Annotated in this window: 55 protein-coding genes (1 of these 55 cut by a window edge); 32 read left to right on the top strand and 23 right to left on the bottom strand. The window is 58.2% G+C overall.

Annotated features, from left to right (window positions below):
• On the top strand, positions 1-1432 hold the 3' portion of the coding sequence (locus IEX75_RS23340) for a putative bifunctional diguanylate cyclase/phosphodiesterase (protein WP_188798349.1). 1268 nt of this gene lie to the left of the window's left edge; only the last 1432 of its 2700 coding nucleotides appear in the window; its start codon lies off the left edge, out of view; the stop codon is at positions 1430-1432.
• An 84-nt stretch (positions 1433-1516) separates the two neighbouring features.
• Here IEX75_RS23340 and msrA read toward each other — a convergent pair whose 3' ends face one another.
• The 4 genes from msrA to IEX75_RS23320 all read right to left on the bottom strand — a co-directional run bounded on the left by msrA (position 1517) and on the right by IEX75_RS23320 (position 3449).
• Positions 1517-2200 (bottom strand): peptide-methionine (S)-S-oxide reductase MsrA, encoded by a 684-nt coding sequence (gene msrA, locus IEX75_RS23335; protein ID WP_188798347.1) that lies wholly within the window; start codon positions 2198-2200, stop codon positions 1517-1519.
• Positions 2201-2365: 165 nt separating this feature from the next.
• Positions 2366-2587, bottom strand: coding sequence for an RNA-binding S4 domain-containing protein (locus IEX75_RS23330; RefSeq protein WP_188798345.1), 222 nt, complete (start codon positions 2585-2587; stop codon positions 2366-2368).
• Entirely contained in the window at positions 2584-3021 is a 438-nt protein-coding gene (locus IEX75_RS23325) for a barstar family protein (protein ID WP_188798342.1), read from the bottom strand. The genes IEX75_RS23330 and IEX75_RS23325 overlap by 4 nt, the downstream gene beginning before the upstream one ends.
• Positions 3018-3449: a guanyl-specific ribonuclease gene (locus tag IEX75_RS23320; RefSeq protein WP_229721068.1), complete on the bottom strand. Its 432-nt coding sequence runs from the start codon at positions 3447-3449 to the stop codon at positions 3018-3020. Before IEX75_RS23320 ends, IEX75_RS23325 begins: the two co-directional genes overlap by 4 nt.
• Positions 3450-3594: 145 nt before the next feature.
• Between IEX75_RS23320 and IEX75_RS23315 the strand changes: the two genes are divergently transcribed.
• The 4 genes from IEX75_RS23315 (at position 3595) to IEX75_RS23300 (ending at position 8776) form a co-directional block, all read left to right on the top strand.
• Positions 3595-4578 (top strand): TolB family protein, encoded by a 984-nt coding sequence (locus IEX75_RS23315; RefSeq protein ID WP_188798340.1) that lies wholly within the window; start codon positions 3595-3597, stop codon positions 4576-4578.
• 166 nt (positions 4579-4744) lie between these two features.
• Positions 4745-6412 carry a serine hydrolase gene (locus IEX75_RS23310; protein WP_188798339.1) on the top strand — a complete coding sequence of 556 codons (1668 nt, stop codon included), beginning with the start codon at positions 4745-4747 and terminating at the stop codon, positions 6410-6412.
• A 104-nt stretch (positions 6413-6516) separates the two neighbouring features.
• A complete protein-coding gene (locus IEX75_RS23305) occupies positions 6517-8148 on the top strand; it encodes an alpha/beta hydrolase (protein WP_188798338.1) in 1632 nt (543 codons plus the stop codon).
• Positions 8149-8320: 172 nt separating this feature from the next.
• Entirely contained in the window at positions 8321-8776 is a 456-nt protein-coding gene (locus IEX75_RS23300; protein WP_188798336.1) for a hypothetical protein, read from the top strand.
• Positions 8777-8992: 216 nt separating this feature from the next.
• Here the strand turns inward: IEX75_RS23300 and IEX75_RS23295 are convergent, their stop codons facing one another.
• The 4 genes from IEX75_RS23295 to IEX75_RS23280 all read right to left on the bottom strand — a co-directional run bounded on the left by IEX75_RS23295 (position 8993) and on the right by IEX75_RS23280 (position 14111).
• Positions 8993-9427, bottom strand: coding sequence for a VOC family protein (locus IEX75_RS23295; RefSeq protein WP_188798333.1), 435 nt, complete (start codon positions 9425-9427; stop codon positions 8993-8995).
• 79 nt (positions 9428-9506) lie between these two features.
• Entirely contained in the window at positions 9507-10319 is an 813-nt protein-coding gene (locus IEX75_RS23290; protein ID WP_188798331.1) for a DUF6597 domain-containing transcriptional factor, read from the bottom strand.
• An 87-nt stretch (positions 10320-10406) separates the two neighbouring features.
• Positions 10407-11375 carry a hypothetical protein gene (locus tag IEX75_RS23285; protein WP_188798329.1) on the bottom strand — a complete coding sequence of 323 codons (969 nt, stop codon included), beginning with the start codon at positions 11373-11375 and terminating at the stop codon, positions 10407-10409.
• Between the two features lie 222 nt (positions 11376-11597).
• Entirely contained in the window at positions 11598-14111 is a 2514-nt protein-coding gene (locus tag IEX75_RS23280) for a DUF3772 domain-containing protein (protein WP_229721057.1), read from the bottom strand.
• Positions 14112-14234: 123 nt separating this feature from the next.
• On the opposite strand from IEX75_RS23280, the gene IEX75_RS23275 reads away from it, so the two are divergent.
• Positions 14235-16079 carry an ABC transporter ATP-binding protein gene (locus tag IEX75_RS23275; RefSeq protein ID WP_188798549.1) on the top strand — a complete coding sequence of 615 codons (1845 nt, stop codon included), beginning with the start codon at positions 14235-14237 and terminating at the stop codon, positions 16077-16079.
• A 150-nt stretch (positions 16080-16229) separates the two neighbouring features.
• On the opposite strand, the gene IEX75_RS23270 is transcribed toward IEX75_RS23275, so the two are convergent.
• Positions 16230-18002 carry a chloride channel protein gene (locus IEX75_RS23270; protein ID WP_188798546.1) on the bottom strand — a complete coding sequence of 591 codons (1773 nt, stop codon included), beginning with the start codon at positions 18000-18002 and terminating at the stop codon, positions 16230-16232.
• A 313-nt stretch (positions 18003-18315) separates the two neighbouring features.
• Here IEX75_RS23270 and IEX75_RS23265 point away from each other — a divergent pair, with 313 nt between their 5' ends.
• From IEX75_RS23265 to IEX75_RS23255, 3 genes are all read left to right on the top strand, one after another.
• Complete coding sequence (locus IEX75_RS23265) at positions 18316-18741, top strand: heavy metal-responsive transcriptional regulator (RefSeq protein WP_188798327.1); 426 nt, start codon at positions 18316-18318, stop codon at positions 18739-18741.
• Complete coding sequence (locus tag IEX75_RS23260) at positions 18738-21242, top strand: heavy metal translocating P-type ATPase (RefSeq protein ID WP_188798325.1); 2505 nt, start codon at positions 18738-18740, stop codon at positions 21240-21242. Before IEX75_RS23265 ends, IEX75_RS23260 begins: the two co-directional genes overlap by 4 nt.
• 265 nt (positions 21243-21507) lie before the next feature.
• A complete protein-coding gene (locus tag IEX75_RS23255; RefSeq protein ID WP_188798323.1) occupies positions 21508-21894 on the top strand; it encodes a KGG domain-containing protein in 387 nt (128 codons plus the stop codon).
• A 116-nt stretch (positions 21895-22010) separates the two neighbouring features.
• On the opposite strand, the gene IEX75_RS23250 is transcribed toward IEX75_RS23255, so the two are convergent.
• A complete protein-coding gene (locus tag IEX75_RS23250; RefSeq protein ID WP_188798321.1) occupies positions 22011-22670 on the bottom strand; it encodes a glutathione S-transferase family protein in 660 nt (219 codons plus the stop codon).
• Positions 22671-22932: 262 nt separating this feature from the next.
• Here IEX75_RS23250 and IEX75_RS23245 point away from each other — a divergent pair, with 262 nt between their 5' ends.
• Positions 22933-23142, top strand: a complete 210-nt coding sequence (locus IEX75_RS23245; RefSeq protein ID WP_229721056.1) for a hypothetical protein — start codon at positions 22933-22935, stop codon at positions 23140-23142.
• Between the two features lie 388 nt (positions 23143-23530).
• Here IEX75_RS23245 and ald read toward each other — a convergent pair whose 3' ends face one another.
• The gene (ald, locus tag IEX75_RS23240) at positions 23531-24649 is read right to left on the bottom strand and encodes an alanine dehydrogenase (RefSeq protein WP_188798317.1); all 1119 of its coding nucleotides are present in this window, start codon (positions 24647-24649) and stop codon (positions 23531-23533) included.
• 165 nt (positions 24650-24814) lie between these two features.
• Here ald and IEX75_RS23235 point away from each other — a divergent pair, with 165 nt between their 5' ends.
• From IEX75_RS23235 to IEX75_RS23225, 4 genes are all read left to right on the top strand, one after another.
• Complete coding sequence (locus IEX75_RS23235) at positions 24815-25288, top strand: Lrp/AsnC family transcriptional regulator (protein WP_188798315.1); 474 nt, start codon at positions 24815-24817, stop codon at positions 25286-25288.
• Between the two features lie 240 nt (positions 25289-25528).
• Positions 25529-25732, top strand: a complete 204-nt coding sequence (locus IEX75_RS24515; protein WP_423373243.1) for a DUF6229 family protein — start codon at positions 25529-25531, stop codon at positions 25730-25732.
• Between the two features lie 6 nt (positions 25733-25738).
• A complete protein-coding gene (locus IEX75_RS23230; protein ID WP_188798313.1) occupies positions 25739-28615 on the top strand; it encodes a type 2 lanthipeptide synthetase LanM family protein in 2877 nt (958 codons plus the stop codon).
• A gap of 241 nt (positions 28616-28856) precedes the next feature.
• Positions 28857-29186: a TfoX/Sxy family protein gene (locus IEX75_RS23225; RefSeq protein ID WP_188798311.1), complete on the top strand. Its 330-nt coding sequence runs from the start codon at positions 28857-28859 to the stop codon at positions 29184-29186.
• Positions 29187-29212: 26 nt separating this feature from the next.
• On the opposite strand, the gene IEX75_RS23220 is transcribed toward IEX75_RS23225, so the two are convergent.
• Positions 29213-29380, bottom strand: coding sequence for a hypothetical protein (locus tag IEX75_RS23220; RefSeq protein ID WP_229721055.1), 168 nt, complete (start codon positions 29378-29380; stop codon positions 29213-29215).
• Between the two features lie 109 nt (positions 29381-29489).
• On the opposite strand from IEX75_RS23220, the gene IEX75_RS24270 reads away from it, so the two are divergent.
• Positions 29490-29753, top strand: a complete 264-nt coding sequence (locus tag IEX75_RS24270) for a hypothetical protein (RefSeq protein WP_229721054.1) — start codon at positions 29490-29492, stop codon at positions 29751-29753.
• Positions 29750-30010, top strand: coding sequence for a DUF3247 family protein (locus IEX75_RS24365; protein WP_268236502.1), 261 nt, complete (start codon positions 29750-29752; stop codon positions 30008-30010). Before IEX75_RS24270 ends, IEX75_RS24365 begins: the two co-directional genes overlap by 4 nt.
• A gap of 66 nt (positions 30011-30076) precedes the next feature.
• Here IEX75_RS24365 and IEX75_RS23210 read toward each other — a convergent pair whose 3' ends face one another.
• The 3 genes from IEX75_RS23210 to IEX75_RS23200 form a co-directional block, all read right to left on the bottom strand.
• Positions 30077-33013, bottom strand: a complete 2937-nt coding sequence (locus IEX75_RS23210; protein ID WP_188798307.1) for a bifunctional diguanylate cyclase/phosphodiesterase — start codon at positions 33011-33013, stop codon at positions 30077-30079.
• Between the two features lie 226 nt (positions 33014-33239).
• Positions 33240-33632: a nuclear transport factor 2 family protein gene (locus tag IEX75_RS23205; protein ID WP_188798305.1), complete on the bottom strand. Its 393-nt coding sequence runs from the start codon at positions 33630-33632 to the stop codon at positions 33240-33242.
• Positions 33633-34095: 463 nt separating this feature from the next.
• Complete coding sequence (locus IEX75_RS23200; protein ID WP_188798303.1) at positions 34096-35127, bottom strand: aldo/keto reductase; 1032 nt, start codon at positions 35125-35127, stop codon at positions 34096-34098.
• A 266-nt stretch (positions 35128-35393) separates the two neighbouring features.
• On the opposite strand from IEX75_RS23200, the gene IEX75_RS23195 reads away from it, so the two are divergent.
• From IEX75_RS23195 to IEX75_RS23180, 4 genes are all read left to right on the top strand, one after another.
• The gene (locus IEX75_RS23195) at positions 35394-35681 is read left to right on the top strand and encodes a type II toxin-antitoxin system TacA family antitoxin (protein WP_188798301.1); all 288 of its coding nucleotides are present in this window, start codon (positions 35394-35396) and stop codon (positions 35679-35681) included.
• Complete coding sequence (locus IEX75_RS23190; protein ID WP_188798299.1) at positions 35678-36181, top strand: GNAT family N-acetyltransferase; 504 nt, start codon at positions 35678-35680, stop codon at positions 36179-36181. The genes IEX75_RS23195 and IEX75_RS23190 overlap by 4 nt, the downstream gene beginning before the upstream one ends.
• A 149-nt stretch (positions 36182-36330) precedes the next feature.
• On the top strand, positions 36331-36573 hold the full coding sequence (locus tag IEX75_RS23185; RefSeq protein WP_188798297.1) for a hypothetical protein: 243 nt from the start codon (positions 36331-36333) through the stop codon (positions 36571-36573).
• Between the two features lie 30 nt (positions 36574-36603).
• Entirely contained in the window at positions 36604-37113 is a 510-nt protein-coding gene (locus tag IEX75_RS23180) for a hypothetical protein (protein ID WP_188798295.1), read from the top strand.
• A gap of 7 nt (positions 37114-37120) precedes the next feature.
• On the opposite strand, the gene IEX75_RS23175 is transcribed toward IEX75_RS23180, so the two are convergent.
• From IEX75_RS23175 to IEX75_RS23165, 3 genes are all read right to left on the bottom strand, one after another.
• Positions 37121-38347: a cysteine desulfurase family protein gene (locus IEX75_RS23175; protein ID WP_229721052.1), complete on the bottom strand. Its 1227-nt coding sequence runs from the start codon at positions 38345-38347 to the stop codon at positions 37121-37123.
• A complete protein-coding gene (locus IEX75_RS23170; RefSeq protein ID WP_229721051.1) occupies positions 38304-39089 on the bottom strand; it encodes a hypothetical protein in 786 nt (261 codons plus the stop codon). The genes IEX75_RS23175 and IEX75_RS23170 overlap by 44 nt, the downstream gene beginning before the upstream one ends.
• 375 nt (positions 39090-39464) lie before the next feature.
• On the bottom strand, positions 39465-39725 hold the full coding sequence (locus tag IEX75_RS23165; RefSeq protein WP_188798293.1) for a hypothetical protein: 261 nt from the start codon (positions 39723-39725) through the stop codon (positions 39465-39467).
• A 1338-nt stretch (positions 39726-41063) separates the two neighbouring features.
• Between IEX75_RS23165 and IEX75_RS23160 the strand changes: the two genes are divergently transcribed.
• The 4 genes from IEX75_RS23160 (at position 41064) to IEX75_RS24525 (ending at position 45963) form a co-directional block, all read left to right on the top strand.
• Positions 41064-42827, top strand: a complete 1764-nt coding sequence (locus IEX75_RS23160; protein ID WP_188798291.1) for an alpha-keto acid decarboxylase family protein — start codon at positions 41064-41066, stop codon at positions 42825-42827.
• Positions 42828-42857: 30 nt separating this feature from the next.
• A complete protein-coding gene (locus tag IEX75_RS23155) occupies positions 42858-44960 on the top strand; it encodes a flavin monoamine oxidase family protein (protein ID WP_229721050.1) in 2103 nt (700 codons plus the stop codon).
• A gap of 596 nt (positions 44961-45556) precedes the next feature.
• Complete coding sequence (locus IEX75_RS23150) at positions 45557-45790, top strand: UPF0175 family protein (RefSeq protein WP_188798289.1); 234 nt, start codon at positions 45557-45559, stop codon at positions 45788-45790.
• An 11-nt stretch (positions 45791-45801) separates the two neighbouring features.
• The gene (locus IEX75_RS24525) at positions 45802-45963 is read left to right on the top strand and encodes a PIN domain-containing protein (protein WP_479725505.1); all 162 of its coding nucleotides are present in this window, start codon (positions 45802-45804) and stop codon (positions 45961-45963) included.
• Positions 45964-46040: 77 nt separating this feature from the next.
• On the opposite strand, the gene IEX75_RS23145 is transcribed toward IEX75_RS24525, so the two are convergent.
• Positions 46041-46925, bottom strand: coding sequence for a YkgJ family cysteine cluster protein (locus IEX75_RS23145; protein ID WP_188798288.1), 885 nt, complete (start codon positions 46923-46925; stop codon positions 46041-46043).
• Positions 46926-47931: 1006 nt separating this feature from the next.
• Between IEX75_RS23145 and IEX75_RS23140 the strand changes: the two genes are divergently transcribed.
• The 8 genes from IEX75_RS23140 (at position 47932) to IEX75_RS23105 (ending at position 52758) form a co-directional block, all read left to right on the top strand.
• Positions 47932-48228 carry a helix-turn-helix domain-containing protein gene (locus tag IEX75_RS23140; RefSeq protein ID WP_188798286.1) on the top strand — a complete coding sequence of 99 codons (297 nt, stop codon included), beginning with the start codon at positions 47932-47934 and terminating at the stop codon, positions 48226-48228.
• A 492-nt stretch (positions 48229-48720) separates the two neighbouring features.
• Positions 48721-49137, top strand: a complete 417-nt coding sequence (locus IEX75_RS23135; protein ID WP_188798284.1) for a hypothetical protein — start codon at positions 48721-48723, stop codon at positions 49135-49137.
• Positions 49137-49391: a J domain-containing protein gene (locus IEX75_RS24510; RefSeq protein WP_188798282.1), complete on the top strand. Its 255-nt coding sequence runs from the start codon at positions 49137-49139 to the stop codon at positions 49389-49391. Before IEX75_RS23135 ends, IEX75_RS24510 begins: the two co-directional genes overlap by 1 nt.
• Positions 49391-50518: a ThiF family adenylyltransferase gene (locus IEX75_RS23125; protein WP_188798280.1), complete on the top strand. Its 1128-nt coding sequence runs from the start codon at positions 49391-49393 to the stop codon at positions 50516-50518. The genes IEX75_RS24510 and IEX75_RS23125 overlap by 1 nt, the downstream gene beginning before the upstream one ends.
• On the top strand, positions 50511-50762 hold the full coding sequence (locus IEX75_RS23120) for a hypothetical protein (RefSeq protein ID WP_188798278.1): 252 nt from the start codon (positions 50511-50513) through the stop codon (positions 50760-50762). Before IEX75_RS23125 ends, IEX75_RS23120 begins: the two co-directional genes overlap by 8 nt.
• Positions 50763-50769: 7 nt before the next feature.
• Positions 50770-51411: a ubiquitin-conjugating enzyme E2 gene (locus IEX75_RS23115; protein ID WP_188798276.1), complete on the top strand. Its 642-nt coding sequence runs from the start codon at positions 50770-50772 to the stop codon at positions 51409-51411.
• Positions 51408-52028, top strand: coding sequence for a Mov34/MPN/PAD-1 family protein (locus IEX75_RS23110; RefSeq protein ID WP_188798274.1), 621 nt, complete (start codon positions 51408-51410; stop codon positions 52026-52028). The genes IEX75_RS23115 and IEX75_RS23110 overlap by 4 nt, the downstream gene beginning before the upstream one ends.
• A 238-nt stretch (positions 52029-52266) precedes the next feature.
• Positions 52267-52758 carry a BP74-related protein gene (locus IEX75_RS23105; RefSeq protein WP_188798273.1) on the top strand — a complete coding sequence of 164 codons (492 nt, stop codon included), beginning with the start codon at positions 52267-52269 and terminating at the stop codon, positions 52756-52758.
• Between the two features lie 889 nt (positions 52759-53647).
• Here IEX75_RS23105 and IEX75_RS24260 read toward each other — a convergent pair.
• From IEX75_RS24260 to IEX75_RS24505, 4 genes are all read right to left on the bottom strand, one after another.
• Positions 53648-53884 (bottom strand): hypothetical protein, encoded by a 237-nt coding sequence (locus IEX75_RS24260; protein ID WP_229721049.1) that lies wholly within the window; start codon positions 53882-53884, stop codon positions 53648-53650.
• Positions 53885-54305: 421 nt separating this feature from the next.
• Complete coding sequence (locus tag IEX75_RS23100; protein WP_188798270.1) at positions 54306-54593, bottom strand: hypothetical protein; 288 nt, start codon at positions 54591-54593, stop codon at positions 54306-54308.
• 888 nt (positions 54594-55481) lie between these two features.
• Positions 55482-55781, bottom strand: coding sequence for a hypothetical protein (locus tag IEX75_RS23095; protein WP_229721048.1), 300 nt, complete (start codon positions 55779-55781; stop codon positions 55482-55484).
• 68 nt (positions 55782-55849) lie between these two features.
• Positions 55850-56551 carry a hypothetical protein gene (locus IEX75_RS24505; protein ID WP_423373324.1) on the bottom strand — a complete coding sequence of 234 codons (702 nt, stop codon included), beginning with the start codon at positions 56549-56551 and terminating at the stop codon, positions 55850-55852.
• Between the last annotated feature and the right edge of the window lie 129 nt (positions 56552-56680).

The following is a 56680-nucleotide window of genomic DNA, read 5'->3' as shown; positions in this document are numbered from 1 at the left end:
GCTCAGCATCAGCGCCATCCGCAACGGCGAAGGGCGCGTGCAGCACTACGTGGCGGTGATCACCGACATCACGCGCAGCAAGGCCGATCGCCAGCGCCTGGAATACATGGTGGCGCACGATCCGCTTACGGGCCTCGCCAATCGCAGCGAATTCCAGCGCCACAGTGCGCAGGCCATCGAATCGGCAGCACGCGTCAACGGCGCGGCTGCGGTGTTGTTCGTGGACCTGGATGCTTTCAAGGCGGTGAACGACAGCTACAGCCATGCCATCGGCGATCGCCTGCTGGTGAAAGTGGCGCAACGCATCCGCCGCGAATTGGGCGAGAACGATGTGGCCAGCCGCATTGGCGGCGACGAATTTACCGTGTTGCTGGGTGGCTTGCGCACGCGCGAACAGGCCGCGCAATTCGCGAGCCGTTTGTTGCAAAGCTTGTCAGAGCCGATGCTGATCGGCGACTACGAAATCGTGATGAGCGCCAGCATCGGCATTGCTGGCTATCCACTGGATGGCAGCGATGCGGTCACCTTGATCGCCAATGCGGATGCGGCGATGTATGCGGCGAAAACGCAGGAACGCAACACCTTCCGCTTCTACACGCCGCTGATGCATGCCGATGCACGCATGCGCCTGATGCTGGGCGCCGACTTGCGGCAGGCGCTGATCCGCGACGAATTCCATCTCGTGTTCCAACCCAGTGTGGAGTTGCGCTCCGGCCGCATCGTGGCAGTGGAGGCACTGATCCGCTGGCGCCACCCCGAACGCGGCGAGTTGATGCCGGACGAATTCATCCCGCTGGCCGAAAGCCTTGGCCTGATCCGGCGTCTGGATGCCTGGACGATGCGCGCCGTCTGCAACCAGATTCGCGCGTGGGACCAGGCGAAGCTGCCGCCGATTCGTGTGGCGGTCAATGCATCGGCAGCGACGTTCGGGCATCCCGGTTTTCTCGACAGCGTGAAGCAGGCGCTGCAGGCCAGCGGCATCTCGCCCAAGCGCGTGCTGTTCGAGATCACCGAAAGCGCGATCCTGCGCCTGGGCGAGGCGACCGAGCAGACCATGCATGCCTTGCATGCGCTCGGCATCGGCATTGCCATCGACGATTTCGGTACGGGTTATTCCTCGCTGGCGTACCTGAAACTTTCTGGCATCGATTATCTGAAGATCGATCGCTCCTTCGTGACCGATCTGCCGGACAGCGCGAACGACGTGGCCATCGTCGAGGCCATGCTTGCTATCGCCAAGAGCCTGGGCATGTGCACGATCGCCGAAGGGATCGAGACTGCCGCACAGCATGAATTCCTGTTGCGTGCCGGCTGTGCGGAAGGGCAGGGTTATTACTATTCGCGTGGTTTGCCACCGGTGGAGATCGAGCGGATGTTGTCGCCGAATCCGCGGCATGAGCCGTCGCGGTTGCGGCTCGTTCCGCCAAAGTAGGTTGGGGTGCGAACCCCAACATTTGAATGCATGTGCACATCGGAATGTTGGGGTTTGCACCCCAACCTACGCAGCTTCCCGTTCTTATAGCTTCACATCCACCACCATCTGCTCATCCTGATACATCCCCGGAAACGCCTGCTTCAAATGCGCCACCTTCGGCGCATCGTTGATCAGGATGTACGGGTTGTCAGGATGCTTGCGTGCATAATCCTGGTGGTAATCCTCGGCCGGATAAAACCCCGTCATCGGCTGTACCAGTGTCACGATGCCGTCGTCGAATACCTTCGCTGCATTGAGTTGCGCAATATAAGACTCCGCAACTTTCTTTTGCTCCGCGTTCGCGTAAAAAACCTCTGAACGATATTGCGTGCCGGCATCCGGCCCCTGGCGATTGAGCGTGGTGGGATCATGCGCCACGGCGAAATAGATTTTCAGCAATTGCCCGTAACTGATCACGGCCGGATCGAACGCGATCTTCACTGATTCGGCATGGCCGGTATTGCCTTCGCTGACCGTATCGTATTGGGCGGTGCTGGCATCGCCACCGCTGTAGCCTGCCCATACTTGGCGTACGCCGTGCACATGTTCGAACACCGATTGCATACCCCAGAAACAGCCACCTGCAAGCACGGCGGTTTCCGTACTGTGCGCGGCGGACTTGGGCTCGTCGTAAGTGGGATTGGGGAACGGCGCATTGCTGGCCGTGGCGGCGCACGCGGTCAAGCTGAGCAGGGCGGAGAGGGCGGCAAAACGACGGGCTTGCATGGCGTGGCTCCGTGGGGACCTGTCTGCTATTCGCCAGGCGGTGCCGTGAGGTTACATCGTCCCGATCGTAGGTTGGGTTAGCGCAGCGTAACCCAACCATGCTGCGCGAAATGTTGGGTTACGCTGCGCTAACCCAACCTACGAAAGCCCTCTGTCGCGAGTGAACTACACACCCGCCACATGTATCTCCACATCATCGATCTGCACCACCTGCCCTGCGTGAATCTTGCAGGTCTTGCGCAACTCCTGTTGCCCATCCACATAAACCGCGCCACTGGCAACGATCTGCTTGCCTTGCCCACCGCTGTCGCACAGCCCGGTCAGCTTGAGCAATTGATTGAGTTCCACGTAGTCGCGGTCGAGTTCGAATGCAATGCGTTGAGTCATCGGTGTGAAGGCAGGGTCATCGGGTGTTCGGGCAGACTGAGGAAGGCGAAGAACGGTCGGCTCTGGTCGATGGCAAAGCGGGCCGACTCGTGCAGGATCGCCAGCAAGGTGTCGAAATCTTTGGGGACGGCTTCACGCAGATCGTTGGCGTGATCAAACAGCAGCACATGGCCCGCGCCATGCAACCATTCCAGGTCGCGCAAGGTATCCAGCAGTGCATCCCAGTTCTGGCCGAAGCCGTTGGGTACGTTCAATGCTGCGGCCAGGCGGCGCAGCAGTTCGCCCTTGTCATGGCAGCCGGCGAGATCGGTGCGGCATACATACAGCTGGCCTTGCTCGGCCGCAGCGACGAGCGCATCGAAATCGGCTGCGTCGACGAAATACACGCCACCGTCGTTCGCCTGCGTGAGATCCAGGGCGCCTTCTGCGCTCATCGGCTCACCTGGAACGGCTTGAAGCTGCGGTAGTGGTCATCCGTGTAATAGAACACCGTGGGCGGCGTGCCGCCGGTAATGATGCGCCGTGCGCCGCGATCGCGCGCGCCGGGCGTCGGCACTGTGTATTCGTGGTAATAGCCGCGCGGCTCTTGTGGCAGCAGGCCTTCGTAGTTACCGAACACCACGCCGTCTTGCGTATACGGGAACGGGCCACCTTGCAGGATCGCTGTAAGCGTCACGCAGGCTTCCGGCGACATGAAACTTGGCAGATTGGTTCGTGCAGACGGGCAGTTGTCGTGCCCCACGGCCGGCAGCGCGACGTTGCCATGCGATTCCATGCTGGCCGGCGGCACCGGATGCCGATTCCAGAACACGATCACACCGATCAGCGCGGCGAGCAGCACCAGGGGGATGAAGCGAGACAGAGACACCGCGGACTCCTTGTTGGCGATCTGCGCAGTGTAGTGCGTTGTGCGTCCGCCTGCCTGTTTACTGAAATGACTTTAAGGACATGCGGCCGCTCATGCCGAGGCCTATATAGCGCCTACCTATCCCACAGGAAAACACGACATGATCCGCAAGCCTTTGAGCTGGATGGTCGCGGTCGGTTTGTTCGGTGCAGTTTCTTCGTTGTTTGCCGCAGACGTTCCCGTGGCGCAGCCACAGGTCTTTGCACCCGGCGTGATTTCAGGGCCTGCCGGGGAAGCGTGTCCTGCCTTTACGCCAGATGGAAACACGGTGTACTTCGATGTTGGTTCGATGATCCTGGTGTCGCATCGTGAACATGGCATATGGTCCAAGCCGGATATCGCACCTTTCTCCGGGCAATGGCTTGATCACGATCCGACCATGTCGCCGGATGGTTCCTATCTCGTGTTCGTGTCCAATCGACCCGTGAAACCGGGCGCCGATGCATTGGCGGCGACGGTGCATGGCAAGGTTTATCCAGGACGCGGCGGTCATTTGTGGCGCGTGGATCGCAAGGGTGGCGGCTGGGGTACGCCGATGCATTTGCCGGATGCGGTCAACGCCAGCGATCGCACCTATGCGCCCAGCATTGCGGCGGATGGCAGCCTGTATTTCATTCATCCGGACGAGCAGGGTGTGTTCCATATCTACAGCTCGTCGTTCGTACATGGTGCGTACCAGCCTGCTGCTTTGGTGGCCATTGGCGATTCGTTGGCTTCCACGCATGATCCGGCGATTGCGCCCGATCAATCTTTCATGGTTTTCAACCTGAGCCCTGATGCCAAAGCGGGTGACATGGGCGATTTCTATATCGCCTTCCGCGATGGTGATCATTGGGGCGAGCCGATCGATCTGGGTGAAGCCATCAACGGCAAGCCGGGAAAGTGGAGCCAATGGGGTGCGCACATCGGTCCCGATCGCCGCACGCTTTACTACACCAGCGATAGGCATACGGAGCTGAGTTTTCCGCTCACGCCAGAACAGGCCAGGGCGGCGCTGGCGCGGATGGAGAGCTGGGACAACGGCAACGACAATATCTGGTATGTGCCGTTGGGGCCGTGGCTGGATGCGCATCACGCTCAATGATCGTAGGTTGGGGTGCAAACCCCAACACCGCGATCTTGCTAGAGATGGCAATGTTGGGGTTTGCACCCCAACCTACATGGTTCGCTGCAAGGGGTGACTTTCGGCGCAGCGTGCAGACGGCCATGGGCACGTTAGACTGCGGGCTTTGCCGTCCAGGGGAGCCTTCATGCCTTTTCCGCCATTGTCTCTGCGCGTTGCCGGGTGCTGCGCCTTGCTGGCTTTCGCCGCCTCTGCGCAGGCGTGGGATACATCGCCTGCAACAAGTGTTGCCCAGCAAGATGCGCAAACCGCCTTGCCCCCCATGCTGCAGGACTTCGGCGCGTATGTGGATGCCACGCGCAAGACCTTCCACGTGCCGGGCATTGCCGTGGCAATCGTGAAGGACGGCAAGGTGGTGCTGGAACAAGGCTACGGTCTGCGCGAAACCGGCAAACCGGACAAGGTGGATGCGCATACGCTGTTCGCGATCGCCTCCAACACCAAGGCGTTCACCGCCGCTGCGCTGCAGATGCTGGCCGAACAGAAGAAACTGGATATGGACGGCCGGGTGACCGATTACCTGCCGTGGTTCCAGATGTCCGATCCCTACGTCACGCACGATATGCGCGTACGCGATCTGCTCGCGCATCGCAGTGGCTTGAGCCTGGGCGCAGGCGATCTGCTGTACTGGCCACCGACCAGCTACAGCACCAAGGAAGTGGTGCAGCATCTGGCCAAGGTGCCGATCGCCAACGGATTCCGCAGCCACTACGCGTACGACAACATTTTGTTTGCCGTCGCCACGCTGGTGATCGAAAACGTGTCCGGCCAGCGCTATGCCGATTTCATTCGCGAACACATTTTCAAGCCGGTGGGCATGGATGAATCGCTGGTCGACATGACCTATCTAAAGCCGGGCATGGATGTCGCCACTGGCCACGCGCTGTACAACTTCAAGGACCTCAAACCGGTGCCGCCGATGGCGTGGATCAATAATCCAGGTGCCGGCGGCATCTACGCCAGCGTGCACGATCTGGCGAAATGGATGAACGTGCAGCTCAACGGCGGCGAACTTCCCGGTGTGGGCAGCGATGGCAAACCGCAGCATCTGTTTTCGCAGGATAGCCAGGATCAGATGTGGACGATGCTCACGCCGATTCCGGTGAAAGACCCGCCGATTCCGGAATTGAAACCCTTGATGCCGAATTTCTCCGGCTACGGCGAAGGCTGGTTCCTCAGCGATTACCACGGCCAGAAACTGGTATGGCACACCGGTGGCTGGCCGGGCATGGTGTCGCGCGTTACCTTGGTGCCGGGCTTGAAGCTGGGCGTGGTGGTGCTGACCAACCAGGAATCCGGTGCGGCGTTCAATGCTGTTACCTACCGTGTGCTGGATGCCTATCTCAATCCGAATACCAAGACCGATTGGGTGGCGGTGTACGACAAGGCCGTAAAGCATGCGCAGGGCAACGCGGATGAAAGCTGGAAGAAGCATGAAGCTGAGCGCGATGCGAAGAGCAAACCTTCGCTGTCACTGGCCAGCTATGCAGGCACGTATCGCGATCCGTGGTATGGCGACGTCATCATCCGTGACGAAGGCGGCAAGCTGCGTTTGCGTTTCAGCAAGACCGAGCAATTGGTGGGAACGATGACGCCGTGGCAGCACGATACGTTTACCGTGCGCTGGGATGATCGTGCTTTGAATGCGGATGCCTTCGTCAACTTTGCGCTGGATGTGGACGGCCATGTGCGCGAGGTGCGCATGGAGCCGATTTCGCCGCTGACGGATTTCAGTTTTGATTTTCAGGATTTGCGCTTGACACCGGTGAAGGCGGAAGAGGCAAAGGCGGAGTAGGTAAGACACGAGTGCGTAGGTTGGGGTGCAAACCCCAACATGCCCATGCACCGCCATGTTGGGGTTTGCACCCCAACCTACAGCTTGCGTAAGGGGAGATATTCATGCGTATACATTTACTTGTTCTCAGTGCACTACTAAGCCTCGGCCTGCTGGCGGCTTGCACCCAGCCCACCACACAAACAGCCTCAACTCACCGCTTCTTCCACATCCAACTCGCCGGCAGCGAAACCCAGCCCGTCTCGGGCCGTCTGCTGCTATTCGCCGAAGAGGCCGGTGCAGCCAAGGCCGACACGAAAGACGGCAAGGTGACGGAGATCGACGCCAACCCGTTCCATCCTGAGCAGGTAGCCATCGCCGCGCAGGAAATCGACCGGCTTGTGCCAGGCCAGACCATCGACGTCGATGCGGACATACGCGCCTATCCCGATGCATGGTCGAAGCTCCCGGCTGGCGACTACGTGGTGCAGGCTGTGCTGGACGTGCATCACAACTACAACTACCTGGGCCGTGATGCGGGTGATTTGATCAGCGACGTTACGTCCGTGCATTTGCCGAGTAGCGACGCCCCGACCATCACACTGAATGCCACGGTGCCGGCGCAGGACCCATGGACCCTGCCGGACTCCATGCCGGCCAACTTGCGCGATGCAGCCAAGGCCGTGCACCAGCAAGCGCAGCCGATCGATTTCGTGAGTCCTGTGCTGACCCAGTTCTGGGGACGCGACATCCACATGTACGGCTACGTGTTGCTGCCGCCAGGCTATGACGCGTCTGCCGACAAGCGTTATCCCACCGTGTATTTCACGCACGGTTTCACCGGCAACAAAGATCGCTTGCTACGCCCGATGGCCTACGTCGAGGCCGGCATGACCAGCGGCCAGATGCCGCCGATGATCTGGGTGTTCCTGGACGAATCCAGCGCCACCGGCACGCACGAGTTCGCCGATTCGGTGAACAACGGTCCGTGGGGACAGGCGCTGACGACCGAGCTGATTCCATATCTGGAATCGAAGTACCACATGGATGCCGACGTCAACGGCCGTTTTCTCAATGGCCATTCCTCAGGTGGCTGGGCCACGCTGTGGCTGCAGACGCGCTATCCGAAGATCTTCGGTGGCACCTGGTCGACGTCGCCAGACCCCAGCGATTTCCATGACTTCACCGGCCCGGATCTGTACGCGCCGCATGCCAATGTCTACCACAAGCCGGACGGTACGCCGTGGCCGCTGGTGCGCGACCAGGGCAAAGTACTCGGCACCTTCGAGCAGTTCGCGCAGATGGAGCGTGTGCTGGGTCCGTACGGTGGGCAGTTGGCCTCGTTCGAGTGGGTATTCTCGCCGCGTGGCAAAGACGGCCGGCCGGAACAGATGTTCAACCGCGACACTGGCGACGTCGATCCGCAGGTGGTGGCCTACTGGCACGATCACTACGACATCGCTTACCGCCTGCAAACCAACTGGCCGACGTTGAAGCCCGATCTGGACGGCAAGATCCATCTCTATGTCGGCACCGCCGATACGTTCTACCTGGATGGTGCAGCGCATAAATTGAAGGCAGTGCTGGATGGACTCGGCGCGCACGCTGAATTCCGTTTTATCCCGGACCGCACGCATTTCGATCTGTACAAGGTAGGGGACGATCGCTATGGCTTGTTCAAGGACATCAGCTGGGCGATGTATGCGGTCGCGAGGCCCGAAGCCCAGCCGAAACTGAAGGTGAACCAGGGCCGCTAGCGCCGTAGTGCTGTCATGTTGGCTGACTTGTTTTCAGGCATAGTTGCCGCCGCGGGCGCTGTAGGTGATTGGCGCTTAGGGGTGTCGTCTTCACATAAGACGACACATAGGGGAACCCCGTTCATCACGGACGGCGCTTCCATTTGGGCAAGTCAAAGCTGGAGGGACTCACATGAAATCGTTCGGATTGATCGCAGTACTGGCCGCAGCGCTGATGGCGGCTCCGGTTTTCGCACAGCAAGCTCCCGCCGCCGCGGGCAGCATGACGGTGCATTGCAAAGACGGCACCACGCAGACGGTAAGCACCACCAAGGGCGCTTGCCACGGCCATAAGGGCATCGACAAGTCGGCCAGCGGCACCAGCAGCACGGCTGCCTCCAGCACGCCGGCCGCTGCGCCTGCTGCTCCCGCCGCCGCACCTGCAGCGGCATCCAAGTCGACTGCAGCCACGGCACCGGCAGCGGGTGGCGGCGCAGGTCAGGTGTGGGTGAATACCGGCTCCAAGACCAAGACGTATCACTGCGAAGGCAGCAAGTGGTATGGCAAGACCAAGCAAGGCAAGTACATGAGCGCGGCGGATGCGCAGGCGGCCGGGTATCACGCGGCGAAGAACGAGAAGTGTTCGTAAGACGCGTGCTTCATTGCGCGCCGTGATCTGCTCCCTCCCCTACGTGCAGTAGGGGAGGGTTGGGGTGGGGTGAAGCAATCTCGCGATGATGCTCAATCCTGCCTTGGGCTCAGTCCGGCAGAGCCGGACGCGAGCTGCGCTCGCATCACCCCACCCTGACCCTCCCCTGCAGGCAGGGGAGGGTCAGGGTGGGGTGCAGCTGGGGTACGTTGCTGATCAGAGTTGTGTCACCTGCCACGGGTCATAACTCCCAAACCACCACAAATGCCCTTGCGGATCGCGGCACGCATAACCCGCGCCGCCATAATCCTTCTCCGCATATTCCTCAATGATTTCCGCGCCAGCGGCCTTCGCACGCTCGTAGTGCGCTTTGCAGTCCTTGACGATCACGCACGCACACTGCGTTTCGCGTCCGTTGATTTCATCCGGCTGCGCCATGTATTCGCCGAAGCCATCCGGGCTGACGTCGCCCAACATCACCATGCCGCCGCCATACACCAACTGTGCATGCATCACGCGGCCGTGTTCGTTCTCGTAGACCGCATGCTTTTCGAAGCCGAATGCCTTGCACAGCCAGTCGATAGCGGCGTGTGCGTCGCGATAGCGCAGACCTGGAATGATGGTGCTGCCTTGGCTGGCCTTGGTATTCATGGCAGAGCGCCCCGTTGGAAAGTTGCTTCAACCTAAACCTTCGCCGCGAGCGTGTCTTGTAGATTTTTTTGAGCAGCGTTTACAGCGGCACGTGGTTGGGATAAGGCCCGCGCATGGCAGCGAATTCAGATGGCGAGATGCCGGCAAAGCGGCGAAATTCATGGCTCATATGCGCTTGATCGCAATAACCGCCATCCACCGCGATCCGCACCCAATCAGGCTGGCCGGCGGCATGCGCCGCATCCACCACGCGGCGAAAGCGCATCAGCCGTGCGTATTGCTTAGCCGTCATGCCCACGTGCCGGCGAAACAGCAGGCCGAAGCGATGCGCTGAATAACCGCTTTCCCGCTGCAACCTGCCGATACCGGGCACTTCAGGTACGCGGGCCAGTACCGTCATGGCATGCAGGATGGTGGCATCCCATGCCGGTTCATCGCGTAGCGTGCGCAGCCATTGCTCCAGCAAGGCGAGCCGCTGCACGGGGCCGATGGTTTCGAGCAAGCGCTGGCGCAGTCGACGCGCGCCGGCGCCGAACATATCCTCGAGATTGATGTCCCGCACGCCCAATTCTTCGGCACTGATGCCGAGCAGTGCATGCACACCGCCGGGATGGAAATTCACCCCCATCACGCGCACCTGTTCGGCGGTATCGATGATCCAGCTATGCCGGTAGGGCCCACCGATCACACTGCCTGAGGCACGGATGCAGTGGCGGTTCTCATCGTCCTGATAAACGCGCGTTTCGTCTTCGAGCAGGTTGATGATGAGCCCGGCGCCTGGGCCGGGCAGGATGCGTTCGTAGCGGAATGCCGCGGCGGGCATGTCCCAATCCCAGATGGCCTCGATGATGGAGGCGAGGGGAGGGGCGGGGACGATGCGCAGGAAGTCCATGGTCGGGACCCGATAGAAACGCAAGTGACTTGGAATGATAGTCCACCTGTCGCGATGCGCCCCACATGCCCGCTTGCGTGGGCGAAATCAGCGGTTGTTGGCCAAAAAGCTCGTGCCGCGTGCCACCGTATCGGCAGTGTTCAATGCGTTGTTGAATGAAAATGGAAGCTGCCAGCCTCCCCAGTTATTGAGTCGATTCAAATTGCGATCGAGATACCAGCCATCCCGGGTGCCGGCTCCTGTATGGGTGTGTTCGTGCACCATCAATTCGTTCAGATCCGCATCGCGCCAAGTTCTCAACGTATATTGGGAGAATTGAATGGTTCCGTTGTTGAAGGCCACGGCAGAGGGTTTGTCAGGGCCGCCAGGGCCGCCTACCTGAAGGTTCGACGCGTCTCGGCTTTTGCTTCTTTGCAAGGCGTTGAGTGTGCTGTCCAGTTGTGCTCCGATGCGTCGCCTACCCCGTGGCGTTGACGCTTCTGGACCATAGAGCGTGTTCATGGCCCACTGCGTTATGCGGTTCCAGGTGCCCCAGACCTGGTTCTTCGCTCTCTGAGTGATATCGATGGCGTCGTCCAGGGCGCGCCGTATGCGACCTCTGAAACCCGGTGGATATTGGGAATCGGGTTGTTCTGTCTGTACCCATTCGCCGTTCCTCAACCCTACCCTGGTGATCTCCCTTTGCGACCATGGATCAAGCACGCCCCAACTCGTGGTCCGCGGGTCGAAGTTGGCTACTTGATAGACGTTTCTGTCCTTTTCGAGAAAGTAGCTTTTGCTCCCGTCGCGACGGACACGTGTATAGATCCCATTTTTATCGGGCGTCAATCCGAGCAGATTGTTTCTTGAAGTCTGATAATTCGTGAGGTCCCTTGGCCGATCACTGCGAGCCCTGTCCTCGGATTCTGGAGCACCGGGTGGGAAGCCGGCCGGACGCTCAATATGGGCGATTTGAGGCGTTGTTGAATCGGGCTGACTATGATCCGCAGCATTTGCGGTGGTGTGTTGGTCAGAGAAGCGGCTGTAATCCGCTGAATTAGCGTCTGCTGTTTGCATGTGCTTTCTCCTATTGCGACAGAGCCTTGGCTATGAAGCATTAGGAGGAATCATCGGCCGATGGACACCCCCATTGGGGGCGCATGTATGTGGCCTCGTGCTGTTTCAATCCGTCGAACTGCTGGACGGCGTCGCCCATCACGGCCTGGTTTTCGACGTGAACGCCCATTTTTGCTCGGCCTGCGCAAAAAATGCGCTTACTCCGGATGTTTGCCTCACCACCTACATGGGGGCTGCGGGGCTATCCTCGCCCAACGGCCCCAGATTCCTCACTATCATGCTTTGCGGCGTCGACAGTGGCAGCTGGGCCTTCGCCAGCCGCGACAGAATGTCGAACAACAACGCGCTCTTCACAGCAGAAGCGTCACGCGGGCTGTGCACATAAGCCACGCCGGTAAACGTCATCGCCGTCGTGGTGACGTCATCCAGTGTCACTGCCGGTGCGGGTGTATCCAGCGTGGACTCGTTCGCGTGCAGTGCTTCCAGCATGATCTCGCGCACCTTCGCCGCATCGGTATCCAGCGGCATCGGCAAGCTCAGTTTCACGCGGCCGAGTGCATTGCCGTGCGTGACGTTGCGCAGGTTCTGCGTGATGAATTGCGAGTTGGGCACGATCATGGTGGAGCGGTCGCTCAACTGGATCTCGGTGGCGCGCACGTTGATGCGGCGGATATCGCCTTCCACCCCCGGCATGCTCACCCAGTCGCCCACTTTCACCGGTCGTTCGGCCAGCAGGATCAGGCCGGAAATGAAATTCGACACGATCGCCTGCAGGCCAAAACCGATGCCCACCGACAACGCGCTGGCGATCCACGTCAGGCTTTCCAGGCTGACATCGGCGGTGCGCAACGCCAGCGCCACCACGATCACCACGGCCACGTAATTGATCAGCGTGACGATGGAGTTCTGCATGCCAATGTCGAGCGTGGTCTTGGGCAGCAGTTGTTCGGCCAGCCAGCGGCGCACGATGCGCACCGCCACCATGCCCAGCGCAAACACCAGCAGCGCATTGAAGATCGCACCCGGCTTGATGGTGAGCTGGCCCACCTTCAGGCTGGAGAACACGTTGCCGATGTGCGCGAAGATGTCCTGTGGACCGCCGCCGAACGGCACCAGCAGCGTGCCCACCGCCACCAGCAGCAACAGGATCTGCGCGACAGCCGAGAGTACCGTCGACCCCTGTTCCAGGGTGTGCGGCTGGATGCTGAAAGTGGATTGCAGACGTTGACCGCTGCGTCCGTGCGGATTGAGCAGGGTGTGGAACAGATCACGCTGCAAATGCGAGAGCATGTACAGCGATGCCACGATCATGCCGATCCACAGCATCTGCCACGAAATGAAGAAACCGAGCGCCACGTAACCGGTCAGCACGGCCAGCCACGCTACCACGACACCGAGCATGGCTACGCCGAACAGCCCACCGACCCATAGTGCATGCTGGGGCGGTTTCTCACCCTGCTGCCGCTGCGTGGTTCGCGCGCGCTTGGCGCGGGTCAAGGCGACGCCGACCAGACCGGTGACCAGCAAGGCGAGGAACGCGCGCGTGCAAACCGTCGCCGGCAGGCTGGCACCTGCAAGCGTGTTCAGCCGCTCAAGAAAACCAAGCAGCAGGAAAGCACCGGCGAGCAGCCAGGGAAACCAGCGCAGGCTGCGTGCCGTGAACTTGGTCAGCGCGGGCAGGCGCCAGGAAGGACGTTGTACCGAAAGCAGCGAACGGCCCAATCCCGCGACGAAGGCGGAGAAGAACGTCATGCGCACGAGTCCTTGCACGAAGGTCTCGACTTCTTCGTCCAACGTGTCGTTCCAGTTGAAGCCTTGGTGCACCAGCCACGCGGCCAGGCCGATCGACAAGGTCACGGTCAGCGTGAAAATCGCCGTCATCGCGCTGCGCCGCAGATGCCCGTCGGGCATGTAGCGGCTGGCGATCGCCAATGCCAGGCGTTCCGCCAGCCAGCGTCCTGGCACGATCAGCAACAGCGCGCCGATCAGGCACAGCAGCAGCGGTTGCCGGTTGTCGGGTTCCCAGGCGATGCCAGCGTCTTCGAGCAGCAGATCCTTGGCGCGCTCGATACGTGCGATGTCATCCGGAAAGGACTTTTTCAGATCCCGCCAGAAGGCGATGCCCAGCGGCGAATTGGTGCGCGAGCCAAGCTGCGCCTGAAACTGTTCGTTGTGCGCTTCGACCACTTGCGAGGCGAATTTCACCGCATCCTGGCTTAGCAATTGCGCCTGCTTGATCTGCCCATCCAGCTTGGTCTTCTCGCGTTCCAGTTGGCGACGCTGCTGGCTCACCGCGGGTGTTTCCGGCGGCGCACCGGCGGCTGGTGCAGGGCCGAGCACGGTCAATCGCGTCTGCGCGCTTTCCAGTTCCGGCGTCAGCGTTTGCGCCAGCTGATCGGCTTGCTGCTGTATCTCGCCGGATTGAGTGCGCAGATCGTTCAACGACGCGGTGGTGGACTTGCTGTTGAACGAGGTCTTGATGTCGTCCAATTGCTTGCTGAGGGTGGCCAGTGCCTGCGCCGGGTCTTGTGCGGCGCTCGCGCTGGCGGCTGCGTTGGATGCATCCGGGGCGTTCTGCGCCAGGGCAGGGTGTGCGCCCAGCAGCAGCGAGCCGGCCAGCAGGCATGGGGCAATCAGGCGTGGGGCAATGAGCTTACGAAGGAAGTTAGGCATGGCGGGCATGATCCGAATGACGCCGCCGATGGTCAATTGGTACTTCACAGATGGGAGTTTCACGCGGGGTTAGCATTCAGGCACGCCAGGGGAGCGCTGGCATCGCCAAGTCGCTGCCATGTCGCCCCTGTATAGTGCGCGCTTCGACCCCATCTCATTGGCTCGCCAAATGGACTCCGCGCCATGATTTTCCGCTGGTTCGAATCCCTGATTGACGCTTTCAAGGACCCGGTCGACACGATGCCGCCCAAGTCCGTGGGGCGGTTCTACGTGTTCTATTTGCGCCAGGTGTGGCCAGTGTTCGCGGTGGCGATCCTGGTGGGCTTCGGCGTGGCGATCGTGGAAGTGTCGTTGTTCGGCTTCATCGGCCGCATCGTCGACATGGCCAAGGGTGTACCGGGCAAGGATTTCTTTGCCGTCCATGGACGCGAACTGCTATGGATGGCCTTCGTCGCCCTGGCATTGCGCCCACTGTTCATCGGCGTGCACGACATGCTCGTCAACCAGGCGGTGGTACCCAGCCTGACCAATCGCATCCGCTGGCAGAACCATCGCTACGTGATGCGCCAGAGCCTGGGGTTTTTCCAGAACGACTACGCCGGGCGTATCGCCAATCGCATCATGCAGACCGGTGCCTCGCTGCGCGAGTCGGCGGTGCAGATTGTGGATGCGATCTGGTACGTGGCGATCTACTACGGCAGCGCAGTGGTGATGTTCGCGCACGCTGACCGATGGCTTGCCGCGCCGCTGGTGGTATGGCTTTTCGGTTACGTCGGCATTCTGTACATCTTCATTCCGCGCACGCGCAAGCGTTCCTGGGCGGCATCGGAAGCGCGCTCGAAATTGATGGGCCGTATCGTCGACGGCTACAGCAACATCCTCACGCTCAAGCTGTTCGCGCATACCCAGCGCGAAGAAACCTATGTGGCCGAGGCGATGGGCGAGCAGACCAACAAGCTGCGCGCCATGACGCGCCTTACCACGTCGATGGACATTGCCATCACCACGCTCAACGGTTTCCTCATCGTCGGCACGTCGGCGATAGCAGTGTGGCTGTGGAGCCAGGGCAAGGTCTCGGTGGGTGCGATTGCGTTGTCGACGGGGCTGGTGATCCGCATCAACAACATGTCCGGCTGGATCATGTGGGTGGTGAACGGCATTTTCGAAAACATCGGCACCGTGCAGGACGGCATCACCAGCATCGCGCAACCGCGCGCCGTGCAGGACAAGGAAGGCGCCATGCCGCTGGAAGTGGTGGCCGGCGAGGTGCGCTTCGATGACATCCATTTCCATTACGGCAAGAAAGGCGGGGTGATTTCCGGCCTGAACTTGAAGGTGCATCCCGGTGAAAAAATTGGCCTGGTGGGGCCATCCGGCGCGGGCAAATCCACACTGGTGAACGTGCTGCTGCGCCTATATGACCTGGAAGGTGGCCATATCGTCATCGACGGCACCGACATTTCGCAGGTAACGCAAGAAAGCCTGCGTTCGCAGATCGGTGTCGTTACGCAGGACACGTCACTGCTGCATCGCTCCGTACGCGACAACCTGCTCTATGGCCGCCCGGATGCCACCGAAGCACAGCTCAACGATGCGATCCGCAAGGCACGTGCGGACGAATTCATTCCCAACCTGGTCGATGGTGAAGACCGTCGCGGCTTGGAAGCGCTGGTAGGCGAGCGCGGCGTGAAACTTTCAGGCGGCCAGCGCCAACGCATTGCGATCGCGCGCGTGCTGCTGAAGGACGCACCGATCCTGGTGCTGGACGAGGCGACCTCCGCGCTGGATTCGGAAGTGGAAGCGGCGATCCAGGAAAGCCTGGAAGTGCTGATGGAAGGCAAGACCGTCATCGCCATTGCGCACCGCTTATCCACCATCGCGCGTATGGATCGCCTGGTGGTGATGGACAAGGGCAGAGTGGTGGAAACCGGTACGCATGCGGAGTTGATCACGCATGGTGGGTTGTATGCGCGCTTGTGGCAGCGGCAGACGGGTGGGTTTGTGGCGGCGGATGATGCGCTGGTGACGTAAGTTGGATTTGTCCCCAACCCGCGAGTCGCCCCAATGGCCGTCATTCCCGCGAAAGCGGGAATCCATCTTCGTTTTTGCACCAGAGCAAAATGGATTCCCGCTTTCGCGGGAATGACGGCCATTGGAGTAACGTGAAGCGTGTAACGCGCATCACGGCGCCGCCGGCTTCCTTCCCAAATCCAAATGCCGCGACGCATGCCGCGCCTCGCGCAACCGCTGCGCATGCGCAACCAGCAAATCACCGCGCGTGATGATGCCCACCATGCGGTGCGGCTTCTCCTTGCTCACCACCACCAGCCGTCCCACTTCCCGCTCCACCATGTGGTCGGCGGCTTCGCGCAGGGTGTGGTCTTCGCGCACCACGATCGGCGCAACCTTTGCCAATGACTGCATGGATGTATTGCCGTCGAGGTTTGCTTCGTAAAGCTGGCGCCGTGTGATCACGCCCACCACCTGGCCGTGCGCGTCGAGCACGGGAAAGCCCTGGTGCTTGGTATTGGCACCCTGCGAAGCGAGCCATTGGCGCACCTCTATCACCGTCTGGTCGGCCTTGAGGCTCACCACGTTGCGGCTGCAGGCATCGCGTACGTAAATCTGGTCCAGATAATCGGCCGCGTAGTCGGAAGGTACGCGCACGCCTCGGCGCACGATCTTCTCGGTCATGATGGTATTGCGCATCATCAAACCGGAAACCAGATACGCCGCCGCGCATGCGCCAAGCAATGGCAGCAAACCGTGCGGTTGCTGCGTGGTTTCGAAGGCGAATACCACCGAGGTGAGGAATGCGCGCGATGCGCCGGCGAAGATCGCGGCCATGCACACGAGCGCCGCCAGATGCGGATCGACGTGCAGCCACGGCGCTGCGCTGGCCAACGCCATGCCCAGCACGCCGCCCATCGCACCGCCGATGGTGAACAGCGGCGCGAGCGTGCCGCCCGAGGTGCCACTGCCCAGCGCCACCGACCACGACAACAGCTTGAGCAGGCACAGCGCGAGCATGGCACTCATGCCGATCGTGCCGCTTAGCACGGCCGAGATATTGGTGTAGCCCACGCCGAGCGTCAGCGGCATGTAGTAGCCGACGATGCCGACCACGATGCCGCCCAGCGCCGGCCACCACATCCAGTGGATTGGCAGCTTTTCGAAGTGATCCTCGATGGCGTAGGTCAGCTTGGTGATCCACACGCTGACCACGCCCACCAGCACGCCCAGCACGATATATGCTGCTATCGCGGACAAAGTGGGCGTCGCCAGCACCGGCATCGGGAACATCGGCGCATTGCCTTCCAGCACGTAGCGGAAGCCGGTGCCGACGGTGGCGGCCAGTGCGACGGGGATCAGCGAACGCGCGCGGCGTTCGAACAACAGCAGTTCGACGGCCAGCAACACGGCGGAGATCGGTGCCGAGAACACCGCCGCCATACCTGCCGCAGCGCCGGCCGCGAGCAGCGTCTTGCGCTCGTCGGCCGTCACGTGCATCAGCTGCGCGATCAGCGAGCCCAGCGCGCCACCGGTCGCGATGATCGGACCTTCTGCGCCGAACGGACCGCCGGTGCCGATGGCGATCGCCGAGGACACCGGCTTCAGCCAGGTGATGCGCGGCGGGATGCGGCTTTCGTTGAGCAGCACCTGTTCCATCGCTTCGGGAATGCCGTGTCCGCGAATGGCACGCGAACCCCAGCGCGCCATCACGCCGACGATCAAGCCGCCGACGGCCGGCACGGCGATCACCCACAGCCCCAGGTGATTGCCCGCCGGGCTGCTGAAGTCATAGCTCCAGCGCCCGTAGAAAGCGAGGTTGGTGATCAGGCCGATCAGTGCCGTCAGCACCTTGGCGACGACGGCAACCACCCCGCCCAGCAGCATGGCGACAAAGCCAATCCACAGCACCCGCCAATCCAGGGGGCGGAATTGGCGTGGCATATGTGCGGCGGCGAGCGTGGGGTCGAGCGAAGGCGCCAGCGGAACCGAGGCGCGGGTATGTGGATCGTTATTCGGTGACATGTTGGATGAGTAGCCCCTGAAGTGCGCGGCAAGGTTACAGGGATAAGTGCGCGATAGCTGGCTGGAAAATGAATTGCTGCCATGCACGCAGACGCCATGCCTGCGTAGGTTGGGGTGCAAACCCCAACATTGCCATCGCCACACTGCGTGATGTTGGGGTTTGCACCCCAACCTACGGCTCTGCCGAGGGGACTTGACTCTGGACCTTGATCAAAGGTCTAGACTTTCCCCTATGAACACAACACCCCCCTCGCTCACCATCGGCACCGTCGCCAAGCGCGCCGGTGTTCCCATCGACACCATCCGCTATTACGAGCGCGAAGGTTTGCTGCCGGAGCCGCTGCGCCGCGCCTCCGGCTACCGCAGCTACAACGAATCGGCGATCAAGCGGCTGCGTTTCATTCGCCGCGCCAAGGAGCTGGGTTTCACGCTGGAAGAAATCCGCGATCTGCTCGCCCTCTCCACTGACCGCCGCGGCGGCGTGAAGGCGGTGCGCAAGCGTGCTGAGCAGCGCCTGGAAAGCATCGATGCGCGCATTGCCGAATTGATGCGCATCCGCAAGGGCCTGCAGCAGTTGATCGAGGTTTGCCCAGGGCATGGCGATCCGGAACACTGTCCGATCCTGCGCGCGTTGGCCGACGAGGAGCCGCAGGCATGAGCGCGCAGGGTTCGTGCTGCCATCAGGTAGAAAGCAACGCGCGCGATCCAATCTGCGGCATGAGCGTGGAGACGGTCGATGCGCAGCATCGCAGCGAATACGCCGGCAAGAGCTTCTACTTCTGCTGCGCGGGCTGCAAGGCAAAGTTCGATGCGGAGCCAGGGCGTTATACGCAGCCCGCCTCGTCGATGACGGTGATGAACACGAAGCCAGCGCATGCTCACCATGAGGTGACGGCAAAAGACCCCGTCTGCGGCATGACGGTCGATCCTGCAGCCACGCCGCATCACGTCGAGCATGACGGTCACGCGTACCACTTCTGCGCGGCAGGCTGTAAGCAGAAATTTCTTGCCGATCCCGCAAAGTATCTGCATGAGCAACGCGCGCCACAGGCTGCGGTGCCTGGCGCTACCTACACCTGCCCGATGCATCCGGAAGTGCAGCAGGATCATCCCGGCGATTGCCCGAAGTGCGGCATGGCGCTGGAACCGATGATGCCGAACCTGGACGACGACGACACCGGCGAAGTGCGTGCCATGTCGCGACGCCTGTGGCTGCTGATTGGCCTCACCTTGCCGGTATTCCTGCTGGCCATGCTGCCGCACGCTGGCGTGCACGTGCCTGCTGCGAGCGGCTGGGTAGAGGCGGTGCTTGCCAGCATCGTCGTGCTGTGGGGAGGCGCGCCGTTTTTTGCGCGCGGCTGGCGTTCGCTCAAGCCGTGGCAGCCGAACATGTACACGCTGATCGCCGCAGGCACGGGCGTAGCGTGGTTGTATAGCGTGCTGGCGTTTCTCGCGCCGCAGCTGTTTCCGCAGGGTTTTCGCGATGCACATGGCCGCGTTGGCGTGTATTTCGAATCCGCCGCGGTGATCGTCACGCTGGTGACGCTGGGCGATTTCCTGGAATGGCGCGCACGCCGACGCACCGGCGCAGCCTTGAAAGCATTGTTAGGCCTGGTGCCGAAAACCGCGCGGCGCCTGTCGCATGGCGAAGAGCACGATGTGCCGCTGGATGACGTGCGCGTGGACGACGAACTGCGCATCCGCCCCGGCGAAAAAGTGCCGGTGGATGGTGTTGTGCTGAGCGGCAACAGTCAGGTGGACGAATCCATGCTTACCGGCGAATCCATGCCGGTTGCGAAAGCACCGGGCGATCCGCTGACGGGCGGTACCGTCAATCAGCAAGGCGTGCTCACCATGCGTGTGGAAAAAGTCGGCGCATCCACCGTGCTGGCGCAAATCGTTGCGCAAGTCGCGCAGGCACAGCGCAGCAAGGCGCCGTTGCAGCGCACCGCCGATCGCGTGGCAGCGTGGTTCGTACCGGCGGTTATCGCAGTGGCAGCGCTGGCTTTTGCGGGCTGGGCCTGGTTCGGTCCGGAACCGAGCCTGGCGCATGCGCTGATCGCTGCGGTGTCGGTGCTGATCATTGCTTGCCCGTGTGCGCTGGGTTTGGCGACGCCGATCTCGATCATGGTGGCGAGCGGACGTGGCGCGCAGCAAGGACTGCTGTTCAAGGATGCCGCGGCGATCGAGGCCATCCGTGAAGTCGACACGCTGGTGCTGGATAAAACGGGCACGCTGACCGAGGGCAAACCTTCGCTTGTTTCCGTGTTGCCGCTGGAAAGCTACACACGCGAACAGATGCTTGGCCTGGCGGCCAGTCTGGAGCAAGCGAGCGAACACCCGCTCGGCAAAGCGATCACCACCGCCGCCAAGGAAGAAGGCCTGCGTGTGCAAGCGATGCACGATGTCCAGGCGCACGTCGGCAGCGGCATCAGCGGGCAGACCGCAGAGCATCGCCTGGCATTTGGCAACACGCTGCTGATGCAGCAACTGGGTGTCCCGCTGGAGACGGAAACGCTGGCTCGGGCGGAAGCCTTGCGCAACGAAGGCGCCACCGTGATGTTCCTGGCCATCGACGGCAAGCTCGCCGGCTTGTTCAGCGTCAGCGACCGGATCAAACCGGATACGCCGCAGGCACTCAAACAGCTAAAAGCAGCCGGTCTGCGCATCGTCATGCTCACCGGCGACCACGCCACCACCGCGAATGCCGTGGCACACGCATTGGCGATCGATGACGTGCACGCCGGTGTATCGCCTGCCGGCAAGGCCGCGGTGATCGACAGCTTGCGCAAGCAAGGCCGGTGCGTTGCGATGGCTGGCGACGGTATCAACGACGCACCGGCGCTGGCTGCCGCGGATATCGGTATTGCGATGGGACACGGCACCGATGTGGCGATGGAGACCGCGCAGGTGACGCTGGTGAAAGGGCAGCTTGGCGGCATCCTGCGCGCACGGTCGTTGTCGAAGGCAACAGTGCGGAATATCCGGCAGAACCTGTTCTTTGCGTTCGTCTACAACGCGTTGGGTGTGCCGTTGGCGGCGGGTGTGCTGTATCCGGTGTTCGGCATCACCTTGTCGCCGATGGTGGCGGCATTGGCGATGAGTTTGTCGTCGGTATCGGTGGTGAGTAATGCGCTGCGCTTGCGCAGGCTTTCGTAGGTTGGGGTGCGAACCCCAACCTAGGCATCTTCACGTTGCGCGATGTTGGGGTTTGCACCCCAATTTATATGTTAAGCGCTGCCCTGCAACCCCGCGCACACGGTTTTGCTGCGCTCTCCAAGCAAACAGGCGCCAGCTTTGACGCCTCGTTTTCGTGCAAATGTTTTTCACCCTACAGCGACTTCCGCTACAGATGAGCTTAGGGATGATCGCGGCGTACGACACACAGGCGTGTCGTGCGTTGTGTTGATTTGGAGTTAAGACAATGGCAAATGAAAACACCAGTAATCGAGGGGGACAGGGTGGCGGCCGCGGGTTCGCCGGCATGGACGAAGCGCGGCAGCGCGAAATCGCCAGCCAGGGTGGTCGCGCAGCGCATGAAAGCGGTCATGCCCACGAATTCAGTTCTGCAGAAGCTCGCGAGGCAGGCCGCAAAGGTGGCGAGGCAGTAAGCCAGAATCGTGGCCACATGTCCGCGATCGGCCAGAAAGGCGGTGAAGCCGTCAGCGAGAATCGCGAGCACATGGCGGATATCGGCCGCAAGGGCGGCGAACACAGCCATGGTGGCTCGCGTGCGGGCAGTGCAAGCTCGCGTGGCAGCATCGGCGGGCAACCTGTCGAAGCTGGAAAACAGAGTCGCAAGAATACGTGATGCTGCGACGATGGCACTCCCCTGCGTGTAGCAGGGGAGTAGCCGCGCTATCCAAGATTCAACGGCACAAAGACGCTGTTCGGATCTGCCCATTTGCTATGTGCAGCGTTGCTAGATCAATCGCGATCTGGCGCACCCAACGGAAACAGCGGGCGATACGGCCGCGCTTCGTCCACCGCGCGCGCGAATGACGGCCGTGCAAGCAGGCGCTTGCGGTAGGCAATGAGGTTGGTGAACGAAGGATCGATGCGATGCGTCCAGTCGGCATAGAAAAGTGACGGCGCTGCACTGCAATCGGCCAGGCTGAAATCGTTGCCGGTGGCCCATGGTTTGCCGTCCAGTTGCTTATCCAGCCATGCGTAGGCGGTGTCGAGCATGTCACGTGCTTCGCGTACGCCACGGATGTCGCGCTCGTCTTCCGGCCGCATCGCATCGAACACGATCTTCTGCCCCGGCGTGGAAACGTAGCAATCGAAGAAGCGGTCCAGCTTGCGTACTTCAAGCGCGTGACGTGCGTTTGCAGGCAACAATGACACCGGCCCCGGGTAATGCAGCTCGAGGTGCTCGATGATGATGGTCGATTCCACGATCGTCTGGTTGCCGTCGATCAAAATAGGGAAGCGCTTGATCGGCCACATGGCGGCGAAGTCGGCATAGATCTCCGGGTGTTCGCTCGACAACTCGCGCCATTCGAACGGGATGTCGTTCTCGTACAGCGCGATCAGCACCTTTTGGCAGTAGGAGGAGAAAGGGTGGGCGTAGAGTTTCAGGTTCATCGCGGTGGCTCCGTGGAAGGGTGGCTTTAATCCGGCGACGAACGGGATGAAGGGGAATCGACAAGTTGTCCGCGACCTGTCCGCTGACGTCCGCGGACATGGTTGGGTCCATCTTTACGCGAGGATCAGCTCCCTCCCCTGCTTGCAGGGGAGGGAGCTGATCCTCGCGGCAACAGTGGTGCGTTTTATGCACGAGCGATCACAGGAATGGCCAAATAGCTCAGCAAACGTGGCGCGCAAAGCTCGCATACGAATTCGGCAGGTGCACTTGCGGGAGGCGGCAACGCCTTTCGACCGTATGCCGTGGGAGGTTCAAGGTTTTATTACGGACTTTCTGCGCTGCCATGGGTGTGAAGTCACCGAGCGCAACCAGCAGGTGGTAGCCGCGGCGATCGAGGCGCGCTTGCAGCGTGGCTGGATATGCCATGCGTATTTGTCGGCGCTGCTCGAAGAGGACATCGTGTTCGAGTAAGTATCGCCGGGGGGCTAATTTTCCGGATGTCTTGTTGTACCTCACCGTCATTCCGGCGAAGGCCGGACGGAGCGCGAAGCGCGGAGAACGTCCGAAGGACGGCCCCGAAGGGGTGAGCGAAGCGAATCATCCATCGCCAGTACGAAGCATGGATTCCGGCCTTCGCCGGAATGACGATAAGGCAAGATTCAAGACTACGGTGAGAACAAGTTCCTCACTGCATGCCTTTGCAAAAAGTGCCTATAAAATGGCAGCTTTTTGAGCTCTACAAAAATCTTCCCCGGACAGCAATGGGCGAAAGCCGGAATGACGATCGAGCGAGATCAGACTTTGTGGCGAGAGTCGCCCTTACCCAACCCTCTCCCCGGAGGGAGAGGGGGTATCGGCATTACATCCCCAACACGCTTTCCGCCTTCACATAAGGCAGGTTGTGCGCCTGCGCCACCGGTTCGCAGGTGACCTTGCCTTCAAACACATTGAGGCCGTTGCGCAGATGCACGTCCTGCTGCAGCGCCTTCTGCCAACCGTGGTTGGCCAGTGCGAGGGTGAACGGCAGGGTGACGCTGTTGAGCGCGAAGGTGGACGTGCGCGCGACGGCGCCCGGCATGTTCGCCACACAGTAATGCACCACGCCGTCGACGACGTAGGTGGGATCGGAATGGGTGGTGGCGTGCGAGGTTTCCACGCAGCCGCCCTGGTCGATGGCAACGTCGACGATCACCGAGCCCGGCTTCATCGTGCGCACCATGTCATGCGTCACCAGCTTGGGCGCGGCAGCGCCGGGCACCAGCACGGTGCCGATCAGCAGGTCGGCACGGCGCACCAGTTCCTCGATCGCCGAACGGGTGGAGAACACGGTGGAGATCGAGGTGCCGAACTGCGTGGCCAGGCGCTTCAACGCTTCCGCTGAACGATCCACCACCGTCACCTTCGCGCCCATGCCCACGGCGATGGTGGCCGCGTGCGTACCGGACACGCCACCGCCGAGGATCACTACTTCAGCTGCCGGCACGCCGGGCACGCCGCCCAGCAGTACGCCGCGGCCGCCCTGGGCCTTTTCCAGCGAGTGCGCGCCGACCTGCGGAGCGAGACGGCCGGCCACCTCGGACATCGGCGTCAGCAGGGGCAGCGAGCCGTTGGTCGCCGTGACGGTTTCATAGGCGATGCAGATCGCACCGGAGGCGATCAGGTCATGGGTCTGCTCGGCGTCGGGAGCCAGGTGCAGGTAGGTGAAAAGGATCTGGCCCTTGCGCAGCTTTTTGCGCTCCACCGCCAGCGGCTCCTTCACCTTCACGATCATGTCGGCGTCGGCAAAGATCTGGTCAGCGCTGTCCACGATGGTGGCGCCCGCGGCGACGTAATCTGCGTCGGTCAGGCCAGCGCCAGCACCGGCATCCTTCTGCACCATCACCTGATGGCCGTGGTGTACCAATTCCTGCACGGAAGATGGGACCAGGCCCACCCGGTATTCATGGTTCTTGATCTCTTTCGGTACACCGATGCGCATGACTCGATCTCTCGACAAATGGTTGGGAAGGTTGCTGCGCTGGCCTTCCGTGTGCCGCGCGGGGCGCAGTATGATCGAGGCCTTGCGCAATTTCTCGCTCATTAAGGCCGTGTAGTCGCTAATTTTTCGTATCCAGTGCGAAATTTTTATCTAAAAGCAGAATTTATGACGAATCCTTCTCCGCCCCTGGACGAGCGCGACCGCGCCATCCTTCGCCTGCTGCAGGAAGACGGCCGTTTGGCCAACGCGGAACTTGCCCAGCAGATCAATCTTTCCCCCTCAGCCTGCCTGCGGCGGGTGAAGTTGATGGAAGAGCGGGGGCTGATCTCTCGCTATGTGATGCTGCTGGATGAAAAGGCGGCGGGCTTGTCAGGCACCGCCTTCGTACTGGTGACACTGGACCAGCAAGGCCGTGCCGCCCTCGATGCGTTCGAGGTGGCGATCCAGAAGCATCCCGAGGTCACCGAGTGCTGCCTGCTCGCTGGCGCGGCTGACTACATGGTGCGCGTGGCGTATGCCGACTCGGCCGACTTCGAGCGTATTCACACGGAGATACTCACGCAGTTGCCGGGTGTGGTGCGCGTGCAATCGACGCTGGCGTTGCGCACAGTGAAAAGGACGACGGCGTTGCCGGTGTGAGTCATGCAGGAAAACGGGGACAGGTTGCAACAAACCTCAGCGCCGTAAGCTTTGCCGCAACGCCATGCGGCTTTCGTGCCGCGAAATGTCTACGCCGCGTGAAGCTCCATGAAAATCAGTTGACCGCTTATGACCACATGCTCTATATCGTTCCGGCGGCTTTGCAACGAAGCCGTATGTGTGTGAGCAAGCAATCCGTGTTGGCTTCATTTCCCTTTTCAACAAGGTGAGGAGAAAGTCATGCTTAATGCTTCGCAAGACCAGATCAACCAGTGGCGCAATCAGGCGGACGCGAACAATCCCGCGGGTCCGCTTTATGTCAGCGGTGAATTTGCCGAATCCGACATTACGTCTCAATCCAACGCGATAACCCTGAATGTGGTGTGCAATTCGGGTCGGTGCGGCACTGTCTGCTCGGGTTCCCAGGGTCATCCGTGCTGCTGATCCACAGTGGCGACGAAAAGTTTTGCCGATGATTTCACCGCATCACTGGGTTGCCTGCTTGCGCCTTCGTTGGGCAGGCTGGCAACCCAGCTCGTGCTTATTCCCGCGCTTTCCTCGCGCGAGCGCGAAGTTATCCTGGAGGAAACCCGGGAATCGCTTTGCAGCATCTTGCACGGAAAGCTTACGCGGCTGCTGTTGCTTGAACTCAACGCTGCGCGGGTAAGCGAGCGCCTCAGCGGCACGGATGGCGGTGAACGATGGAGCGAATTTCTCGAAATCTCCTCGCAGTTTTTGTTCTGGGAAGAGCTGACGGAACATTACCCCTCGCTGCTGCAACGCGTTGAATGCATCGTGCGTCATCGCTGCGAAGCGTCATTGCTGTTTGCGCGGCGCTGGGTGGAGGATCGTGACGAAATCGGCGTGTTATGCGGTGCGCCAGCCGGTGAGCTGACGGCACTGGGTTTCGGTGCAGGGGACAGCCATCGCGGCGGTTTCACGGTTGCGCTGCTTCGCTGCGAAGGCGGGCGCATCGTTTACAAGCCACGCTCGGTGGCGGTCGACGCCTGTCTGCAGCATTTCATCGAGGTGCTGACGCAAGCGCATGGCCATGCGTTGAACATTCGCATACCACGTGTCATCGACCGCGGCGATTACGGATGGACCGAATTTGTCGACCATCGTTATGCCGATGGCCATGATGCGTTGACCGGTTTCTATCGCGGTATCGGTCACTTGCTGGCGATCATGCATTTGCTCGGTGCCAGCGACCTGCATGCGGAAAACCTGATCGCGCATGGCGACATGCCGGTGGTGGTTGATTGCGAAACCTTGTTCACACCCAAGGTCCCTATGCCGCCTACGGGGTTCGGCAAGGCGTTCGATCATGCTTCCGCACTGGTGGCGGGCACCGTGCTCAATATCGGTTTGTTGCCGGGACGCGCGCAGACACTGGGGTGGCGCGGCATTGATTACTCCGGCATCGGTTTGTTGCCCGGCCAGCAACCGATGATGCCGCAGCCGGCGATTCTAAAAGCCGGCACCGACGAGGCTTATCTCGGCAGCACGATGGTGCCGGTGCCGATTGCACAAAATCATCCCAGCCCCGAACCGGCCCTGGCGACCTATTGGCCGCAGGCGTTGGAAGCCTTCGATCAACTCACCGGTACCTTGCGGCAGCTCGATGCCGCGGGTGCCCTGGAACCGCATTTGCGCACCTTTGACGATTGCCGTGTGCGCGTGGTGCTGAGAGCCACCGAAGCCTATGCGGAAATCGCCCGCATGCTGTGGCATCCGGTGTCTTTGCACAACGAGACACAAGCCAGGCAACGTGCACGGGATCTGTTGGCGGGCATGGCGGCCAACATCGTTTCCGCGCCGAGTGATCCGGCAGTGATCGAGAGCGAAATGGAAGACCTGTTGATTGGCGACATTCCCATGTTCAGCACGCGGGTCTGCGATGGCCAACTGGAAGGTTCGCGCGGCGTGCGATGGCTGCAGCCGGGCCATCTGGCCCAGGCAGCGTTGCGGCATTGGCGCAGGTCCGACGTCATCTTCGAGCGCAATGTGATCCGCGCCGCGATGGTGAGCGCTTACCTCAACGATGGATGGACATCGCACCTGGGCACGCTGACGCCCTCCGTGATTCGCAGCGAGGATCTGGATGCACGGCGTCGCGTGCAAGCCGCGCGAATCATGCAGGGTCTGGTCAAGCATGCCATTCGCGGTGATGACGGCAGCGTGGCGTGGATTGCGCCCGTACTCAATCCCACCGGCTGGTCGGTGCAACTGCTGGGTATGGATTTGTATGGTGGCCTGTCGGGCATTGCACTGCTTGCAGCAGCCTACGTACGCGAGATGAAAGCGGGGCGCGCGAATCCGATTGCCGGTATCGAGGAACTTTCCAAGGCGGTACAGCACACCTTGCGCCTTGGTGAGGAGCAACTGGCGAAGACCTTGCACGGTGACATCAGAGTGCGTCCGCCGACACCCGGCGCCTATATGGGCCTGGGTGCGCAAATCTGGACATTGCTGAAGCTGTCGCAGTGGAACGATCACAGCGGTGACGAACTCACGCGTGCGACCGCGCTGGCCGAAGGCATGCTGGAAGCGGCAGTGGCCGATGATATGAACGACGTTCTCTCCGGCCGCGCCGGCGCTATTCCCGCGTTGCTGGCGCTGGCCGAATGCACGCATGAGCAGCGCTTTGTCGACATGGCCATCCAGATTGGCGATCAGCTGCGCGAACTGGCGCGGCATGACGGCGATCGTGCGCACTGGGTGCAGCCGCAGATGTGGCCGCACGGTATTGGCGGCTACTCGCATGGGGTGACCGGCGTCGGCTGGGCGCTTGCCAGACTGGCGCGTGCCACGGGCGAAAGCCGTTTCGAAGACTTGGCGCAAGCAGCGTTCCGCTTTGAGGATGCGACCTTCGACGAGGATGAGCAGAACTGGGTGGATCTGCGCAATCTCGGCGGCCCCAAGTCGGCCTTCGTGTGGTGTCATGGTTCCACTGGCATCGGGCTGGCGCATCTGGATATGGACCCCGATCTTCAACATCCACGTACGCAATCCTTGTTGCGCCACGCCGCAGCAGCAACGATGCGCATGGGCCTTGGCTGGAACCATTGCCTGTGCCATGGCGATCTCGGTGCTTGGGAGCTGCTGGATCAGTTGATGGCCGGTGGCGTAGCGCTGGACGGCATGACGCGTGAAAGCCTGATGGCGCGGATCGTATCGAGCCTGGAAGAGTACGGTCCTTCGTGTGGCTTGACCAAGGAAGTGTTTGTGCCGGGGCTGTTGGCCGGTGTCGGAGGCGTGGCGTATCAGCTGCTGCGGATGCATCCGGATAGCCATTTGCCCTCGGTGCTGATACTTGGTTCGTAAGTTGGGGTGCAAACCTTGATATATATCTTACGTTTGGGCGTCCAGAGCGTCGTCCGCCGCGAAAAATTTAGTCTGGCCCCGACGTCATTCCGGCGAAGGCCGGAATCCATGCTTCGCACTAACCATGGATTCCGGCCTTCGCCGGAATGACGACTCGCTCTGAAACAGCATTGTCGTGAACTTCGGTTTTTCTAGTGGAACAACGGACAGATATTTTTCACGGTAACAAGGATCAACAAGCGTGGCGCGCGATAAAGGCCTGGAAGCACTGCTGAGCGAAGACCTGCAAGACGAGCGCGGTCTCAGCGAGAAAGCCATGTTCGGCGGCTGGGCATGGCTGGCGCACGGTAATCTCTTGTGCGGCGCGCGCCATGACGGCTTGCTCGTGCGGCTCGGCAAAGACAACGATGCATGGGCGCTGCAGACGCCGGGCATCGTGCCCATGATCTCTGGCACTCGGCGTATGCAAGGCTGGATGCGCGTGGCGCCGGAGGCTTATGGCGACGATGCCTTGCGCCGCAAGCTGCTGGCTGCGGCGCTTGTGTTCGTCAGATCCTTGCCGGCGAAATGAGTGCTGGCGTCAATGCATCGTGCTACTTAGCAAAGGGGGACGATCTGGTGGAGACGTTCCTGCGTCCAGGCGGGCTGTTTGTCCTTCCAGCCGTTGTCGACAAGTTTCCCATCGCGATCGATGGTGAAGCTCACCGGCAAATGCCAGATGCGCCCGTAGCCGGGCACGTGCGGATCGCCGAGCCGGGTTGCCAATGTTTCTAGCGGCTCAATTACACCGCCCTAACAATGCTTGGTGCAGAGTGATTGTCCGGGCAGCCGCAGGGGGCTGCCGCGGGCAACCGTCTCGTGGTGGAGGCCGTTCATGAATACTCCTGGTTCCATCAGCCCTGGGAGGAGTTCGGGCTCACCGGGCTCCCTGTGGCATCTGAGCACTTGGTCCGATTACATCAGCCGCATCATGCGCCCGGCGAAGCAGCCGCCCGTTCACATGACGCGCCGGCAGGAACTGCTGGCGGCTCAGGAACGCAAGCGCAAGGAACAGCGCGCGCACGTGTTGGAGCTGTTGCGCGAAGTCAAGGAAAAGAATCAGCACGTACAACAGGACCTGCACAAACTGAAAGCCTGACAGACCTCCCTTCGGCCGGCCCGCACATTAAGGGCCGGCCACATCGGATTGACGGCGTAACGTCCAAGCCAACCGCTGAAGCCATCGCGGATACCGATAGGGGACGCAGAGCCGAACACGTTTATACCGATCCAACCGACGTCGCTACGCTCGAAAAGTGGGTGGAAGAGCTGGTCGTGAATGCCGCCGTGCGCATCGTCAAACACGATGGCGACGTCGTCGAAGGCATGGTGCGGCTTGGGGCGAGCAAGGCGTAGGTTGGGGTGCAAACCCCAACATTGCCATGTGTGGTTGGAACGTAATGTTGGGGTTTGCACCCCAACCTACGACGCCACCCAATGCGACATCGGCGCGGGGCTCCCCAGCAAATACCCTTGCCCCATCTCGCACCCCATGCTCACCAGCGCATCCAGCTGCGCCTGTGTTTCGATACCTTCCGCAATCACCTGGATATTGAGCGCGTGCGCCAGCGCAAGGATCGCCGCCACCACGGTGCTGCTGTTGCCGCTTCCCGACTTGTCGAGTTCCTGCACGAACGCACGATCGATCTTCAGCATGCGTAGGGGCAGGGAGTGCAGATAGCTCAGTGACGAGTAACCGGTGCCGAAATCATCCAGCGCGGCACCAACGCCTACGCTGCGCAAGCGGTCGAGCACGTTGCGCACGCTTTCGGGGTTGTCCAGCAGCGCGCCTTCCGTCACTTCGGTAACCAGCCGACTGGGAGCAAGGCCGCTGCGTTCGAGCATTTTCAGAATGCGTACGTCGAAATCGGCATGGCGCAGGTGCAAGGCCGATACGTTGAAGGTAATGAATGGTTCGCCCGGCCCATGTTGCGCCAGCAGCCGGCAGCTCAGTTCGAACAGACGCCAGTCGATGGCTTCGATCAGGCCGCTGTCTTCGGCGATTTTGACGAAATCCGAAGGCCGCAGCAGGCCGCGTTGCGGATGGTTCCAGCGGATCAGCGCTTCGTAGCCCATTACCTTGCTGTCGCCAAGCCGGTAGATGGGCTGGAAATGCGGTTCGAATTCATTCTGCCGCAGCGCCTTGCGCAGTTCGCTTTCCATCGCGAGTACGTCGACCATGCCCTTGGCCAGGGCTTCGTCGAACACCGCGAAACGTTTGCGGCCTAGTTGCTTGGCTTGGTACAGCGCCATGTCGGCGTCGCGGATCAATTCATCCGCATCCAGATAACTGGAATCGCCGCAGGCAATGCCGACGCTTACCGAGGGTTCCAGTTCTTTGCCGGAGATACGCAGCGGTGTCGCTACGGCCTGCAGTACGCGATCGGCAATGAGGGTGGCCGTATCGGTGTTCTCGATGTTCTCCAGCAGAATCGCGAACTCATCGCCGGAAAGCCGCGCCACCATGTCCGGCTCGCGAACATGCGTGAGCAGCCGTACCGCCACGGCTTTCAGGAATTCGTCGCCGGCCAGGTGGCCCAGGCTGTCGTTGATGACCTTGAAGCGATCGACATCGATGTACAGCAAGGCGCAGCGGCGGTTGGAATCGCTGCGGATGCGGTTGAGCACGCGATCGAGCCGTTCGCGCAGATAGCCTCGGTTGGGCAGGCCGGTGAGGGGATCGTGCATCACCTGGTGATGCAATTGCTGCTGCATCTGCTCGCGCCGTGCGATTTCGGCACGCAGTTCGCGCGTGCGTTCCTCCACGCGGTGCTCCAGCCGCAGATTGGCCAGATGCAGGGCAGCAGCGGAACGGCGGCGGTAGATGCTGTTGGCAATCTGCAAGGCCACGAAGCCGAGCAGTTCCTGCTCGGGTACGCCATAAGCGGATTGGGACTCGTAACTTTGCACGGCGACCAGGCCGATGACGGCTTCATCCACTTTCAGCGGTACGCCCAGCCAGTAGGCGGAAGGTTCGCCGATGTGATGGGGGACCACTTCGCCGGCACGCGTCAGCGCCATGATGTCGTCGCGCGTGCCGGACCATGGCTGGCCGCGGCGCAGCACGTATTCGCTCAAGCCCCGGCCGACGGGGCGCGATAGCTGGTGACGGACGCCGGCATCCATGTAGTACGGAAATTCGAGCTTGGTACGGTCGTCGCTGAGCAGGGCGATGAAGAAATTTTTTGCATCCAGCAGCCGTGCCACGACGGTGTGCACGCGCTCGTAGAACGTGTTTTCGTCGATGTCGGCGGTGGCCAACTGGGCCATCTGGAACAGCGCTTCCTGCAGGCGTTCGGCGCGATGCCGTTCGCGCACTTCCTGCCTCAGGCCACGATTGACTTCGGCCAGCTCCTCGGTGCGTTGGCGCACGCGCCGCTCGAGTTCATCCTTGCTTTCCTTGCGTTCCAGCGCGGTGAGAATGTGGTTGCCAACGAATTCCAGCAGGGCGAGGTCGTCGCGCGAATACACGATGCCAGTGCCGTAGCTTTGCACCACCAGCGCGCCGTGCACCTGACCGTTGCGCAGCATGGGAGCGCCAAGCCAGTCGTCGCTGTCGGGGCCAGCGATGACCAGCGGGCCGTTCACTTGTTGCGACAACTGGTCGTTGCTCCCCATGAGCGGCTTGCCCCGGGTGAGCAGGTACCAGGTGAGCGTATGCCGCCGGTCTTCCAGGCGCATGTCGCGGTTGGTTTCAGGCTTGTTTTGATCCTGGGTATCCGCGTAATACAGGAAGCGCATGCAGTCGCGCTCGGCGGCATAGCGGACGATGAAAAAATTTTCCGCATACATCAGCCCGCTGACGATGCGATGGATCCCCTTCAGCATGTCTGACATGTCCGCGTCCGAACTGGACAGCTCGGAAATGGAGAACAGGGCGCGCTGCAGATTTTCCGAATGCTCCAGCTGGCTGTGCGAATCGTACAGTTCGGCCAGCTTGATCGTATGGCGCAACTGGCGCGCGCCCAGTTGCAGATACGGGTTCAGTTTGGTGAGCAGCGCCTTGGCCGAGCCTTCCATGGTCATGGTGAGCAGCAGCGCCACTTGCTGTGCCTGCAGCAGCGATATGGCATAGCGCTTGCCGTCGGCCGACGTCTGGATGCCATCGGCAGCACGCAGCGCTTCTTGCGCGAGCGTGATTTCTTCCGCTTCGGCCGGCTCCGTTTTGATGAAGCGCGCGTCTTCCGGGTGGCCAAGCATCAGCACCTTGGCCTTGAGGCAATGGGGTTGCGACTGCAGCAGCATTTCGATGAGCGCGCCGACTTCAGCCGGTGTTTCGGCTTCGATCAAGCAGCCGAGCCAGGCCGTGTTTTTCGGCTCTTTTGATGCGATGACCGGGATCGGAAGGCTCAGGCTCATGGCCAATTTAATCTGCCGCTATGGCACACCTATCAGTGAGTAAGAGCAGTGCAGGAAATGTGAACCCCTGCATTAATGAGGCATTGCTGCGGTAGCTTTGTCAATGTATCGGCTAAGCCCTTGATAGCTTTACCCCGGACAAGGGGAAATTGGATGCCGTTGTTTGCCGGGCAGCGCGGGTTGGTTGGGCCAGTCTGGGGTGGCGGCTCGAAGCAGCGGTAGCTAGTTACCGTTCTGCCACCAAGGTGCCTTGGTGATAAACGATCTTCCAGCCTTGCGCCGTATGCCGCCATAGCGTGGTGCGGCGTGATACGCGCTGGCCCTGCTTCAGGGTATAGGTGAGCAGGTAATTTTCCGCAGCGATTTCCTGGCAATGGAAATCGCTGGTTTCCCAGTCGTCGTCAAAGGGTTGCTGGTAGCGTTCTTCCAGCACATCCAGCACGTATTCGCGGCTGTAGCGCTGGCCGGAGGCGCCGACTTCCCAGAAGTCGGGTTCAGTCATCGCTTCGAAATCGCGACGCGTGGTGCCGAGCTCCGGGCGGTGGAAGATGGGTTCGCGGCGTTGGAGTGCTTCGAGGACGGGGAGCAGGTTGGGGGCGGTGGTGAGGTCGGGTTCCATGGGTGCCTCAGGCTTGCTTGGTCGTCATTGTGAAACAAGAAACCCCCGGCATTGCCGGGGTGGCTGGACCAGTTTGACATTTACAGGAGTATTTCTTCGAACAGCTTCCCAAGTAAGGAAGACCTCGGTTTTTTTTGCTCTTGAATGAGTTGAGAAGAAAGCAAGACTGGCCGAGCAGCGGCTCTTGATTTTCGATTGCGAAAAGGCCCCTTTGAGGGGCCCGCAATCGCTTAAAGCCACCGGCTTTGCCGGTGGATACTTACTCCGGCGAAGGCCGGAATCCAGTTTAAATATGCGTCCGAAGGACACGATATTTTTTTATGTTGTGTGCTTCGCACGACGTGTTTGTACTGGATTCCGGCCTTCGCCGGAATGACGACTGGGCACGTGATAGCTGTGCTGCAAGATTCGCCCCCTCACCCTCTCCTCAAATGAGGAGAGGGGAATATGCAGAGCGATCCTCTCAAACCGGAACCGGCGCCGGATTCCGCTCCCCAAACCCACGCTGATGCCAATACGGATAAGCCGGCGTCACCTCACTGGCCTTGTCGAGCTTCGCCATCTGCTCCGGCGAGAGATTCCAGCCGATGGCATCCAGATTCTGCCGCAGTTGCTCTTCATTGCGTGCACCGATCACCACGGTGGACACGGTAGGCCGTTGCAGCAGCCAGTTCAGCGCGATTTGCGGGATGCTTTTGCCGGTTTCCTTGGCGACGTCGTCGAGCGCGTCGACCACGCGATAGAGGTATTCGTCGTCGATCTGCGGGCCCATGTCCGCCGTCTTGTGCAAGCGGCTGGTCGCCGGCAGCGGCTGGCCCCGGCGGATCTTGCCGGTAAGGCGGCCCCAGCCGAGCGGGCTCCACACCACCGCGCCAAGGCCTTGATCCAGGGCCAGCGGCATCAGCTCCCATTCGTAATCGCGCCCGACCAGCGAGTAGTAGGTCTGGTTGGCGACATAGCGCGAGTAACCGTAGCGATCGGCCACCGCCAGCGATTTCATGACGTGCCAGCCGGAGAAATTCGATACGCCCAGGTAACGGATCTTGCCCGCGCGAACCAGGTCATCCAGCACGGACAACGTTTCTTCCACCGGTGTCATCGCATCGAAGCCATGCAACTGGAACAGGTCGATGTAATCGGTGCCCAATCGCTTGAGCGCTTCATCGATTGCGTTGATCAAGTGGTAGCGCGACGAGCCCACGTTGTTGGGTTCGTCATCGAAACGGAAGGTGGCCTTGGTGGAAATCAGCACCTTGTCGCGACGGCCTTTGATGGCTTCGCCCAGGATCGATTCGGCCGCGCCGCGGGAATAGATGTCCGCGGTGTCGAACATGCTGACGCCCGCATCCAGGCAGATATCCACCAGCTTGCGCGCTTCCGCCACGTCGGTATTGCCCCACGCGCCGAAGAACTCGCCCTTGCCGCCGAACGTGCCGGTTCCAAAACTCAGCACCGGCACTTTGAAGCCTGATGCGCCAAGACGTCGATATTCCATACAAGCATCCTTATGGTTGATGGGGGGAGGTGAAAGATCATCCACCTACCTTTGTTGAGGCTGTGTTCGATTACAAGGCTGGCGCTGGCAGCGCGGAGCATCGAGCAAGAATTCCGTTTGATTGGAGATCGGTTTCCGCGTAACGCATGTCGAGCTAGCCATGGCGCACGACGATGTCCTTTAAATCCACAAATCGTGAGATGTGGATGACGTACGTCATTTGTACTAACATGATGTCTATTGTATGTCTGAATAGGAGGCTCACCATGCCGCTCCCTAACCCCAATGCGCGTAGTGCACGCCTTGGTCTGCGAGCGACCCCGGAACAAGAGGTCGTTTTGCGCCGTGCCGCGGACGTGGCCCATAAGTCGCTGACGGATTTCATTCTTGATGCCGCCTGTCAGGCAGCGGAGCAGACCTTGCTCGACCAGCGGTTGTTCCTGGTTTCGGGCAGCCAGCACCAAGCATTGCTGGATATGTTGGACCGGCCGGAAAGAGACAACTCTGGCCTGGCCGATTTGTTTTCCCGACGCCCGCCGTGGGTCAAAGAATGAGCGTGTTAGCCCCGCTTCCTCTGGATGCGGACCATCTTCTGGACGAATTTGATTGTGGAAAACAGGCTCTCAACGATTGGCTCCAGCGTTACGCGCGTCAAGCTCAAACTAGCGGTTCGGCAAGAACGTTCGTCGTTTGCGACGGACGTCGTGTCGCGGGGTATTTCAGCTTGGCTGTAGGTCAGATTGACACGCTCGAAGCACCTGAGCGGGTTCGGCGCGGTATGGGACGCTACCCGATACCAGTCGTCATCTTGGCTCGGCTTGCGGTGGATATCGCTTATAAGGGGCGTGGTCTTGGAATAGGCATGTTGCAGGATGCGATTCGCCGCACACTCAACATCGCTGAGCAGGCCGGTATCCGGGCGCTATTGACCCACCCGATCGACACCGAAGCCGAGACCTTCTATCGGAAGTTCGGTTTTGAGCCAACCCCGGTGCGTGAGCAGCAACTCATTCTGCTACTCAAAGATGCAAGGCGTTTAACCATGGGCATGTAGTGCGAACAAATGCTGAGAATACAAACCCTAATCTCCACATTTCTTGCGTGATTGGTTGGGCGAGTCCGTACGATGGTTTGCCTACAGGTACCGAAGACACATCGGCTGATGTATAACTTCCAAGCCTTATTGACGACAGGGAACACGTTATGCCGAATCCATCCAAGGCCGACGCCGACATCATCCGTGATGCGTACGCCGAGAAATTGCAGGGCCTCTACGACACTTTCTTTCTCGCCTCGGTCCAGTCACCGGACAATCCCGGCCCGGCCAAAGATGCGTTCGTAAGAGGCGTGATACTTGCGCGTGCTGTACGGGACATGGCGATCAGCGCGCTGCCGGCCGATGGCACGCCGCCGCCGGAGCCATTTCATACCATTGCCAAAACATGATGCTTGGCATACCTGCCGAGACCATCGACTGTGAAAGTACTGGATCGATCATCGACTTCCATTTCCTTTCTGGTCAAGCCGCGATGGCCTTACGACAAAGTGCTCCTATCAAGCGACGCCTGCCGTCGCCTTGAATCGGCGCAGGCCGTGCTCTCTGCTTATGGCCTAACGCTGGTGCTGACGCGAGGTTATGAATCGCGCGGCAGTGTTATTCGTATCGCCCATCGTCTCGCTCGTGTCGTCGGCATGACCGTGTTCTGTATCGTCTATCTCCATCGTTCCAGCGAAAGCAGGGCGATTTTCTCACCCAATGGGCATGATCGATCGGGTGACTGTATCGACGTGAGCATCGCGTATGACGGCAGCGCTTTGACGTTGCTTCCCTTCGGTGTCTTTACGCCGCTTTGGCTTATTAAGCGAATCAGGCGTGCATATCATCGCGAACTGGCGCTCGCATGGTCGGCGCTGGAGGCAGCGGGCTTCATCATTCATGGCAACGTGACGGAAGCCATGCAGATTCATTGCGAGGTACGCAGCTAGCCGGTTGTTACACGGTGAGCGGCGACATGGCACGAAGCCGCTTTACCGCTTCGATGCAGCGCCTTGCGGCGTAAGCGATCTCTTCTTCCGTATTGAACCGGCCAATGCCGAACCGGATGCTCGCCCTGGCCAGTTCATCGCTGACGCCCATCGCTTTCAATACGTGGGACGGTTCGACCTTGGCCGATGTGCATGCCGAACCGGATGATAAGGCAATATCCGGCATCTCAAGCAGGATGGAATCGGCGTCGGTCTGCGCGAAGGAGAGATTCAGCGTGCCGGGCAGGGCATGGCGGAGATCGCCATTCAAACGCACGCTTGTCAGTTGCGAGGTGACCGCCTCGTGCAATTGCTTGCGCAGTGACGCCATGCGCAGGCTTTCCGAGGGCTGTGCCTGGATGCAAAGGTTGAGCGCTGCCGCAAAGCCCACGATGCCGGGCACATTTAGTGTTCCGGAGCGCAAGCCGTTCTCATGCCCGCCACCATGCAACTGCGGTTGCATGCGATGAAGCAGATCGCCGCGAACATACAGGGCACCCACACCCTTGGGACCATAGAGCTTGTGGCCGCTGAAAGACGCCAAGCCGATATCCAGCCCGTTCATATCGACGTCGATCTTGCCCAACGCCTGGGTTGCGTCGGTATGAAGCACCACGCCTTTGGCGAGGCAAAGGCCAGCTATCGCCGCCATATCCTGCACGATGCCGGTTTCGTTATTGGCCAGCATGATCGACACCAGATAGGTTCGGTCATTGATGGCCGAAGCAAGCTGGTCCAGATCCACTCGCCCGGCTTCGTCCACGCCAACATAGGTGACATTGACGCCGTTCTGTTCGAGGTACCAGCAGCTATCCAGCACGGCTTTGTGCTCGATCTGGCTCGTTACCACATGGTTCTTGCCGTGCTCCGGTTGCAGGCCCTTCAAGGCCAGGTTGATCGATTCGGTAGCGCCCGACGTAAACACGATCTCATGATCCGGCGCAGCATGAATGGCTTGCGCGATGCCAACCCTGGCTTCTTCCACGGCGCTGCGCGCCTGCCATCCGAATGGATGGCTCGTGCTGGCAGCGTTGCCAAAGTCCTTCGTAAAAAACGGCAGCATGGCATCGAGCACTCGCGGATCGAGCGGCGTGGTAGCGTTGTGATCCAGGTAAATGCGGCGCGCCGATGCTTGCATGCCCATGCGCCCTTCAGGCGACCAGCTCGGACGAAAGCTGCGTTTCGGGTTCGGCATAAACGATCTCGCCTTTCTGCACTGCGCCTGTCGGCGTCACCAAATTCAGGCGTATGCCAAAGCGCATCCCTAACGCATGGGTCAGCTGCAGGCCACGGACATAAGCCAGCACCTCCGACCATGGCGATGCTTCGAAAAAGACTTCGAGCAAGGCTGGCGTGGTCGAAGACGAGTACCCGGCATCGACTGCTTTGCAGAAATATTCACTGGTAATGGCAGCGCACGTGATCTTCGAACTGCTGCTGGCGGCACAGGTGGGGCGCTCAGATGTCGCGGCGACCATCCGATGCCGCACTTCCGCAGACATGGACATCGTGCTGAGTAAATGCTCCGCATGTGTTCGCGCGGAGTCTTCGTGAATCGCCAGAATATGTTCGTTCGGAATGCTTAGTTCGTCAGCCAAAGGACCAAAGGTGTCGATGATCTCCGTGCGCAGATGGCAGAGCCGGGGGTTGCGTTTTTGGCTGTTGCTAAGTCCATCGCGCAGGAACTGGCGACGAAAGACTCCTTTGTGATCGAACGCTATGGATATCGGTGGCAAGTCTCCGGTTTGGCGACGAATGTCGTCCGCATGAATCAGGCCAGCCTGAAATGCCTGCATTTGCGCTTCAATTTTGACCGCACCGTCATCGCCGATATCAAGCCTGGAATTGCCAGCCAGTATGCTGATCCGAGACGGTTGGGCGAGCATCGGGGCGGCATCATTTGGTGCGATAAAACTCGTGGGAGTAACAAAAGCCATGTCGCAGCTGCCCTATCGCTGTGTGAAGAGTTTCTTGGAGATAAATGAAAAACCCGCAACGGCCCGAAATATACGACCGGTTGCCGTGAAGAGAATCGCAAACTCCAGTTCGCTTGGTCAGCAATGGGTAATCGTTCTGCACGTTCGCTGCACGAAAGTGAAGATGTCGTCATCAATGCTTGATGGAGTGGAATGCTGCGTGCTGCAGCAAAGCGATGTTGTTGAACGAGAAGATTGCTACGTTAATAAGTATGGTTGCGCACGATATTTTCATGCTGCACGTTCATAGTGGTCACTGATTTGTGATCGCCATGTTGATTGACTGCCAAACAAAAAGGGGCCCGAAGGCCCCTTCCTAAGCCGATAATCCAACCGTCAGCTTAGCGTTACTTCGGCGTTCTTCTTGATCACCGATGCTGTCATGACAGACAATTTGTCTGCATCGACTTTCATTTCCATGCACTTGCAAGCACCTGGGGCATCCCAGCAACGAGGATCGGTGTCGCAGCACATCGGACCGCCACACGCCAGTTGATCGGTTGCCTTGCTGGTTGGCGCCTTGTCGGTGGACTGGCTGAATGCCATGGCAGAGACAGAGAGGAATGCTACAGCGAGTGCCAAGACTGCTTTATGCATAACGAACTCCATTTGATATGGCTGATGATGAGGCGCACCAGCCTAACGCCTTAGAAGAGCGTGTCATTCGTCGCTATTTGGCGAAATGGGGGTTGCCCGATAACCTGAAGCAGGACGGCGCCGATTGCGCATGAGCCAACAGCGCGGCCTTTGCGGCCACACCCAACCACTTGAACATGCTGCTCATCCTGAACATGGGTATCCCTTATTGACGCCGCGCCGCGGTGGCGTCCTGGCGACCGAACGAGCCGGTGGACGGTATTAGAAATTATCCGATGTTTAGTGGCAAGCCCGGGCTTGTGCACCTTTCTCTTTTCCGTCTGCCGGACTGAGTTACTGAGGCGAACGAGATTATGGAAGTCGGGATGGAGGTCATTGAACCGTTTAACCACCCTGTCCCTGAGGTATTCCCACGTTTTTGAACTCTGAAGTGCCATTCACAGAGAAAAAGTCAGTCTTGTCTCGACGTCATTCCGGCGAAGGCACACTGCTGCCCTGGAAAGTTTCGTAGTACCTCACCGTCATTCCGGCGAACGCCGGACGTAGCGCGAAGCGCGGAGAACGTCCGAAGGACGGCCCCGGAGGGGTGAGCGAAGCGAATCATCCATCGCCAGCACGAAGCATGGATTCCGGCGTTCGCCGGAATGACGACTCGCTCTGAAACAGTATTGACGCGAACCTGAGCCTTAGGCGGAATGAGTAAAAAAAGCGGGATACATCAGCCTCCGTCCCAGCTGTTCAATCGATATGGCCGCGCACGATGTCTCCGCGTCGAATGCTTTGTGGCGATTACCTTCATAATTGCTGAGCATCGACTGCTTCCGTCTGCGCATTACCCAACCCCGTTTGATTCATTTCTATTCGCGCACGTTTAAGCAGTCGGCCAGCGCATTTGCCTAGTGGCAGCGTGGGGTTGGGCGTTATCACAGGGATAACTTGGAAAAGACATGATCGTCACATCTCCAATCGCACACTTCGCCCGCTCGTTTTCGCAATGTTACGGGTGATCGGGGTTTTCACAGGAAACAGGGGCAGGGATTTATGCAGCGCAGAAAGATGCGTTTTTCGTCTTAGAGATTTTCCACGCGTGCCTTGGTTCTATGCGTGATCGCCGCACGGCGATCAAGTTATGCCTTGGACGTGGCTTTTTGCATCTATGCGGAAGTCTGGGGTGTTCATCCCACTCGTGATGTTTGGCTCGGTTCTACATCGGAAGTGCGGCAGATATAGCTAGCAGATCGTTTCCGAAGAAAGCCTGCTCATTGAAGGGCGGAACGCGATGGCTTTCAACGTACTCGATTTTGGTGAAGGCGGTATGGACTGGCCAGGGGAGTCGCCATGACACGCAGCAGCATCTCGAAGAAATCACTCATCGATTCAGGATCGCCAGCGGCTACCGAGTTCACCGTTGCCGACTACCTGCTGACTCGGCTCAAACAGCTGAATGTCACCGATGTATTCCAGATCCCTGGCGATTACGTGAAGCACTTCACCCAGGCGCTGGAGCATTTCGACGGCATCAAAACGATCGGCGCGATCAACGAATTGGATGCCGCTTACGCCGCCGATGCTTACGCGCGCACCCGTGGCCTTGCAGCGGTCTCGCTGCAGTTCGGCGTAAGTACTTACAGCGCGCTCAATGCCATTGCCGGCGCGTGGGTCGAGCGCAGCCCGATTGTGGTGATCAGCGCCACGCCGGGTGCCGACATGCGCGATATCACGGATATGTATGACGTGCTGTTCCACCATTCCACCGGCGACCTTGATGCGGACCGGAAGATCTATGAAAACGTGACGGTCAGGGCGATCACGCTTAGTACCAACGTAGGCGCCGCCGAGCAGATCGATGAATTGCTGGTCGATGCGATCACGGATAAGCGCCCGGTGTATATCGCCTGCTACAAGGAAGTCTGGGGGCAGCCTTGTCCACGTCCGCCGAAGACACCGCTCAAGCCGCGTGTTACCCGGAGCCCGGAGCTGGCGCTTCGCAACGCGGTGGATCAGGCCTGGACGCAGATCGCTGCGGCGAAGCAGCCATTGATCTTTGCCGGTGTGGAGATTCTGCGCTTTGGTCTGTCTGATTTGCTCAAGCAGATCATCGATGCCAGCGGCTTTCTCTACACCACTACGACACTCGGCAAGACGGTGCTGGACGAGAAGGGCGACAAGTTCATCGGTACTTACTCCGATGCTGCGTCGATCGAATCCGTGCAGGACGTGGTCCATGCCTCCGACTGCGTATTGACTCTGGGCACCATCATTACCGACGACTATCTTGCCTTCATCGAAAGCAAGTACGCCGACATGGTGTTGGCCGATACGTCAGGTGTCCGTGCCGGGTATTTCAAATACGGCGCCGTCACCATGCAGGATTTCATGGAAGCCCTGCTGGCGAAGTTCAAGGCGGACAAGGCCTATCCGATCAAGGTCAAGGCACCGCCACAACCGAAATATCCGCAGCCTTGGGCCGGCAATTCCGATCCGGTTTACAAAGACAGGCCGCAAATCATTACCTACAACCGTTTCTTCGAGCACACGATGAAGTTCCTGCAGGACAACAACCTGCTGAAAGACATCGTGATGACCTATGGCGTCAGTTCCGCGATGTATGTCGCCACGAACTGCTACGGCCTATCGCAGGGCAGCTTCATTTCGTCGGCAGCTTGGCAATGCATCGGCTTCGAGACCGGTGCCGCATCCGGTGCGCAACTGGGCAGTGGCAAACGCGCCTGGACGGTAGCCGGCGATGGCGGTTTCATGATGGTCTGCCAATCGCTGTCCACGCTGGCCCGCCATAAGCTCAACGCGGTCATCTTCGTAATGAGTAACAAGGTCTACGCCATCGAGCAGGTGTACGTGAACATGGATGCGTTCAAACCTGGCCCGAAACATCGCTTCGATACCTTCGACATCCTGCCCGACTGGGATTACCTCGCACTGGCGAAAGCTTTCGGGGCGGAAGGCATTCGAGTGGAAACGGTGGACGAGCTGAAAGCCGCATTGCCCCGCATCGCGGGGATCAAGCACAAACCCGTGCTGGTTGAAGTGGTCATCCCGCAAAAGGATCTGCCCGGCCAGATGTATCGACTCGGCAGCGAATGAAACGCCCCATCCCATTCCGAGGGCTCAATCATGACGCAAAAAACCTATTCGATCTTCGGCGCCGGCGCCGCCGGCCTCTACACTGCCTGGCGACTGTTGAGCGGCGAATGCAAGAAAACCAAGTTCGCCTCGAAACAACTGAAGAAAGGCGACGTCTTGGAGCTGTACGACTGGGGGCGCTACGATTTTTCCAAGCGTCATCCGGGCACTCGCGCGGCTGGCGCGCGCATATGCACATGGCACTACAACAACGATAAGACCGACTCCTACGTCGAACTCGGCGGCATGCGCTATTCCTACTGGAGCAGTGTGCCAACCCAGGAATTTCCCGACCCGAACAACGGCCTGGCTCCCGGCCACCGCGTGGTTTCTGCGGTGATAGCAAAGCTTGACCTGGAAAAGTATTCGGTGCCGTTCAACGTCACCAACAACCAGCTGTTCTACCTGCGCTCGCGGAACTTCTATCTCAACAACATCGGATCGAACACGCCTGCGCCGTACACGGTGAACAACTTCGGTGCTTCCACCACGCCCGACCAGGGTTTCACCACGGTGCAGGATCTGGCGACGACCAAGCCATGGGCGGAATTCACGCGCCGCGACTGGTGCCGGTTCTACCAGCACGGAAGAATTACCGCGCAGCTGCCGGAAGCTAGCGTTTTCCAGCAAGGCGACTACCTCAAAGACATCGGCTACTGGAACCTGCTCTACGATCAGCTGGGTGCGGAAGGTTTCGATTATGCCGCCGACGGCAACGGCTACAGCTCCAACGTGATCAACACGCATGCCGGTGTTTCGTTCAACATCAACAACGAGTTTACGCCCGGCAGCCAGTACCGCACGCTGTCGATCGGCTACTCGGGCATGTTCAATGCATTGTTCGACGAGACCGTAAAGCTTGCGAAGGCCAAGGGCATCGAGTTCCGCTATCACCCCGATACGCGCCTGCATTCCATACTTTGGAAAGCTGGAAAGGCTGCGTTTACCTACGCCCACCGTGACAATCCCAACATGGCCGCTGGCTCTAGCGAGGCCGAAGCGGCCTGGATGGCGATGCCACGCGCAGCGATCGACCTGGTGGCGCAAGCCACGCGCTTCCGCAAGCCGGAGGACGGCGAAGTGGATGTGCTGAATCATGAGAAGGTGAACCTCTACCTGGAATCGACGATCATGCAGCCGTCGTACAAGGTGGGGATGTTCTTCGACCAGCCGTGGTGGGCGCCCGACGCCGAGAGTCCGGCACCTTATCCCGCTCAGATCACCGGCTACACGATCACCCCTGACACGATCGCCAAGCTTCGCACACTGAAGTTTCCCGCTGCTGTGCTAAAAGCGATGCAGACATTGATCGACGTGCCTTACACCTCCGTGGCGGACATGGTGGCAGCGATCGAGAACATCACCGAACAGGCGCTCACCGTCGCGCAGACCAAACAGCTGACAGCTGTCTCGCGCAACGACACCATCGGTCCAAGCGTGAGCAACTCACCCATCCGCATGGTGGTGTACTTCGGCAACAACGCGATCGAGACAAAGAAGAAACCCATTTACGGCATCCTGGCCAGCTATGACGACGAGGACAACACCGCGTTCTGGCAAGAACTGGAACTAGGCCCCAAGCATCAGCGCGAGATACCGATTTCGCAGGACACCCAGCCCCTGGACGGCCCGCGCAAAGTGCCTGCGCGCATGGTGAAGATGCTGCGCAAAATGCTGGCGGAACTTCACTTCGGCCCCAACTCCGATTACACCGCCGTACCCGAGCCGCTGCAGGCGGCCTACATGGATTGGTCGCTACCCCCATTCAATGCGGGCTATCACGAATGGGCACCGCATTTCGACGTTGGCGACGTTCAGCGCAAGATACGGAAACCCTCACAGCTTATCGACGGCGCTGACGCCAATATTTTCATCGTCGGCGAGGCGTATTCGAACGATCAGGCTTGGGTGGAAGGCGCGTACTGTACGTCGGAATCGGTACTCAATGATTTCTTCGGCATCGAGCCGATCATCGACAATCGCGAGTATCCCTTTATCTGTCCGGAAGCATCGACGGACGAGACCAGCGAAGCATTGCAGAAGCTGCTTCGCAAGGCGGGGCCGCGGAAGGATAAGGATACGGAGGCAGTTTGAGTGTTACGGGGGCTGGGACTGAGAGATTTAACCATCTCCGTCCAGGCTCTTGGTTGTCGCGTTGTTGAGGCCAGAGCCGCGGGCGCTCCTCTGGTCGTCGATGCACCTTCATCAAGCAGCGCCCTTTATGTGGGGAGTGAGCATTATGAAGAGCTTGTTAGTCGGTTTGGCTGTGTTTGGCCTGGCGCTGTCTGTGAACGCCAGCGGTACGCCTGGTGCACAAATGCCGCAGTACGCGCGTTCCTTTGCACCCCCCATCCCCATGTGCCCGCCGGGAGAGCATGCAGTGTGGGTTAACGGCAAGTGGGAATGCGTGCCTTTCGGTTGATCTTGTTAGTGCGGGCAAGAAGAGTCGCCAAGCGGTTGTTCTGCTCTTAACCGTACTAAGAAAAATCACGGCACAGAAAACCAGGGCGCTGGTGGTCAAAGTTTTAGACTGCCAGCGCCCTGGTTGTTTCTGATTCGCTTAAGCGTCGAATGATGTACCTTCGGACTGGATTGTTGACCAGCGCCGATGTCGTCAGATAAGGATGATTGAGGGGGCGAATGAGGTCGTCATTTCTTTGACCGGCATTCAAGTAAACATAGGAGGAACGATGAACCTCGATTTAGACGATTCGTTGATGAAGAAGATTGGGGTCGATGAGAAGGAGGCGTTAGAGCTTCTCGCCATAGCCCTGTACAAATACAAGGGCATTCATGGTTCGATGGCGGGTAAGTTGATTGGGAAGACGGAGTTTGAGTTTCATGCTTTGCTGTCTGAGCGAGGCGAAACGGTCAATTATGACGTTGACGACCTTGTGGATGACATCAAAAACAATGATCTTTGAGGAGCAATGCCATGAACAGGATTGTCGTGAGCGATACAACTACCATAACGCATCTTGCAAAGATTAGTGCGCTCGACGTTCTTCATAAGTTGTATACGGAGATTCTTATTCCAAAAGCTGTGTTTGACAATCAGATGGCTCTGAATGCTTCTCAAGAGTCGCAAGTTGGTTAAACAAGTTTGGGGTTCCAACTGAGCAACGATGCTTGATGAGTGAGCGTTGAAGGAAAGCGAATGTTACGCGCTCTTTCCTAGGTCATGGACATAGCGTCGTCTTCTACGGGAATCTGACCAGATGCCCACGCTGCAAGCCTTGTATCGTCATGCAGAACGCTTGCTAGAAATGTGTTCATTTCAAGAAAGTGTGGCGTTGTACCCGGCTGCCCCCGGTGATGGAACGATTTACGGACCAGATCGTCGAATGGGTAGGTGAACACCACTTCCTCGCCGGCATTCCGGCCCAGTCGGACACGGTCTTCGCATGCAGTTATCGAGCATGAGCGATACGTGCGGCAGTTGATGGGGCGCGCTGCGTAGAGGGTGCACAGGCCCTGTTCGTTCAACAGACCACACCGCGAGCCAGGTCCAGATTTTCCAAGTGGAGGAAGTCGGTGGGCGATCTTCGCCCTTTCAGGCTTCGTGAGTCCGAGCAGTTCCCCCGCAATAACGGCAGCTTCCTGCACGCTAAGAACTATGCGCATATGTGTACAACACATGGCGCATCCGCCATTGTCCGGACATGCCGGCTTGGGATAACGATTGCTGCCCAGTTCATCCTTGACGATGGTGTCGGCAACGTTAAGCAGGGTATGGATCTGGTTGGGAAGATCATTGTTGGATCCGATATCTTCACTGGGGCCAACGACGAGGCGTGCGACGATCCTGTGCGCTCGTTCCTCAAGCAGTGGCCGGTATCGACGCATGCCTTCTTCGGATGCGCATCGCTCCTCAAGTACGGCATTGATGATTTTTGCTGCGATTTCATCCGACAGTTCTTTCATATGCGATGGATAGCCGATATTTATCTTTTCTATTTTTACACGCGTGGCAGGTTGTGGAAAATCGACATTCCTTCCGTGCCACGACAGGGGTGTTTTATCGCTATGTCTGCCGGAAGCTGGGACGGAGGTGGCCAAGTCGCGTTTTTTTGTTTTTTAACTACCTCCGCTCCTGAGTTATCCCCACGTTTCTGCTTGATGATCTGAACAGAATCAGCAAGCTAACCAAGGCTTATTAAATGACCTCACCGTCATTCCGGCGAAGGCCGGAATCCATGCTTCGCATTCACCATGGATTCCGGCCTTCGTGTCCATTGCTGTCCGGGGAAAATTCGCCGCACTCTAGACAGGCATCTGCAACTCAACCAAAACTTCTATGTTTGCCCGCCGATTCAACGCTAGCGATTCGTCGCCCTGGCGAACGCCGGGGCCCAGTGTCTTTGACGATCTGCAAGTCGCTGGGTGATTCGCTTCGCTCACCCCTTTCGGGGCCGTCCATTCGGACGTTCTCCGCGCTTCGCGCTACATCCGGCTTTCGCCGGGACGCCGAGCCTTTTATCTATTTCGCTCAGCTTCCAGTAGCTCATCGCCATATCGGCGAAGGAAGTAAAGCGCAGCGCGTAGACCTTCTATTTGAGTAGGAGTGAACGTCCATGGGCAGACCTCGGGTGAAAGATTGGCTAACTTCACTCGGCTGGAGGCTTCGCTACATCTCAAGAGGTTGCGAATTACGCCCATTGCCAGTGACGTACCGGCGATTCGCATGAGAGACGTGTGCTGCTTAACCTGATCAGGAGGTAGCGGAAGCTGGGATTCGTTGATGAGCCAAAAAGGCTCAGATGAGCGTGGCCGCGCCGTGCGTTGCATGATCGTCATGATCAATACTCCATTTGGAGGAACCATCGAGGGGAATTACGTAGAACGACATGTACATGAGCTTCGGGATGCCAGCATGCCGCTTCCTCGTGCTGGATGGTGGGGTGACTTGACTGGGGTGGGTTTGAGTATGTGGTCGTCATATTCATAGCAGTCGCTGCTTCTACGTCTCGACGCAGGCTATTCGATCATATGTGAACATCACATATGTGAAATTAGCATAAATTGGGTTCACATATAGCTTTCAAGCCACTCGGAGGATTAAGCGGTGGCGCGAAAAAGCATCTACAGACCAGAGCATCGAATCTTCGCGGAGCTACTCCGCGATGTTCGAGCGCATGCAGAACTTACTCAAGAGCAACTGGCTGCAACGCTGGGCGTCGACCAGGCATTTGTCAGTGAAGCGGAGCGGGGAAGGCGGAGACTAGACACCGTCCAGGTGCATGACTGGTGTGTCGCGTGCAAGACCGATCTCGTTCAGATTGGCAAGGAATTTCAAAAGCGCCTTGCAGACCCCAGGTATCAAGAGCCCCGTGAGCCAGATGGACGTCGCAGGCCGCGATGAGCAATACGCTTGGTCGATAGGGAGCAACTCTGGCGAGTCCTTCGGTCCTTTATCAGAATCTATACGTTCTGGGAATTACACCGTTCATAGAACTGGCTTACTCTAGAGAAGGTGAGGTCATCCGCAGAATGGGCGGCGAGTCAGGGGAGCAGGAAGCGCTTGGAAATCATCATTGCTATTGGAGTCTTGTGGCTGATCTTGTGGTGGCTGAGGTCGCGTAAGAGTGGTCGGTCTGGAAACAATCCTCCGCAACCGCCATCCGCGCCTAGCCAGACTCCACTGCCACGGACCAAATCTCCTGCACCGAATGCTTATCGGCCATCGTCAAAGCCGACTACAAAGCCGATTAACTTCGGTCCCGGGTCGACGGCGAGTGCCGCCTCGGCTGATGATCTCAGCGGCATCAATGATGCATTTACGGGAAGGCGCCTTGAACTATCTCAGCCGATCTTCGAGTGCAGTAGTTGCCATGTGTTCTACCAAGAAGCGAGCATGGCCGTCCTTCGCGAGGCTAATGCCTCCAAGTGTATGGTTTGCGGCAGCTCTCAGTTGCGGAGGCATGGCAAAGCTGAATCAAATGCAGGTGCACGAAACCACGTCCCAGATGCGATTACGTTGAGTAACTATCGAAATCACATAGGGCAGGTGGTTACGTTTACGGGGTACGTGCACGAAGTTAAGCAAAGTCGTAGGGGATCGGATTACGCCGTGATGTTCGAAGCTAAGTCGTGGACGAAGGGACTAAAAATGGTTGCGTTCCGCGGCGGCGTTGCAAAAATTGGTGGTGCTCAGAAGCTGAAGGCTTACGCGGGAAAGACCATCACTATACGTGGCCTTCTCATCCAAGATAAGACATTCGGACCAGAAATCATTGTCGATGATCCTGCGATGATCTTGGGGGTGTCCTGATGAAGTGGCGGAATATACCTAATGCTTATCAGGATCGAATTGCAGAGCTAACCGCGCAACTCGAGCAAGATCCATTCGCTGTACTTGGAATAGAAGCGTCCGCGAGCGACGACGAGATACGGCTTGCCTACCGCAAAAGAGTTCGCGCATATCATCCCGATAGACAGGACGAATTCATTCGCTTGCATGCCCAAGAAGTCATAAAAATAGTCAACTCCGCGTATGAGCGGATTTGTCGTGTCCGAGGAATGTGATGGAACGATATCTGCGCCACGATCTCATCGATTGGTTTGATCAAGAGCATCTCAGAGCCACGCGTGCATTGGTGATAGGTGCAGGAGCGGTTGGAAATGAGGTTGTAAAGAACTTGGCGCTTTTGGGTGTCGGTGCGATAACTATCGTCGACTTTGACAAAATTGAACTACATAATTTGACGCGTAGCGTCTTGTTCTCTGAGGACGATGTAGGCAAATATAAGGCTGAAGTTGCGGCAGACGCAGTTAAGAAGTTGGATCCAAATTGCTGCGTAGAATTTCTCATAGGCGATATTTGGGATGCGGTTGATTTCTCACGTCTGCGCAACTCAACTGTAGTTTTTTCGTGCGTAGATGGTTTCATCGCGAGGATTCGCATCAATCAATTGTGCAGCCTGCTGGGTGTCGATCTCATCAATTCTGGTATCGACTCAAGGTATGTTTCTGCAGAGATTTTCCCATTTATGAGGGACCCTGAGGTGGCTTGCTATGAGTGCAATTTGCCACCATCCGTATACCAGCGAGTAGGGGAGCGGTTTTCTTGCGGATGGCTAAAGAAGGTGGCATTCGAGGAGAAAAAGGTGCCCACAACAGCGATCACCGCTAGTTATGCAGGTGCGCTGGCGACCTCTCTGTTTCTCTACTCCTTTAGAGAGGACGCAGCATCGGGAGCAAGGCGAGTCTTCCTTGACTCTGTCGCCCATACCAGCTCATCCATCTCTCTATCCAAGAGTCCGATGTGCGCATGTTGCGCAGGTCAGGCAAAAGAACGAGTCATAATCAGGGCGAATAGAAGAATAGACGACTTGCTGCTCGATGGCATGGCTTCCCTCCGCTCATCGATTATGGTCAGCGACCCTATATTGGTTTCATGGGAAACGCCGATCGATTTCAATTGTGAGGAAGGTCGAGAGGTTATATTTGCCTTGGCTTCCCATTTTTCTGATGCTGACGCAACCTGCCGTCGATGTGGACTTAAACATCGACTTGCGGTGATACGAGACCAATTTACGGTGGAGGAGCTTGCGGAATTTCGTGGAATGAAGCTGCCCGGAAAGTTTGCATCAATAGAAGAAGATGGCACCCAAATTTTAGTTGAGCTGTATGACGGAGACGAACATGAGTGAAGTCAGTGTAATCATCCGAACTGCGGATCAGACTCGAAAGGCAGAAGTAACACTTCCGGGTTCTCATACAGGCGCGGATGTTATTCAGGCGGCAGTAGACAACTGGGCGCTGCCAAAGGATACGGACTATTCGCTGATCAATACGCGCGTGGCGAAGACTATTCAACCGACTATTGCGCTTGATACGCAGGGTGTGCAGGATGGCGACGTTCTAGAAGTTCAGCCCATGCTTGTAGCTGGATAATCCAAGTATGAATGCCTTCAATGAACGTCGGGACGAAGACCTTAAGAAACTCAAGCAGCTTGAGCTCGCAACCAATGGTCGAATTCGAGTTATTGGATGCAATGGCAGCCCAATTTCTCATATTTCGCTCCGATTCCAAGTGCAAACTGCAGCAGATGATCGATATCCGGCCAAATCGTTGACCGAAGTCGATGCGACGATAGAGCTAAGTGCCAGATATCCATTTCAAGAACCTTCGGTTGTAGTCAAAACGAACGTCTTTAATCCCAATATCTATACCAGCGGTCGCGTCTGCTTAGGTTCCAAGTGGATCGCTACAGAGTACCTCGACCTGCTTGCGCAGCGGTTATTCAAGATCTTGTCGTTTGATGACTCAGTAATTAACGTCGCCTCAGCAGCGAACGGCGACGCGGCTCGCTGGTACTTAAGAGCGAAAGGTGCAAGTCCTCAAAGCTTTCCAAGCGACTCGCTGCAAGTATCGACTGCAGGCCAGAAATCTAGTGTGAGTTGGACTGATAAGTCTGAGGAACAAGTCGCGAAGGTTGTAGTTACGTGTCCGCATTGCGGGGCGAATGTAAGGCTCCCTGCGGGGAAGGCTGGATCTGTTGTTTGCCCCAAGTGCAAAAATTCATTCTCGGCTAGAACATGATTCAGTGGAAAACGGTAAAGCCCGATTCAGGAGCGGCCAAGTTGGCCGATGTTCTATCTGGATTGCCTTTTCTCGACGCGATGTCTATCACTGCGTTGCTCATAAAGGGCCCGCTCGTTTTGTTCGATACGGAGGCGAGATTGGCAGTTCATCGCCACGTATCTGCTCGACGCGAAGAGAGCGGGGGCTTGCTACTTGGGCAAGCATTCATGCCCTGTGAACTAACGACGGCAGTTTCTTATCCGCTGGTCGTTATATCAAAGGCAGTGCCATCTCACGAGTATCATGGCACCAGTGTTTCCTTGCAAATGGGGTCGTCGGTCTGGGAAGTGGCGAGGATGCAAGTGGAGTCAAAGCTGCTTGTCGTGGGTTGGTTCCATAGTCACCCTAATCTAGGCGCGTTTTTTAGTGGAACTGATCGCAAGACCCAAAGGGATTTTTTCTTTCACCCATATTCGACCGGATACGTGGTTGACCCTGTTCGAGACGAGCATGCTTTTTTCTTGGGCGCTGAATCCTTTCAAATTCCCGAGGATAAAGTTACGCCAGTGCATGCGGCAGTGCTATCCCGTGTGGAATCGGCTATGGCCTGCGAAGCCAGCTCCCGCGGCAAATAGGTGGCGATGACACTCTGGGCGACTATGCACGACCCTAATTTAGGGTTTGTTGTACGTAGAACACCCGGCATGTTGTAAGCGAGGCACGCGTTCCGCTTGAACTAAGAGGCCCCTTACGCAAAACGCTTACTCATTCACAAAGCTAAGAATGCCTAGCGCCCTAGTGTTGCGCTGCCTCGCAACGATGAAACCGTACGGGGCATTACTAGTGCTATGCACTCTTTCCAAGGAGGAATGTATGAAAGCGAAGAAGGCGTTATTGTTTGCGTTGGCTTCTGCCGTCGCTGTAGTGGGTTTTTCGGCTGCGGCACATGCGCAGACGCGTTATTTCTCTTTTGTAACGCTAAATGGTCCCGACTCAGTGGTGGGAGCAGATGCGACGACATTTGGACCGCACGAGTTTGTCATTGCGGTCAACAATCCGGTAGTGGTTAGGCAGATCGAAAGAATTCTTGCAAATGAAACTTGGCCAGGCGATGCAGTGCATGTAAAGGGAAAGGTCGTGCGCGGCCGGGTTGCTTACAACGAAGAATATCCCTTTCACCTTGACTCCGACTCTATCGAGCTCTTCGCTGCTTCAAACGAAGAATGCGAAGCTACTTCGTTGAAAGTTGAGGAGGACCTCCACCTCGTTGGCACGCCGGCCTTTTTGGCAACTGGGATATGGTGCCCCTGGAGTTCCCGCTTGGTAAGAGAGATCAGATACCCGTTTCCTCTTCCATCGAAATAGAAGATCGCTAGTTTGCTCTGTTGCTCATCGACCGCAAAAGAAGCGGTCATCTTAAGCAGTCGGCCCCGCCTTGTGCGGGGTCTTTGTTTTGATGGCTTGCTTATCGGTGAAGCTATTGCTTGAACGTTTGATGGACACCCAAGAGCTTGAACATTACACACGCTCAGCATGGATTGCCGTCACTGGTAAACCGCCGCAAGAAGATGGCTGAGTATGTCCATTGCTAACGAGAAAATTTATTTGGAGGCTGGAAAAGGTCCCGTTCTTACTCACAGATGACCACTTATAGCTGGGCTTCCAGGGTCAAGAGGCTTGCAGAGCCCGAGTCAGTCGTCCACTACACCCTTGGCGAATTTCGAAATTGCTATTTGGGTCTGCTGGGCGCATGATGAATCCATGTATTGGGGAGTATTCGTCCCAGCATCTCATGGGTGATCGCAAGCCATCACTGATGGGCCTTTCCTTGCTTTCGATATGCAAGGCATTTTCTAGTGCTGTCGCGCACTTTCGCGACCTTTAGGTATCCCCATTATGCCCCGTACTATTGAGCCGCTTTCGGCGGCCCAGATTCATTCTGTCTATGCAACAGAAAAGGCGTTCAACCATCGAGCGCCTAGCGCAGAAGCAGTCCAATACTCAAAGACGTCCGCTTACAAACGAGAGCCAATTCCTTCAGGGCGTTTTCCAGAACGCTCTGGACTGTCGAACAAAAGTAGAAAGTATTGACCCAAGACCCCACTATGGGGTTTTCATATCACTAATCCTGATGTGTCTCGGCTAGGCAGGGATGCCCTCACTGAGAAGGAGTCTCCTCGGAGGGCATGGACGCCTCGGTGAGCTCGAACTCTGCTATCTATCGAACTTATTCGTGCCATTGTTGCAGTTGCATTTAATGCAATATGGGTGACTTATGAGAGGTATGGTAAGCATCCATGCGTTCATACAGTTTTTGGCGAAGTGAGGATTCACACGCCTCGTCCTCTTCCCGACAGACAAAGTAGCCTGTGATAAAAATCACAGCTCCATCATCGTCTTCAACACTTGCCGACCAAGACAGTCTTGGACCATCACGACGGTAGATGGCAATGTAGGTCAAGCCTCGGTATGAACCTTTGACTTCAGGCATCAGAGCCTCCCCTATGCTTGATTCTATTCGAATCGCGTGAAAAGCCTTCGTTGGCTTTGATGAAAAAAAGGCCTGCAAATGCAGGCCCTTTTTTGCGCTTGACTGGTGATTTCAGCGCAACGCTGCCTTAGCGCTTAGATGTATCTTCTTGACCGCCCGATGGCTTGCCCTGGGAAGGATTTTCTTGGTCCTTATTCGGTGCACCCTGTTGCTCCCGTTCTTTCGAGGAACCCTCATCATTGCCTGCCTGTTTGGGCGGTTGCGAGGGGTTGTGGGAAGGGTTGGAGGAGCCTTGGTTGTTCATCTGAAAATCCTCTGCTTCACTGATTCCGAAGGAACCTGAGTGAGCATCCTCACACTGACAGGTCTCTTGTTACGTGTCTGTTCTTTATCAGTGACCAGGAGGTGTCTTGGTAGAAACTTACTGACGGGCGCAAATCCATTCCCTCTTCATCCATCGCTCGATTGCAGACACCAACTTGTCGTCCGACATCCGGGTAAAGCGATTCTCGTGAGTGGGTCCGTTTGGAATAACAAGCTGGACATGGATGGTGCTTTTTTCTCGTCGCTCAATATGTGCATCTAAGGTGTCGCCGTGTGCGTCTCTAACCTTGAGCACCTGTTTTTGGTCTGAAGTCATTTTGTGCTCATGCAAGGTAGACGTCACCGTTTTGGTAAGAGACAGCCACTTATGAAGCCTTTGCGACATGCGTATTTTCCATGTGCCAGGTCGAAAGGTTTGAATGAGAAGAAGTCAGCGTGAGATGGATGCATACATAAGACCAAGCGCTGTCAGCCTCCATCGTCCTTCGTCTCGCGTTACCATGCCCTTTTGCTGTAGGACTAACATTCGTTCTACGGTCATGAGTTCACGGTTCCAACTGCTGTGAAACCTACCTATGAGTGAGCGGATGACCCTTTGCTCTGATGGCGTTAACGTCGAATTGTCCACGGATTCTTCCAAACGGATTTGTTGTATCTTTTTTACGCAAGAGACTTGCACGCGGGTAGATAAGACATCAGGCGATGTCCTATCTAGACCGAATGTCCCCGTTGATGGGCGTGTTTACCATCATGGCCTCTGCAACGCTGGCTTGAAGCATTATCGATGGCCTTTTTCCCTTTGGAGTCGGGAAGCGGAGGTGGGTGTCCAGGATGTCCAGGTTCACGGCCTGCAAACGAGGTTTTTGAGTACACCTGTGGAGCGTCCTGAGTAGATGCCTTGTTCTGTGATTTGGCGTCAGAGGTATAGATGCTGTGGATTTGCGCCAATGACATCAGCGCAATGATATGGGGCATGACAGATGGCCTATCTGGGCGAGGGTACTTAGCCCTCTAAAATGGGCCTTGGACTGAGCCAAGGTGTAGGTGCCCTACGGCTGATGGTGGACTGATGTGCGCCACCATCATCTCATCATGCTCGGGTGGGTGTTATATGAGGGTAATCTGCTTCATGAGGTTGAAATCGTTCTCTTTTCTTAGCAGGTTAGATGAAAAACATCTCTGTGCCTTCCGGAACTAATGGATGTTTCGCCCTCGGCAGGTCATCGATGACCATTTGGCTGGACACTAAAAAAGCCACCCTTGAGAGGTGGCTTTAGGATGGGGGTTGGCACAAGTCTTCAAGCTTGATGCAAAGGTTCCAGAATTCTCGATAACCTCGTTCATCCATGCTCTTTTCCTTGGTGAAAAACATGAACATGGGGACGACCCTATTGGGGTCGATGTGCGTGTTGGCATCGACCAAATCATGAAGATGGAAGAGATGCATCTTCACAAATTCGGATTCTAGGATTTTGGTTGCAGTATCGATGACATCGGCAGAAAGATAGGTCACGAAAATCTGGAGCGCTGTGGTCATCTCAGCCGAGCCATCACAGACCGAATCTTCGAGCATTCTGTACCAACGAATGTCTTTGAAATCGCCCGCTTTGAACGGGGAGACGGAATTGATATCCAGACTTCCTAGGGCGTGTTAACACTATCGGCGTCTGATCTTATACTTGGGCGATGGAAATCACGGAAGAACAATTTCAACGGATCGAACACTGCTTGCCGCAACAACGCGGCAACGTCAGCATGACGAACCTGCAAGTGTTGAACGCGACCCTTGCAGGGGTTGTAAGAGATAAGCCGTCGCTCGACACAGTTGTTGAAAAATAGTCTCAAACAGTCAAGGTGTTTTTCTTTCGTGCATGGTGTCAGTCCCTTGTCTTGCCGTTGTTTGGCTTTTTTCAAGACTTCCTTGGGCGAAAGACCCTTGTATGGTTTTTTCTTGCTGGCATTGGCGGGCCAGTGGGCTAACCCATCCATGAAGATGTCCAAATCGTCGGGACTGACTTCACTCAAATCTTTATCGCCCACCAAGCCGAGAAAAACTTTCAAGGTAAAAGCTGTATCGAAGTGGTTGGTTTCACTTCGTTCCTGCACTTTCATTTGCGAGAGAAATTTTTCGATGCGCTCAGACAGCAATCCCACTTTGGGAGTGGCGGGAATTGAAATGGTGGTTGGAAGAGGGGAGAGGGCTCCCGCCCTGGTCAGGGCGAGAATGACGTCTTGGGCATGGCGATGGTCAGCATCCAAGCTGTCCGTTTTGAGCTTGGTGCCGTTGGGCAATTCAACGGTGTAATCCCGACCACTTTGGATACCCTGTAAGGCTTGGTCCATCAAAGCCCGAGCGTTTGCACGTCCTCTCGACGTCCCCCCGGTTTTGAGTAGCGCAAGGATTTGGAGTCCAATCCCGCAACGGAAGGAGATTGGACGTGAAGAAGCGTTTTACCGAGGAACAGATCATCG

Origin of the sequence: Dyella nitratireducens (genome assembly GCF_014642835.1) — a bacterium.
In the GTDB taxonomy this organism is placed as follows: Bacteria; Pseudomonadota; Gammaproteobacteria; order Xanthomonadales; family Rhodanobacteraceae; genus Dyella_B; species Dyella_B nitratireducens.
This window is presented reverse-complemented; position numbering and strand designations above follow the sequence as displayed.

What these genes read in the sequence shown, in the direction of transcription:
- msrA (WP_188798347.1), bottom strand. Translation starts at nt 2,200, where the DNA reads ATGCAAGCCCGTCGTTTTGCCGCCCTCTCCGCCCTGCTCAGCTTGACC.
- IEX75_RS23330 (WP_188798345.1), bottom strand. Translation starts at nt 2,587, where the DNA reads ATGACTCAACGCATTGCATTCGAACTCGACCGCGACTACGTGGAACTC.
- IEX75_RS23325 (WP_188798342.1), bottom strand. Translation starts at nt 3,021, where the DNA reads ATGAGCGCAGAAGGCGCCCTGGATCTCACGCAGGCGAACGACGGTGGC.
- IEX75_RS23315 (WP_188798340.1), top strand. Translation starts at nt 3,595, where the DNA reads ATGATCCGCAAGCCTTTGAGCTGGATGGTCGCGGTCGGTTTGTTCGGT.
- IEX75_RS23310 (WP_188798339.1), top strand. Translation starts at nt 4,745, where the DNA reads ATGCCTTTTCCGCCATTGTCTCTGCGCGTTGCCGGGTGCTGCGCCTTG.
- IEX75_RS23305 (WP_188798338.1), top strand. Translation starts at nt 6,517, where the DNA reads ATGCGTATACATTTACTTGTTCTCAGTGCACTACTAAGCCTCGGCCTG.
- IEX75_RS23300 (WP_188798336.1), top strand. Translation starts at nt 8,321, where the DNA reads ATGAAATCGTTCGGATTGATCGCAGTACTGGCCGCAGCGCTGATGGCG.
- IEX75_RS23295 (WP_188798333.1), bottom strand. Translation starts at nt 9,427, where the DNA reads ATGAATACCAAGGCCAGCCAAGGCAGCACCATCATTCCAGGTCTGCGC.
- IEX75_RS23290 (WP_188798331.1), bottom strand. Translation starts at nt 10,319, where the DNA reads ATGGACTTCCTGCGCATCGTCCCCGCCCCTCCCCTCGCCTCCATCATC.
- IEX75_RS23285 (WP_188798329.1), bottom strand. Translation starts at nt 11,375, where the DNA reads ATGCAAACAGCAGACGCTAATTCAGCGGATTACAGCCGCTTCTCTGAC.
- IEX75_RS23270 (WP_188798546.1), bottom strand. Translation starts at nt 18,002, where the DNA reads ATGCCACGCCAATTCCGCCCCCTGGATTGGCGGGTGCTGTGGATTGGC.
- IEX75_RS23265 (WP_188798327.1), top strand. Translation starts at nt 18,316, where the DNA reads ATGAACACAACACCCCCCTCGCTCACCATCGGCACCGTCGCCAAGCGC.
- IEX75_RS23260 (WP_188798325.1), top strand. Translation starts at nt 18,738, where the DNA reads ATGAGCGCGCAGGGTTCGTGCTGCCATCAGGTAGAAAGCAACGCGCGC.
- IEX75_RS23255 (WP_188798323.1), top strand. Translation starts at nt 21,508, where the DNA reads ATGGCAAATGAAAACACCAGTAATCGAGGGGGACAGGGTGGCGGCCGC.
- IEX75_RS23250 (WP_188798321.1), bottom strand. Translation starts at nt 22,670, where the DNA reads ATGAACCTGAAACTCTACGCCCACCCTTTCTCCTCCTACTGCCAAAAG.
- ald (WP_188798317.1), bottom strand. Translation starts at nt 24,649, where the DNA reads ATGCGCATCGGTGTACCGAAAGAGATCAAGAACCATGAATACCGGGTG.
- IEX75_RS23235 (WP_188798315.1), top strand. Translation starts at nt 24,815, where the DNA reads ATGACGAATCCTTCTCCGCCCCTGGACGAGCGCGACCGCGCCATCCTT.
- IEX75_RS24515 (WP_423373243.1), top strand. Translation starts at nt 25,529, where the DNA reads ATGCTTAATGCTTCGCAAGACCAGATCAACCAGTGGCGCAATCAGGCG.
- IEX75_RS24270 (WP_229721054.1), top strand. Translation starts at nt 29,490, where the DNA reads ATGAATACTCCTGGTTCCATCAGCCCTGGGAGGAGTTCGGGCTCACCG.
- IEX75_RS23210 (WP_188798307.1), bottom strand. Translation starts at nt 33,013, where the DNA reads ATGAGCCTGAGCCTTCCGATCCCGGTCATCGCATCAAAAGAGCCGAAA.
- IEX75_RS23205 (WP_188798305.1), bottom strand. Translation starts at nt 33,632, where the DNA reads ATGGAACCCGACCTCACCACCGCCCCCAACCTGCTCCCCGTCCTCGAA.
- IEX75_RS23200 (WP_188798303.1), bottom strand. Translation starts at nt 35,127, where the DNA reads ATGGAATATCGACGTCTTGGCGCATCAGGCTTCAAAGTGCCGGTGCTG.
- IEX75_RS23195 (WP_188798301.1), top strand. Translation starts at nt 35,394, where the DNA reads ATGCCGCTCCCTAACCCCAATGCGCGTAGTGCACGCCTTGGTCTGCGA.
- IEX75_RS23190 (WP_188798299.1), top strand. Translation starts at nt 35,678, where the DNA reads ATGAGCGTGTTAGCCCCGCTTCCTCTGGATGCGGACCATCTTCTGGAC.
- IEX75_RS23185 (WP_188798297.1), top strand. Translation starts at nt 36,331, where the DNA reads ATGCCGAATCCATCCAAGGCCGACGCCGACATCATCCGTGATGCGTAC.
- IEX75_RS23175 (WP_229721052.1), bottom strand. Translation starts at nt 38,347, where the DNA reads ATGCCGAACCCGAAACGCAGCTTTCGTCCGAGCTGGTCGCCTGAAGGG.
- IEX75_RS23170 (WP_229721051.1), bottom strand. Translation starts at nt 39,089, where the DNA reads ATGGCTTTTGTTACTCCCACGAGTTTTATCGCACCAAATGATGCCGCC.
- IEX75_RS23165 (WP_188798293.1), bottom strand. Translation starts at nt 39,725, where the DNA reads ATGCATAAAGCAGTCTTGGCACTCGCTGTAGCATTCCTCTCTGTCTCT.
- IEX75_RS23160 (WP_188798291.1), top strand. Translation starts at nt 41,064, where the DNA reads ATGACACGCAGCAGCATCTCGAAGAAATCACTCATCGATTCAGGATCG.
- IEX75_RS23155 (WP_229721050.1), top strand. Translation starts at nt 42,858, where the DNA reads ATGACGCAAAAAACCTATTCGATCTTCGGCGCCGGCGCCGCCGGCCTC.
- IEX75_RS23150 (WP_188798289.1), top strand. Translation starts at nt 45,557, where the DNA reads ATGAACCTCGATTTAGACGATTCGTTGATGAAGAAGATTGGGGTCGAT.
- IEX75_RS24525 (WP_479725505.1), top strand. Translation starts at nt 45,802, where the DNA reads ATGAACAGGATTGTCGTGAGCGATACAACTACCATAACGCATCTTGCA.
- IEX75_RS23135 (WP_188798284.1), top strand. Translation starts at nt 48,721, where the DNA reads ATGGCCGTCCTTCGCGAGGCTAATGCCTCCAAGTGTATGGTTTGCGGC.
- IEX75_RS24510 (WP_188798282.1), top strand. Translation starts at nt 49,137, where the DNA reads ATGAAGTGGCGGAATATACCTAATGCTTATCAGGATCGAATTGCAGAG.
- IEX75_RS23125 (WP_188798280.1), top strand. Translation starts at nt 49,391, where the DNA reads ATGGAACGATATCTGCGCCACGATCTCATCGATTGGTTTGATCAAGAG.
- IEX75_RS23120 (WP_188798278.1), top strand. Translation starts at nt 50,511, where the DNA reads ATGAGTGAAGTCAGTGTAATCATCCGAACTGCGGATCAGACTCGAAAG.
- IEX75_RS23115 (WP_188798276.1), top strand. Translation starts at nt 50,770, where the DNA reads ATGAATGCCTTCAATGAACGTCGGGACGAAGACCTTAAGAAACTCAAG.
- IEX75_RS23110 (WP_188798274.1), top strand. Translation starts at nt 51,408, where the DNA reads ATGATTCAGTGGAAAACGGTAAAGCCCGATTCAGGAGCGGCCAAGTTG.
- IEX75_RS23105 (WP_188798273.1), top strand. Translation starts at nt 52,267, where the DNA reads ATGAAAGCGAAGAAGGCGTTATTGTTTGCGTTGGCTTCTGCCGTCGCT.
- IEX75_RS24260 (WP_229721049.1), bottom strand. Translation starts at nt 53,884, where the DNA reads ATGCCTGAAGTCAAAGGTTCATACCGAGGCTTGACCTACATTGCCATC.
- IEX75_RS23100 (WP_188798270.1), bottom strand. Translation starts at nt 54,593, where the DNA reads ATGTCGCAAAGGCTTCATAAGTGGCTGTCTCTTACCAAAACGGTGACG.
- IEX75_RS23095 (WP_229721048.1), bottom strand. Translation starts at nt 55,781, where the DNA reads ATGCTCGAAGATTCGGTCTGTGATGGCTCGGCTGAGATGACCACAGCG.
- IEX75_RS24505 (WP_423373324.1), bottom strand. Translation starts at nt 56,551, where the DNA reads ATGGACCAAGCCTTACAGGGTATCCAAAGTGGTCGGGATTACACCGTT.